The following is a 57,671-nucleotide window of genomic DNA, read 5'->3' on the forward strand; positions in this document are numbered from 1 at the left end:
TTTTTGACTTCGTTAGGTCTGTCCCAAAAGGGACTGACCCGCACATTCATTTGGTTCGTTATTCAGTTCTCAAGGTTCCTTGCCGTCAACTGACGACTTGATTATAATAGCACTTCTTTTTTCCTTTGTCAACACCTTTTTTCAAAAAAATCAAAAGTTTTTTAGAGTCATTACTTTTAATGCTTTCGATTACCGAAAAGGCCTGGAAAAATGCAGAAAAGAGAGGCTTACGCCTCTCTTTAAATGCTGAAACCCGGAATCTTTTCCGATTCAGTCTCAGGTTACACTAAACTTCTTCACATACTTTATTTGTGATCCTCTTCGTCCTCATCACTCTGCGCTTTTTCCTGCGCCAGCGGTTTCATGGTCGGGAACAGCAATACATCGCGGATTGAAACGGCGCCTGTCAGGAACATAACCAGACGATCGATGCCGATTCCCAGTCCTCCTGTCGGAGGCAGGCCATGCATCAGAGCATTAATGAAATCTTCGTCCATCATGCCGGCTTCTTCGTCACCGGCAGCACGCTCTTCCATCTGTTTTACAAAACGTTCCCGCTGGTCGATCGGATCATTCAGTTCCGTAAAGCCATTGCAAATCTCACGGCCATAAATAAAGCCCTCAAACCGGTCTGTAATTTCCGGATCTTCTACGCTGCTTTTAGCCAACGGCGAGATTTCTTTCGGATATTTGTAAATAAATGTAGGCTGAATCAGTTTGTCTTCCACAAATTCATCGAAGAAAGCATTGATGATTTTGCCAATGCCCCAGGATTCTTCATATTCAACATGCGCATCGTCTGCCATCTGACGGGCTACCGCCAAATCGGTAACACCGTTAAAGTCTTTGCCGCTGTACTGCTTAACAGCATCAATCATGGTAATACGCGGCCAGGGACCGGCAAGGTTGATATCCTGTCCTTCGTATACGATCTGCAACGTTCCCAGAACTTTCTGCGCCGTTTCCGTTACGATCTTTTCGGTAATATCCATCATGGAATCCATATCGCCATAAGCCTGATACAGTTCCAGACTGGTAAACTCCGGATTGTGTTTGATATCGATGCCTTCATTTCTGAAAATCCGGCCAATCTCATATACCCGCTCCAAACCGCCGACAATCAACCGTTTCAGATTCAGTTCTGTCGCAATACGCAGATACAGCTGAATATCCAGTGCATTATGATAGGTAATGAAAGGACGGGCCGTAGCGCCGCCGGAAATCGTGTTCAGAACCGGAGTCTCTACTTCCAGATAACCTTCGTTATCCAAAATTTCACGAATGCTCTTGATAATCTGAGTACGTTTAATAAATACATCTCTGACATCCGGATTGACAATCAGATCCAGATACCGCTGCCGGTAACGCAAATCCACATTCGTCAGCCCGTGCCACTTCTCCGGAAATGGTTTCAGTGCCTTGGACAGGAATTCCAGATTTTCAACCCGGATGGACGGTTCGCCCATGTGGGTTTTGAACACCGTGCCAGTTACACCGATAATATCGCCAATATCCATCAGCTTTATCAGAGAATAATTATCTTCTCCCAGTATGTCTTTACGGGTGTACAGCTGAATCTTTCCGGTGCTGTCCTGCAAATCAAGGAAACTGGTTTTCCCATGACCACGAATTGCCATCACACGGCCGGCCGCCTTGACAACGGTTCCGTCCGCTTCCATCTTCTCAACATTTTCATAAATTTCCTTAGTGTGATGCGTCCAGTCAAACCGGTGACCGAAGGGGCGGATGCCACGCTCTTCCAGCTTATGCATCTTATCAATGCGATTCTGCATCTGCTCATTAATATCCATTGCTGCCGGCGCCTGCTTCCCCTGAACATTCTTCTTTTCTTCTGCCATGCTGTTTCTCCTGATTATTTAATCTTAATAATTTTATACTGATGATCCCCTACCGGCGTACGTACTGTTACCACCGTACCAACCTTTTTGCCCATAATCGCAGCTCCAATAGGAGACTCGTTAGATATCTTTCCTGCAAAAGGATCCGCTTCCGTGGTACCTACTACAGTATATGATTGCAGACGGTCTTCTTCAAAATCCGGGCTGAGATCTTCAATATCCACCGTAGCGCCTAATTCAACCTTCGTTTTCCGTTTTTTTGTATTGTCAATAACTTTGGCCGTATTGACCATCTGTTCCAGTTCCAGGATACGGCCTTCAATACGGGCCTGCTCATCTTTCGCTGAAACATACTCGGAGTTTTCACTCAGATCGCCATGAGCAATCGCTTCATGGAGCCGTTCCTCATTTTCCAGGCGCTTGACAGTGCGAAGCTCTTCCAGCTCGGCCTCCAGTTTTGCAAGACCTTCTGCAGTCAATATGGTTTCTTTTGATGTCATGATTATTCCTCCAATGTTACACTATATTTATAGTATCATTCTTTAATAACGATACAGGGTACGCAAAAACGGTTAATTAATATTATAATTTTTTATATTCACCTTGTCAAATAATAAAGGACCGTTGATACATCCGCAATCGCCTCTGCCGGCAATTGAGCATACCTGTTCCATCAGTATCCCTTAAAGCTTTACATTCTCTCTGATGCTTTCTATCATTTCCTTTGTCACCGCATGTTCAAAGTTGCGGAATCCGGCCAGTGTAAAACCGTGTTTTTTAGCTAAACCGGAAATAGTATCAATCTGAGACGGAACCAGATTTCTTCCCAGTGTGAAATTCTCGTATCGCCCTTCCAGTGCAAGAATCATGGTTTCCGCCATACAGGCAAAACAGGTTTGAGGCGGAAAGCCAAAATTAAAATGAAAATCCACATTGCCGGGAACATGGATCACACCGCCTTCAATTACCAGAACATCGTTCCGCTGTGCCGAGACATTCCGGGACACATTGCGGGGACGGGCCACGTCACAGACTACGGCGCCGGATTTCAAATCAGCAGGATCAATAATAAAGTCCACCGCGCTGGTCACGGCGATCACCACATCCGCCTTATGCAGGCAGGACTTCACATCAGAACTGACCGAAAACGTGGCAGCACCGTGCCCGTTCAGTTCCTGCGCCAGTTCTTCCAGCGGCGCAATACGCCTGGCAATGAGATTGATGTGCCGCACCTCACGGGACAGGATACGGGCGCAGGCCGAACCGATGGAGCCGCTGGCTCCGACAATAGCCACCTCCGCGTCCCGCAGGTCTTTCCCCATGAGACGGGCAGCTTCCCGTGTTCCTTCCAATGCTGTCGCAACCGTATAACTGTTTCCGGACGTTACTGCAATATTCAGACGTTCCGCAATCGTAACTCCTGCATCACCGACGATGGAAGTAAAAGCACCCAGTCCGAGTATTTTTGCTCCCAGCTCTTCTGCAATCTTTCCGGTTTCCACAATCCGGTCGATGACAAACTCTTCCGGCAGTTCCACCATCTGCTTCGCCGTCAGCGGACAGCCTACAAACCAGCCCTCTGCTTCCGCATGAGGACTCTTTACTCCGGTAATGTGCGATACCGTAAACGGTTTTTTCTGTTTCAAAATATATTCCAGCAGGAAATCAGGAACATACCTGACCATAGGCGATACCATCTGCATATCCTCTAATGAAAGAGGGTGCAGCACAAACGCAAATCTTTCCATTCTTTCCTGCTCCTTACTGAAAATGTTCTATCGATGGCATGATTTTATATTTTCTAATAAACACTTCGTATTCTTCCGGCTGCAGCGCCTTTTTACTGCCAGAAGCAGCCACAATTGCAGCTTCCAGCACATTCGTGCCAAAACTCCGCCCCTGCAGACAAGGTGTGGTCGTAATCAATGTTTTAACACCGGCATCTTGCAGCATTTGCCGGTCTGCTGCAGTTACCGTATTTGTAATGATTGTTTTCCCAGAAAGACGGGCTGGCATAAACCGTTTAATAAAAAGAAAATCCCCTGCAATGACATCACTGTCTGCAAAATACTCGGGATGTCTGCTAATATGGGAATCCTGTTTTTTCCCCGTGGGATACATCCATTTAATCGGCAGTCTGGTAATGATGGGAACGAGTACCGACGCCCAACGCCGCAAAGCCGCAAGACTCCGAATAGGAATGTTGCAGCCCAGACCGTAAATGATATCGCCAAACAGCAATCTGCAATTCTGTTCTGCCAGCGCTTCCGCCATTCCGAAACGATCCACCGCACAGACAAGCAGCACATTTTTACCGTTAAAATCAATAACATGTGCATCTGCCAGATACCGGATAGCCATCCGTTCCAACGTGTTTTTCAGACCGCTGCCGTCTAACACCGGCGTATCGTTAACCTGTTTCAGAAGCTTTGCAGATTCCGCAAAAACATACCGACGATTCCCGGCTACCAGATACAAATCCGTTCCACCCAATCCCATCGCATCTACTTTTCCATCATAGAAATGCAGCAACTGGGCAGCCTTTTCCATATCGCCATCCGTACCTTTTCGTTCCAGCGAAACTTCCGTATCCCCTAAAAGAAGACTTCCCCGGGCATCTCGTTTGGAAGAACCGATGCTGATACTGATCACCGTTTTCTTTTTTCCAGAATTCTTTGTTCCCACCGAGTCCATAAACAAGCTTACCTGCAACGATATTTTTCCGAATGTGTATTGTATCACATTGCACGAAATAACACAATCAAGCTTCGATAAAATTTAAGAGAAAACTTCTGATTCAACCCTTTTACTGCTTCAATACCCTTTATTTTACCTTTAAAAACGCTCCATACTCATGAACCAGTTCTACCATTTCCTGCAACGTTTCAAGCTTATGAAACTTTTCCCTGTATTCGGAAGCCCGGGGCATCCCCTTAATATAGGCAGACGCGTGGCTTCGCATTTCCCGTATGGCCACCTTTTCGCCCTTAAACGCCACAAGAGCAGTTGCATGGTGAATAATCAGCTGCAGCTTTTCTTCCAACGTTACTGTGGGTATTTTCTGTCCGGTCAAAGCCGCACGCAACTGTGCAAACAGCCAGGGGTTCCCATAGGCGCCTCGCGCCAGCATCAGTCCGTCACAATTAGTAGTCTGGCGCATGCGCAGACCGTCCTCCAAGGTAAAAATGTCCCCATTGCCAAATACCGGGACCTTCACGGCCTCTTTTACCCGGCGTATGATTTCCCAGTCAGCTTTTCCCATATAAAACTGATCCCGGGTCCTGCCATGAACAGCCACCGCCGCAACGCCCGAGTCCTCAGCAATCCTTGCAATTTCCACCGCGTTCCGATGTTCTTCGTCCCACCCGGCACGAAACTTAACCGTTACAGGAATCCGAACCGCTTTGACCATGGCTTCCAGTATTCTCCCCGCCAGTTCCGGGGTCTTCATTAAGGCGGATCCTTCTCCGTTATTAACCACTTTCGGCACCGGGCATCCCATGTTAAAGTCGATAATATCTGCGCCCCGGGCTTCCACAATTCTGGCAGCTTCTGCCAGTTCTTCCGGTACCGAACCGAAAAGCTGGATGGCCGTGGGACGTTCCGCCTCATCAATCTGCAACATGGCAAAGGTCTTTTCATTTTTGTATAACAGCCCTTTGGCACTGACCATTTCCGATACTGTAAGCCCGCAGCCAAATTTACGACAGATGACCCGGTATGGCAGATCACTGATGCCGGCCATAGGCGCTAATGCCACCGGTACATCTAATTCTATATTTCCTATTCTCATAATAGTTACAAAGCCTTTGGTAAGATAAAAATACGGACGGAAAGCTCTCTTCCCGTCCGCAACAGGTCTTCCGTCTATTTTTTGTTCTTTTCAAAAATAAGGCGTAGTCCTTCCAGCGTGAGCATCTGATCGACTTCGTCAATGCAGTCCGTACCCTGGGCCATGGTATTGCCAAAGCCACCGGTTGCAATGACCAATGCGTCACCGCCCAGCTCTTCTTTCATCCGGGCCACAATCTCTTTGATCAGTCCATAATAGCCAAACATGATACCGGAACGCATGGCGTCTACCGTATTTCCACAGATTGCTTTTTTCGGCGGAATCAGCTCAATACGCGGAAGCTTTGCAGTCCGCTGGAAGAGTGCTTCCGAAGAAATACCGATACCGGGGCAGATGGCGCCGCCCAGATATTCTCCGGTAGGCAGCAAAGCACAAAAGGTTGTCGCAGTACCAAAATCAATAATAATCATCGGCCGTTTCAGATGTGCGTATCTGTCATAAGCAGCTACGGCATTTACAATACGGTCGGCGCCAATCTCTTTCGGATTCTCATACCGAAGCTGCAGACCAATTTTCAAACCCTGGCCCACCACCAGCGGTTTGATATTGAAATACCGCTCACACATATGACACAGGGGAACCAGTACCGGAGGAACTACGCTGGAAATGATAATGTCCGTTACCTGCTCCTTCTTTAATCCGGAAAAGTTCAGCATACTGTTCATAAACATACCAAACTCATCAGCCGTTTTGGAACGGTCCGAAGAAAAGCGCCAGTTATCTACCAGCTTTTTCCCGTCATAAATACCAGCCACCGTATTTGTGTTTCCTACATCAATTACCAGTAACATATGTTGCCTCCTTACCAGCTATAAAATTGCAAATTACATTATACAGCCGACATAATAAATAAAGGGATTCCCATACTGCAAATCAGGAGTACCGTTTTCCTTTAGCCGCAGCAGGCCGGATGGAAACATCGCCTGCTATAACTTTCTCCATCGTTCCATCCTCTTTTTTTACAATCAGCAGGCCTTCTTTGTCAATATCTACAGCCGTCCCGAAATAGGTTTTATCCGGTGCGATGACCTTTACCGCCTGCCCGATAGTATCAGAATACGTTCTCCACTCATCCAGCACCGGCCCAAACCCCTCTCTTAAGACCGTCTCATACAAATCTTCCATATTCTTCAGGTAATCAGCCAGAATTTGCACGCGCTGAATCGGTTCCCGGGCCACATCCGCCACGGAAATAGCCAAATCTTTCAGTTCATCGGGAATCATAGATTTCGGCACGTTGGTATTGATGCCTGTGCCAATGACGATATAGTTGATCTTGCCAAATTCAGCGCTCATCTCCGTCAGGATGCCTACCATTTTTTTCCCTTCCAACAGGACATCGTTGGGCCATTTGATTTTGGCATTGACACCTTTATACTTGTTGATTGCCTTGATAACGGCAACAGCCGCCAATAAGGTACATTTAGATGCTTCCGAAGGCATAAACGGCGGCCGAAAAACGACGCTGCACCAAACCCCGCAGCCCATAGGAGAAAACCAACCCCGGGACAGTCGTCCCTTACCGCGGGTCTGTTCCTCCGCTACCACGACCAAACCGTCAGCACAGCCCTGATCTGCCAGTCGTTTTCCCACTTCATTGCTGGAACTGGCTTCTTTTAAATAATGAACATGGTGACCTACCCATTTGGTTTCCAAATGGGCAACGATTTCCTCCGGACTCAGAAGATCGGGAGATTTATGTAAAATATAACCCTTCTTGGGAACTGACTCAATATCATATCCAACATTTTTCAATGACTGGATATGTTTCCAGACGGCCGTACGGGAAACTCCCAGCTTTGCAGAAATTTCCTCTCCCGATACCGGCTCCTGCACCCTTTCACGCAACAAACCCAGAATCTTGGCACGCATGACAACGCCTCCGCATTTTATGTTGATTTAGCAAACACTGATAATACTCTATGCACATTGATTCATTCTTGCGTTGCTTCTTATGACTGACTGTCATCCTATCCCTTCGGCAGACTGATCTTCCGCCTGCAGAGCAGGGCCATCCTCTGTCAGATATCCCTGATTCATCAGTTCCTGCAACTGTCTCCCATCCAGTGTTTCTTTCTGCATAAGAGTTTCCGCAATCAGCACCAGCTTGTCCATATTTTCCTGCAAAAGCTTTTCCGCGCCTTTGTAGGCTTCATCCATCAGGCGGCGTACTTCCTCATCAATAACAGCCGCCACTTCATTACTGTACCGTTCCCGGGCGATATCTCTGCCCAGAAACACTTCCTCTTCCGGATGCCCAAAAGTCATGGAACCCAGACGGTCGCTCATACCGTACTGGCAGACCATTTTTCTCGCCAGCGCGGTTGCACGCTGCAAATCACTGCTGGCGCCACTGGAAATATCTTTCAGGACAATGGCTTCGGCCACACGTCCGCCCAGCAGCATCTGCAATTCATCCAGCATTTCCGATTTTGTCTGGTAATTCCGGTCTTCCTTGGGCAGGCTCATCGTATAACCGCCGGCACGGCCCCGCGGTATGATTGTAACCTTATGTACAACGCTCACATCATTGTGAAGCAGTCCGATCAGAGTATGCCCGGTTTCATGATATGCTGTCAGCTTTTTCTCCGGGTCGCTCACAAGATGGCTGCGGCGTTCCGGTCCCATTACTACCCGCTCCGCCGCTTCATTCATGGCTTTCATATCAATCATAGGCGCATTGCGGCGGGCAGTCAGCAGCGCTGCCTCATTGACCAGGTTTGCAAGATCCGCTCCAGTAAAACCGGTTGTCTGTTTGGCAATGGTAGCCATATCCACATCGGGCGCCATGGGCTTGCCTTTGGCATGTACATTCAGAATCGCTTCCCTCCCCCGCATATCCGGACGATCAACGACAATCTGCCGGTCAAACCGGCCGGGGCGCAATAAAGCATGGTCCAGTATATCCGGGCGATTCGTTCCCGCAAGCATGATGATGCCTTCGTTGATGCCGAAGCCATCCATCTCTACCAGCAGCTGGTTCAGCGTCTGTTCTCTTTCATCGTGACCGCCGCCCACACCGGCGCCGCGCTGACGTCCTACGGCATCTATCTCATCGATAAATACGATACAGGGTGCGTTCTTTTTGGCCTGATCGAATAAATCACGGACACGGGAAGCTCCGACGCCTACAAACATTTCCACAAAATCCGAACCGGAAATACTGAAGAAAGGAACGCCAGCTTCACCGGCCACCGCCCGGGCCAGCAGTGTCTTACCGGTACCGGGAGGACCGTACAACAACACGCCTTTGGGAATCTTGGCTCCCAGGGCATTAAACCGCTGAGGATGCTTTAAAAATTCCACAACCTCCTGCAGTTCCTGTTTTGCTTCATCTGCACCGGCTACATCTTTGAAGGTAATCTTATTCTTACTCTCATCATAGCGTCGGGCATTGCTCTTGCCGAAATTCATCATCCGGCTGCCGCCGCTGCTCTGGTTCATCAGCATAAACCACAGGCCCACAACCAAAATCATAGGCAAAAGAGTGCTCAGCAGGGTTGCCCACCAGGGTGTCTGGGGAGGCAGTTCCGCTTTGATTTCCACATCTCTGGAACGAAGCGTACTAATCAGGGTGGAATCATTGGGCGCAACCGTAGTAAAGGTTTTGCCGTCTTTTAACATTCCGGTAATCGAGTTCTCGCTGATCGTAACAGACCGGACCTCGTCCTGCTGTACATGCTTCATAAAAGCCGTATATGATATGTCTGTCTTACTCGCGTTGCCGGCCGAATAATGATCCATTACCCAGATGGCTGCAACAACAATTAATAAATAAAAGGCAACGTTTTTAAAGAACTTAAACAAAAACGTTTCCTCCTTTCCATTTTAATCAAATAATACAAATCTATAAAACTGTACACCGGATCAAGTCCGGGCATAGACCACGGGTTTCAACACACCGATAAAAGGAAGATTGCGGTAATCGCCTGCATAGTCCAGGCCATACCCCACTACGAACTCATCCGGAATAGTAAACCCTACATAATCCGCATGCATACCGTTTTTCCTGCGTTCTTCCTTGTCGCACATAGCAATGGTTTTTACCGACGCCGGTTTTTTGGTTTCCAGCAGCGCCTTAACTTTGGCAAAGGTAAGACCTGTATCAATGATGTCATCCACCAGAAGGACATGCATGCCTGCAATATCGTCCGCCACGTCCAGCCGGACCGCCACACTGCCAGAGGTTGACGTGCTGTTTCCGTAGGAAGACGCTACCATAAACTCCATCCGAACCGGTATGGACATAGCCCGGCTCAGGTCGCAGGCAAAGTAAGCCGCCCCTTTCAGCAGACAGATGATGATGACCCGTTTTCCTTCATACTCTTTGGAAAGCTGTTCCCCCATCTCCTGTACTCTCTGTTTTATCTGTTCTTCGGTAATCAAAACCGCTTTTATGTCTTCATGCATAACAGACACCATCCTTATTTAATATTTATAAACAGCCAGCCCTGTTCCCGGGCCGGTACTTCTGAACTGCCGTTCTGTTCTTCCCACCGGGCATTGGCCAGACCGGGAATCCATACGATTTCATTCCCTGCCGCCGCCACCACCAGCCGGTTTCTGTCCTCCACAGGCACCCTGCACTCTATCAGATACTTTTTCAGGGTTTTATGTCCGGTTCCTTTTAAAGGAAGAATCCTGTCTCCCGGCTTCCTGTAGCGGAACACCAGCGTATTTCCCAGACACTTCAGCCGGGCTAATGGGTACGCCATCTGTGTCCGGTACTGATATGCCGGCCTCTCTTTAATAACAGAAATCTGTGCCACTCTGTGATCCGGAAACGGAATTTCTTCAATTCCTGTGCTCCCGCCGTCAGACAGCCCGACGGAAAGCCCCGTCAAATCCACTGCACAGCTCCAGCCGTCATCCTGCTTCAAAGTCCTTGCATTATCTTCAGAGAATAATATTAGTTTATCATAAGAATACAATGCTTGCCAACTGCCAGGCAGCAAAATTTTTTTACCGCCGGAACGATTCACTATCAGCTGCTCCAAATCCTCGAGATTGGCTCCGGATAATTCCTCCGGGGCCCCCGAATCATTCCAGAACCGGCGCAGCACCCGGAAGCGCAGGGCTTTCGGAATGATTTCCCAGTTATCAGCTAGAAGCACACCATTCTGTGCGACAGCCGGACGCATCCATCTTCTTTTAAACTCCTCTTCAGCCAACTCTTCCAAATAGTCCCCGTCTACCTGGAGATGTTCAGCCGTCCTGCATAAAACATCCGTAACAGAAGAAGAAAAATTATCCTCCAGCATGGGAAGAAGGACTCTTCGGATACGGTTACGCATATAATGCAGGTCTTCGTTTGACGAATCCTCCCGCCAGACAATCCCCCTGTCTGTACAATACTGCCGCAATTCTGCAGCTGTCAGGGAAAGAAGAGGACGCAATACCGCATCATGCTGAAACCGGATTGCCCCCAGACCGCGCGTGCCCGAACCTCGCAGCAGACGAAGCAAAAACGTCTCTGCCTGGTCGTCTTTCTGATGTGCCGTAAGGATAAAGTCCGCCCCTGTTTCTTCCGCACATTGGAAAAGCGCCTGATACCGAAGACGCCGAGCAGCATCCTCCAGGGACATCTTTTCGTTTTCCCGCAATTTCTGCGCATCAACCGCCTTGCAACAGAACGCAATCCCCATTTTCCGGCAAAACGCCTCTACATAACGGGCATCTTCCAGACTCTCCCTGCCCCGGATTCCATGTTCTACATGACATACGGTAAAACGGAACCCGCAACGCTGCAGTGCGTCTGCCATGGCCAAAGAATCGGCACCTCCGCTGACTGCCGCCACATAGTTTTTTGTACGGTCCAGTTTTTCCCGCAAAATGCGGGGAACTTTATCCAACACTGTTTCTTTCATGACTATCCCGTATTCCGCTGCCTGTCAAATGGTCAGACTGCACACCGGCGATGCCGGCTAAAAAAACAAAAAAGGCACCCTTCCTGAGTGCCTGTTTTTTACCGATCACGGCTCGCACCACGGCCACCGCGCTTGGATTCCGTATTTCTGCGTAAATCCAGCAACCGGTCATCACTGTCCTTCAGAAATTTGGACAGCTTATCTTCAAAAGATAACGGACCTACCTGACGGGGGCTCCGTTTCTCCACAACAGGCGTTTCTTTTGCTCTGGCTGGCCTGGCAGGAGTTTCCGGTTTTTCTTCGACCTGTTTCAGGGAAAGAGCAATTTTACCGCGGTCATCAATTGAGAGCACCTTGGCTCTGACCTTCTGATGCTCTTTTAAAAAATCGTGTATATCTTTAACATAAACATTGGATACCTCGGAAATATGAATCAGTCCGACTTTCCCTTCGGGAAGCTGAAGAAACGCACCAAAATTCGTAATACCGGTTACTTCACCTTCTACGACAGCTCCAATTTCAATTGCCATAAAACAAAAAAACCTCCTGCTCTAAAAATACGACTGTATAATTTTACCACCAGAAAAGAACCAGTGTCAATATGAATGCTAATTTTCAGCCTTTTTTTCATTGTTTCCCGTCTTTGTGTTCTTGTCTTTTTGGGCGTCCGTATCCGCTTTTCCGTTCTGCCCTTCTTTATCCTTGACGATAAAAATCGGGACCTCATCCTTCTTTACATAGTTATGATCTTCACGGGCCAGCTTTTCAATATATTTTGGGTCGGATAGCCGCTTGCGTTCCGCCTCCAGATCAGCCTGCACTTTCTGCAGTTCTTCGACGCGCTTCCGGGTCGCATCCGTTTCTTTCTGAATCTGGTGAATTTTATATTCCTGCCGTCCCAAAATCGCCACAAATATAATCACCAACACAATCAGAACCCGCCGGAAGTCTCTTGCCACACGGCTCTTTTTTTCTCTGTCGTGAGTGGTCATACCGTATACTCCCCTCTTAGAAAGTTGCTGTATTACAGAAAGCAATTACTCTTCTGCTTCCTTGGCCTCGTCCCAGAACCGGTCTAATTCTTCCAGGGAATACGCATTCCATTCTTTCCCCGATTCCGTCACCCGGTCCTCCACATGTTCAAAGCGTGTTACAAAACGGTTGTTACAACGATTTAACGCAGTCTCGCTTTCCAACCCGAGATGGCGGGCAAAGTTTACAAGGGAAAAATACAGGTCCCCCAATTCCTTTTCCATGTCATCCTGATTCTGTCGGGCGGCAGCCTCATTAAACTCTTCCCACTCTTCCAATACTTTTTTCTTTACATCGTCCGTTTCCGTCCAGTCAAACCCCACCTTGGCAACCCGTTTCTGAATTTTATGGGCCCGCAGCAGGGAAGGCAACCCTTTATAGATACCGTCCAGCACCCGCTCCCGTTCCGGTTTTTCCTGCAGTTTGATGGCTTCCCAGTTGGTCAGGACTTCATCGCTGTTGGCTACTTTAACTGTCCCGAATACATGGGGATGACGCTCAATCAGTTTATCCGTCACGCCGTCAATGACATCCTGCAACGTAAACATTCCCTTTTCTTCTGCCATACGGGCATGGAATACTACCTGCATCAGGATATCCCCCAGTTCTTCTTCCATGCCGTGGGTATCCTTGTCATCCACAGCTTCCAGAAACTCATAGCATTCTTCAATCAGATTGGCACGAATCGTGTCAAAATCCTGTTCCCTGTCCCAGGGACAACCTCCCGGTTCGCGAAGCACCTGCATCACATCTGCCAGAGGGCGCACATCAAACGCCGTTTTGCGCTTTAACAGCGGGAAACGTTCCCAATATCCGGCGGTTTCATTTTCATCTTTCGCATTTTGCAGCATCGATTGCAGCGTCTCCTCCGGCTGACGGGGAATAAACACGCTGGTCAGGTGGTCGATTTCAGGCTGCCTGTCAATCTCAAAGAGCGGTATTTTCCGGCAGATTTCATCGTCCAGTCCCAGATTGCGGAGAAAATACAGTTCCGTTTCGTCCGGCAAAACGTCCATCAGGGATAGCTTCATGTCAGAAGCTACCATCTTATTATAAACCTGCGTCACCATCAGGGGATACCGGCCTGCATCCGCCAAAGCCGAAAACTCCTGCGCATCGACGATCCGCAGACCGTCGATAGGATCAATGCCCAGTTTTACATACGCCAGATCCAGAAAACTCATGGCAGGCTTAACAGTCAGAGGTATACCGAATTTCTCTGCTTTGTTCCGCAACAACACAACTGTCCGCTCCGCAACCAGCGGACTGCCGGGAACTGCATAAACCACATCTTTGTCTTCGGCCTGTTCGATAACAAAGGAAGAAATGTTATCATATACGTCTTCAAACGTTGCTCCCTTTTCATACCAGGTGTCACAGGAAATATATGAAATGCCACGGCGTTTCAGTTCCGCAACGGTCGGATGTATCTCCGTACGGAGGATTACAAAGCGTTCCTCCAAAAGTTTTAACGTTTCCAGAGACAGATGACCGGCCGCTCCCGGTCCCAGGCCCACGATCGTCAGCGAGCCTTTCATTCTACTGTTTTCAAAGCCGGCTTTATGTTCCGTTCCCATGTACACACCCTCCGTACTGTTGCTTATCATTTCCAAAACTTCCGAATTATTTTCCCGATTACCGGCAGCTGCGCCGCCTCTTCCCGGGTCATACAGCCCAAAAGCATGACCGCCGTTCCATAAACCAAAACGGATACAGCCATGCCGGCAAGCAAAGCAACAACAATGCTTCCCTTATCCATAAAGAACAGAGCAGCCATTTTCCCTGCCAGTCCCATACACAGGGAAGCCAACAGAATCTTCAGGCTGTCCCTGACCGGAAACGGGATCCCGTTCCGATACAGGAAAAAGATATTGATTGCTGCCACCAGCGCAAAATTCAGATTCGAGGCCCAGGCTGCACCCAGAATATGGAAGGCCGCTACCGATGTCAGCTGCCAGACTGCAACCGCTTTCACCACGGCGCCAAATAACATGTTCCACATGGGAATCGCCGTTTTGCCGATGCCCTGCAGCGCCCCCGTAGTAACCTGAAAAATTCCCAGGCAGGCAATGGAAGGAGCCAGATGGGCAATCACGGGTGCCGCCTTCATCGTACCGTATAACGTGCCGGATATGGGACCTGACAGCGCCCACATCCCTACGGAAGCCGGAGCCACCACCAGCATACATATTTTAAAAGCGGATTCCGTTTTACGTAAAATTTCATCCGACAACCGCAGCGTACAGGCTTCCGAAACCGCCGGTACCAGACTGGCTGCCAGCGACAGGGTGGGAATTGTGGCCATCATCAGAAGAGGCTGAGCCATGCCGGTAAGATAACCAAACAGTGTAGTGGCCGCTTCCACTCCAAAGCCGGCACGCCCCAATCCGTTCGGGACCAGCAGCATATCGATACTGCTGGTCACCGGTATCAGCAGGTTGGCACAGGAAACAGGAATGGCCAGCAATACCAGCCGGCGGGCGATAGATCCTACGCTTTCAGCAACCGTTTCCGTCTGCTCTTCGATTTTTCGTTTCCACTCCTTACGTGCTTTTCGGTAAAACCAGGTGAGCACAAGAAGTCCTGTCAGCCCGCCGGGCACCGCACCGAAAGCTGCGCCGGCCGCAGCGTACTCCAGTCCCCGGGGAAGCAGTAAATAAGCCAGGCCGATCATGACCAGCACCCGTACCAGTTGCTCCAAAATCTGAGATACCGCCGGCGGGGTCATCATCTGATAACCCTGGAAATAACCCCGAAAACTGGCCAGAATGCTGGAAAAGAAGACCGCCGGTGTCAATACCACCAGTGCATAATAGGCCCTGCCATCACGAATCCAGCCAGTGCTGACGAGAAAACCGGCCAACCCGTACAACGTCAGGGCAAAAAACAGACCGAATACTGCCATCAAACCCAGCGTGACTTTAAAAATCCGGTGAGCCTGGGCGTAATCGTTTTTGGCCACCTTTTCCGCCACAATAATGGAAACCGCCACCGGCACGCCAGCCGAGCAGACCGAAAGCATCAGCAGATAAATGGGATAAGCCATCTGATATAAACCGATCCCTTCGCCTCCCAATAAACGGGACAGCAGGATACGGTTCACCGAGCCGATGACTTTAACCATTAACCCGGCTACGGTTAAAATCAAGGCTCCTTTCAGAAATTTATCCTTACCCATTTTTACGACTCCTATTACAGCTTTAGGAAACGCTGATTAATTCGTCTCCTCTATTTTATCAGTTTTACCAGATTCTTTTCAAGCCAGTCCAGCGGTTCGATTTCCAGCGAAGACGTCCGGAACAAAAGCGCCATTTCCCTGCCGGGTTCCAGCTTCATATACCGTCTGTTCTTTTCCGCCATCTTCACCAACGCATTTCCGTTCACCTCTGAATGCTCTGCAAAAGTGATGCGAATCATTCCGGCCCGCACATTGATCCGGCGGATCTTCAGTTTACGGCATACCGCTCGGACTTTGGCCAGACGCCACAACAGTTCCACCTCTTCCGGCGGGGTTCCGAAACGGTCGATGATCTCATCCATCAGGTCCTCTTCTTCCCCCCAGGCCAGATCTACAAAACGGCGGTACAATTCCAGCTTGTACCGGGGATTGGCAATATAGGAATCCGGGATATAGGCATTCAACGGAATTTCCAGAATCGGATCCGGTTCCCGTTCCATATTCAGGGATCCGTTCTGGAGCCGTTTGATAGTCTGCTCCAGCAGATCGCAGTAGGCGGCAAATCCGATTCCGGCAATATAACCATGCTGCTGAGGCCCCAGCAGATTACCGGCGCCCCGGATCTCCAGGTCCCGCATGGCAATTTTAAAACCCGCCCCCAGTTCCGTAAAATCACGGATGGCCTGCAGCCGCTTGGCCGCTACCTCGCTGAGGGATTTGTTCTTCCTGTACATAAAGTAAGCATAGGCAAGACGGGAAGAACGCCCTACCCGCCCCCGCATCTGGTACAACTGAGACAGACCGAAATTCTCCGCACCGTCCACGATGATCGTATTGGCCAGGGGCACGTCCAGTCCGTTTTCCACAATCGTAGTACACAGCAGCACATCGCAACTTCCTTCATAGAAAGACATCATGGCGTCTTCCAGCCTGTCTTCACTCATCTGCCCATGACCGATGCGCACATTGATGCCCGGCACCAGCCGTTGCAGCCGTTCCGCAATCAGCGGAAGACCGCTGACACGGTTATGAATGTAATAGATCCGGCCGCCCCGGCGCAGCTCCCGCTCCAGGGCCTCCTTAATCATGCCCTCGTCATATTCCGCCACATAGGTTTCCACCGGCAGACGATCCTCCGGCGGCGACTCGATGAGACTCATATCCCGGCTGCTGACCAAAGCCATATGCAGCGTTCGGGGAATAGGCGTAGCAGATAGAGCCAGCACATCGATACCCTGTTTCCACTGTTTGATTTTTTCCTTCTGGGCCACGCCGAAGCGTTGTTCTTCATCAATGATCAAAAGCCCCAGGTCATGGAACATCACATCAGCCTGCAGCAGCCGGTGGGTACCGATTACGATATCAATATCACCCTGCTCCAGTTTTTTAAGCGTCTGCTTAATTTCTTTATTGGAAACAAAACGGCTGACCATAGCGATTCGAACCCCAAAGGGTTCCAGTCGTTCCCGACAGGTGAGCAGATGCTGCTGCGCCAGTACCGTGGTGGGAACAAGCAGGGCCGCCTGTTTTCCGTCCATTACCGCTTTAAAAGCTGCCCTCAGGGCCACTTCCGTCTTGCCGTAACCCACGTCGCCGCACAGCAGCCGGTCCATCGGTATGGGTTTTTCCATATCCGCCTTAATTTCGGCAATGGCCTTCATCTGGTCCGGCGTTTCCTCAAAGGGGAAGCGTTCCTCAAACTCACGCTGCAGATCCGTGTCCGCCCCATAGGCATAGCCGTTGGTTATTTTCCGCAGGGCATAAAGACGGATCAGCTCCTCTGCCAGCTGGGTTATAGCCGTGGAAGCTTTGGTCTTCATGCGTTTCCAGTCGGCGCCGCCCATTTTGGAAAGCTTAGGCGTGATGCCCTCGCTGCCCACATATTTGTGCAGAAGTCCGACCTGGTCTACCGGAACATACAGCCGGTCGCTGCCTGCATACTGCAACAGCAGATAATCCCGATGCATGCCATCTACCAACATGGTTTCCACACCGATATAGCGACCGATGCCGTGCACATCATGCACCACATAATCGCCGCCTTTAATATCGGTAAAGTATTGGAGTTTCGCTCCCTTATGCTTTGACTTGAAACGGCGGCGACGCTGCAATCCGTATATATCGTTTTCCGTCAGCAGCAGCCAGTTTTCATTCCAGAACCGGAAACCGTTGAACAGTTCTCCAAAACCCACATTCACTTTTTCAGCGTCTTCCGCCCCGTCCGCCAGACAGACGGACGGGATTCCCCGCTGCCTCAGGCTTTCCGTGATACCCCGGGCCTTCAGCACCGTGCTCATCATAATATAGGGCTGGATGCCTTCCGCCAGAAGGCTCTGCAAATCTTCAATCAACCGCTCAATACTGCGGTTATAGGATGTGACCCGGCGCACCGGCACCTGCATATGTTCGAATTCATTAAAGTAGTTTGTATCCAATGCGGAAATCGTCACGGCCGGCTGTTTTTCTTCCATAGTCCAGATTTCGTCCGGCGGCCAGAGTTCTTCCTTATATGATTGTCCTTCTTTATACAGATGCTCCAGCGTCTCCTTTAGCTGCGCCGGTTCATCCATCACAAACAGTGTATCCGCAGCACCGTAGTCCCGCAGGTATGCATCAAACACCTCTTCCGCTCCCTGCATCTGCAGGGGTACGATCCGCAGTGTTTCCGTATTCGTCAGAGAGCGTTTGGTAGTGATATCGTAAAACCGGATGCCGTCAATATCCGCATCAAACCATTCGATACGTGCCGGATTCTGGCTGTTCAGGGGGAACACGTCGATGATACCGCCCCGCACCGAAAACTGCCCGATCGTATCCACTTCATCGGCCCGTTCATAGCCCATAGCGGCCAACATTTCAATAAACCGCCCCTGTTCCAGTGTAGCGCCCACGGAAATTTCCAGGCTGTTTTCAGTTACCCCGGACGGCCGGGGCAGTTTCTGCAGCAACGCTTCTGCCGTAACAAATACAACGCCCGGCTCTTCGCCGGCAACCAAACGCAGGGCCGCCGCTCTCCCCGCCTGGATTTCCAGGTTCCGGCTGTCCGCCTGTACCCGGGGAAGGTTCGTGGGATAAAACTCCAGCACCGGCAGTTCCGGATACAGATAAGCCAGCGTCTGCCGATATTCCCTCACCGCGTCTCGTCCGGACACCAGAAGTACCAGTGTTTTCGCCTTCACGGCCTGTATCAGGGCGCACAAATACAAGGCTTTGACGGTTCCGTCCAGCCCTGAAAGTACACAGCCTTTTCTCTTCTTATACAACGCCGCCACGGCCTTCAGTTCCTTTACCGCAGCCAGTCGTTCCAGTAAGCGTTTTTTCATGAAAACCGATTTCCTGAATTAACTACAAAAGAGGTCATGGCAAGGCCGTGACCTCGTTAATATGTTATCACAAACAGTTACTAAATACAATGAGTAAGCTGTAAAAATGCCTTGCAGCTTTTACACTGCAAGGCTCTTTGGATACAGCTATCCGCCGTAATTTCCTCTTCGTTAGCAGGGGAAGCCGAACTGTCATTGACAATTTCGATCAGATTATTACGGTCATAGTAAGCAATCTTCTTCGCCTCAAAATGTCGCGGAAGCAACAAAATCAATCCGCGTTCTGCTGACCTTTTTTGTGGTAAATTCGAACTCCCGTTTCAGCGGGATCCCCAGGGTCACGCTGGCATACAGGTTCTTATAGGACGCCGAAATCCCCAGACCCGTGGAATAGGCCGAATAGCTGCTGGTATTCGTGTCAACATTGTTGGAAATCCAGCCATAATCAAAGAAGGTGAAGACGTTGTATCTCTGTTTTTTATCCAGTGGCACCTGGTACGTCAGACCAACGGCCACACCCTTGTTACCGCCGACACCAAAGCTTTCCTCATAGCCACGCACACGGTTGGCGCCGCCCAGATAGAAGCGGTCTGCCGAAGAACGGTCCTTGTTATTCGCCAGCTGTCCGTCCAGCCGGGCGGAAAACATCTGCCCGTGCTTGTACTTCTTCTGGTACAACATGTTAAGCTGGTAGCTTATGTAGTTCGAATTTTGTTCCCATTCACCATTTGATGTATTTTTAAAACTAGTAATGGGGAAGCTGTGCTTATGGTACAAAATACTGCTGTCCCCGTAATGGGTAAAGGAAATATACGGAATAAAGGTATTCCTTTTGTCTTCAGTCCAGTAGTCAGCTATACGCCACTTGGTTTTGGATTTCTGGTTCAGGTACTGCAGCCCTACCTCATCCCGGCGCTTATTATCCACCCGCAGGGGATGCCGGATGGCGATCCCGAAGGAAGAAGAATTTCCTTTTATATCCAGCGACTCTGCTTCGCCCTTGATGATCTTTGTCGTATTGCCGCTGTAATCGAATTCCAGCCGGGTGCCCAGCTTGCTGACCGGAACAGAATAGCCCAGCCCGTACATGTTGGTACCCCGGCTGTGCATATAGTGCATCCGCAGGCTGTCGCGCAAGCCGGTCAGGCTGCGGATGTTATAGAACAGTCCCTGGCGGAAACGGCCCGATGTCTCGTAACCGTTGTTATCCAGATACAATGTAACACTCTGATTCTGTTTCGGCTCATAGGCCGCAATTTCATAATCCGTGGTCCCCGATTCCTTTCCCGCATGGACCAGGATGCGCAGCTGCACATCGTTAGTGCCGTTAAAGCGCTGCAGTTCTTTGTTCAGAGCGGTTGTATTGGCAACAGTACCGGGCTTCAGCGGTACGCGGGCCATCACATATTTTTCCCGGGTATGCTTCAGCCCCTGCAGGGTCACCAGTCCGGTCCTGCCTTCCATCAGTTTGATCTGCACCACGCCCCCGTGGATCCGCTGGGGCGGCAGATACGCCTTACAAATCATATAGCCTTTGTCGGTATACAGGTTGTTGATAGCCCCGGTAATGGTACGCAAATCTGACAGCGATATGGTTTTCCCGATATAGGGCGCCGTAATGTTCTGCAGCTCCGCTTCCGACAACACTTCAGATTTATCTATCTCCACTTTTGTCAGGATAAAGGTAATGGACGCGGCAGCCTCCTCCGGTGCTTTTACACCGGTTTCCACCTGCGCCTTCTTTTTTTTCTGGTCGTCTTCCATCTGTTGAATGACACGTTGGCGCTCCATGTATTCCCGGGCCTGGTTCAGCTGGGCGCCGGGGTCATTGCGTTGCACGATTGCTTCCTGTTCAGGCGTAATCGAAGGCTGAGTTGCAGACGACGATGGCGCCGCACAAGCAACAGAAATCTCCGGCAAAACGGCCGTCACATCACCGGGCAGCACATCTGCCATAACGGGTAACGCCATGTACGCGGCAGACAGAGAAATAATAAAATAACGTTTGCCTTCCCTAGTTGTCCATCTGGATTTTTGCATAATAATCCACCCTTTTATTGCTTTCAACATTATCTGGAATATATTCACTTTATTATTGTTATTATAACAGAAAAAGAAAAACAAAACTATGGTAAATTCTTCGATAATTATATTCTTTGAATTTGCTTGGACAAAAACGCCACCGAATATAAAATCACAAAGGTTTCATAACATACCAAAAGAGCCTCCCCGCAAGGAGAGGCCCTATTACTTCAAACTGCAACAACACTCCTTTAACCGCTTACTGCCGAACACCCGCGAACTTAATTTCATCCGGTTTCGCATTTCGTACAGTCACAGTCGTTCCGTCCGCCTTTTCATAACCGATCAGGCCGTAACGGTCATAGTAGGCAACTTTTCCATAGCCGTTACGGAGTTGTTCCGGCAGGTCCTTGCCCGCTGTCACTCTGCCCATATACGTAATGGAACCGGAGCCGGTACGGGTAATCACACTGCGACCGGCTGTTACATCGCTTCCATATAAGATGTCGCCTATGCTTGTATTTGCGATTACATTGTTTCCCGCTTTTACCTTTCCCAAATAGATGATATCCCCGCTTTGGCTGATCAATGCTTCCACATTTCCGAGGGCTTCGACAGAATTGGCATAGACAATGTTCCCGTTCCTCATGTAAGCAGTTACATTGCCGCCAGTCTTCACATCGCCTTTATACCAGATCCAGCCGTTCCCGGCTTCCGCAATGATCTGGCGACCACCTGCTTCCACAGAACCGCCATACTCGATCCAGCCATCCCGGGTGGCAGCATTCACTTCCCCGCCGGCCGATACCGCACCTGCATATGTGACATCTCCTTTTCTGTTTACGGTACCGGTAATATTCCCGCCGGCGTTTACGCTTCCGGAATATTTAATGGAACCGCTATTGGTAGTCGCAACAACATTTCCGGTTTTCGAAGTCACATCCCCCGCATAAAGAATATCGCCGTTGTTTGTCTTGACGGTAACATCACGTACGGCCTGAACATTCCCCAAGTACTCCACAGAACCGTCTCCTGCCACAATACCGGTGATACTGCCATCTGCCTTTGTTGCGCCTTTGTAGCTGATTTTTCCGTCTTCCGTTATATAAGCCGTAATATTTTCACCGGACTGGGTATCGCCTGTATAGGTAATGGAACCGCATCCGCCTACTTCCGCTGCTATATTGCCGCCGGCACTGGTCGTACCTACATACGATATGTCGCCGTAACCGTCAATTTTAGCCGTAATATCTCCGCCTGTTTTTGCATCGGTTGTGACATTCCCTGTATATGAAACATCTCCGCCTCCAAGGATAGTAGCAGTAATACTCTTCCCTGCCTGGATGTTCCCTGTGTATGTTATGTTCCCGCTTTCTTTCATTTCCGCTGTTACATTCCCACCGGCTTTCACATCGCCACGATAATTAATAAAGGAATACTTCGTGCTGACGGAAACATCGCCTGTATCCGCCGTAACTTTCCCCCACACGGCAATACCCGTATGCTCTGACTGCATGGAAATATTACGTTTCGCATGGATATTTACCCGGTTGCCTTCATTATCATTATCGTGCAGGAGAAGCAAACCATGGGCCCCAGTCTTGAGAGTGATATCCCGTCCGGCGTCAATGTCGCCTGTCACTTCAATGTCACCTGCTTTACTGGTGAGTTCGATATCGCCCTTTCGGGATGTCAGGTTACCGAATACTTCAATATGACCATTTCCGGTTTGCAAGGACAGTTTTCCTCCCGTTTTACGCCCCGCCACGATATCTCCTGTTACTTTAATGTTACCGTTGCTGGCAGCCTTAAACTCACCGAACACACTATTTTCGCCCAATACCAGGACAGCGTCTTCTCCCCGCAAACCGTTTACACCCAGAATATTCGCGCTTTCAGCCGTCACGCTGACGGGTGTTCCACTGTTAAGGATACGCAGCGGACTGTCGAAAAGAGTACTTCCCACTGTTCCGATGAACGGATCGGCAGACAGAATTATTTGTTTTCCTGCATTCAGATAGGCAGTAGCGTAATCCGGATTGTTGCTGGCAAGGAAACCATAATAGGAATCCAGGCCAAGAGTATTCCCGGCATACAGGGAACCCAGCCACAGCCGACTCTGGTCATTCAGATTTTTGATAAACACATTGCCGTCCGCAGCCGCCGTCAGCAGGTCGCCGGACAGTTTCACTCCCAGATATTTATCCTGGGTGCCGATATCTTTGATACCACCGTACACAATCAGGTCTTTCGCTAAGATATTGGGGCTGATCGTTGCAATATAAGCATTATAAATGCCTTGCCGACCATACAGGCGTACTTCCTTATCCGATTCAACGGTACCCACGTTGACGGGCGAGAACTGGCCTTTTTCATCGCTTCTTCCTGCAATAAATATCTCTCCGTTGTATGCCTTGGCGTCCATCCGCCCTGTTGCCTTTACGCCTATGGGATTCAGATGGCCGATGGTAAAGGAATAGATCCTGCCATCTGTATTTACCGTGTTGCCCCGGGTATCCCGGGCCGTTACAACCTGTTTTCCCTGATCGTCTATGGCAAAGGACAGGATATTACCTGCGGCGTCTTTCATGATTACGTCCGCTGCATCCGCCGATGCCAGCTTCTTCAGGTTGGAAACAGCCGTTTCAGAACTGCCAACCAGATCTTTCACCAGTATGGTCGTGCTTCCTTCACTGGTTTTGCCGATGCTTGCGGCATACAGGTTCACATTCTTCCCCTGAATGTTGGCCTGTTTACTCTCGGTCACAGCGGTCTCGCCGCTCTCCTTGTTGACGATGGCGTTACGGATTGCATACAGCAGTTGTTCTTTTGTCCAGGTATACGTGGGATGGGTGTATTTTTCCACAATCGCCTGATATTGCGTGTCCGCCTTCAGGAATTCATTCACACTTGCATACTTGGAACCATCCTTTTTGGTAAACATCTCTTTGATGGCATCGGTGACGCGTTCACCGGAAGTGAACAGGGCAAACTGCTCCTTCACCCGGGCCTCGTACTCCGCCGCATCCTTTTTCAGGCGGGTAATGTACGCGCCTTCGTAATCATCGGTGTTCTTGATCAGCCCGGCGTCGATCCAGCTCCGTACCAGTTCATTTTCCGTCATGTTATCGGTTCCCTCAGTCTGGGGCAGCGCGTCCAGCAGACGACCGTATTTTGCCGTCAGCCCTACGTCCCCTTCCCGGGAAATGATGGAACCAATCAGCATATCGTTTTTATCCTGTTGCAAATAAATATCCTTTTGCGCAGAAGCGTATATACCGGCTGAAGCCAGATCGGTCAGATCGTCAGTTACCGGACCGGCTATCAGGATGGGATGTTTTTTGTCTCCAATACTGCCCTTTACGCTTTCCAGCGTAATCTTCTGGCCGCTCACCATTTTACCGGCGCTGTCCCAGACAATGTTCCCGTCTGCTTTCAGCGACACGTTGCCAAGCTTCCCTTCCGCATTCTTTCCGCTGGACAGAAGCTGTACCGACACGTTCCCCGGCAGAGCCTGTCCTTCCACGGTACCGCCCACCGCCGTTACGTCAACATTTCCGCCCTGTTCAGACTCCGCGTAAAGTACCACATTGTCTGAAGCGGTATAGGTCCTCCCGTCGGTGTTCAACGTCCGGCTGCCCAGAGAGGTAATTTGGATATTTTCAATGTTACGCCGGGCTTTCAGTTGCGCCTTACCCGTAGTCAGGCTCGTTCCGCCGCTCTGGTTGATGCTGTCCCCTGTCTTGACGAGCAGAGCCGCCCCGGCCGCATTATTTTTGACGTCCCCTGCCAGATTTATGCTTCCACGGTCTGTATCCGTGTTGACCAACGCAATGCTGCCGTTTTCTTTCCCCAGGAAACCAATACCGATATCCCGGTCTGCCTTCAGGGAGAACGTATACGACTGGGTAGCGTTGGTATCCCTTTTCCACGTCATATGGTAATCGGTTGTGGCCCAAAATCTCCAGGCTTCATCGTTTTCTTTCCATTGATAAAAATCTTTTCGTTCGTCACTGCTTACTTTGTTTTCATACAGACCGCCAAACTTCGTAGCGGCTATCTTGCCGTCCCTGTCATTGGCAAGTTCCCCGATAAAAGCGCCCTGTTCCAGTTCCTTTTCGCCGGTGCCTCCTAAAGCCATTATTTTGGCAGATGCTTCCAGTTTGCTCATCTCACTCACAGAGGTATGTTGATTCTGCCAGAAAGGATTTTTCGAAACAGCATGATATTCGATAGTATTACCGTTTGTTTGACCATAACTCCAGTTATAGCGCAGGCCTTCCTTCAGTTTATAGGTGCCGCCTGGCGTAGCGCCGTTGTTGAACCCGATGCCGTTCACGATCTCCGTATTCTTTTCCGCTGCGACGCTGTCATTCGCGAACTGGCTGTAGTGATTGATTGTCTTTGTGGAGGAAGTAGTATATTCCTTCCAGGTATCGTTAGCCAGGTCGGTGATGGTGATCTTGCCTTCAATATTATTATTCAGCACCTTGCCTACCTGCATATCCAGGCCCGTCCTGTTCGTAACAGAGATGTCCGCTCCGCCGCTGGCCGCCAGGATCCTGCCGTTGCCGGTACTGGAAATACGCCCGGTCAGGTAAATACGACCGCCTTTCGTATCAATATCTTCCACTACCAGCTTTTTGCCTGCCGGATCATAGTATACCTGCACAACATACTTGAAAGCGCCGATGTTTTCGTCATACTTAACCTTGCCGCCGTCGTTCACTTTATACATGGTCCGGCCCTGCACCGTCACTTCGTTCTTCTTAGCGGTCACGCTGCTGAGATTGATTTCGCCAATGTCCGCCTCGTACTTGCTGTAGCCGCTCTGGATCAGGCCGTTCACATTGATATCCGCTGCCGAGATATAAATATTATCCCCGGCGATGCGCCCCAGCCCAGCCTGGGTAATATCGGTAAGCGTTTCTTTCAGGTTCGTCTGGGTCTTTGCATAATTCAATTTTTTATTGTTAGAATTGGCTGAAACGTCATCTTTGGCGGAAGTCTTTGCCTTCTCCACCTCCGTAGCATTCAGTACCCGGGGATCCCCGCCGATATTCACAATGCCGTTTATAAACTCCTGAGATATACTGTCACGGGCAATCATCTGTACCGTACGTCCCATAACATTGGCCGCATTGTCTTCCGTGCCGGAACCGATAATGATGGATCCGCTGACATTGCTGATGCGGACATCGCCGGTGCTGTTACTTAAAATCCCGGCTACAGCTACATCTGTAATGGGAATGTAAGATACTGTTTTCCCTGCGGAATCCTTCATCTGTACGGAAGTCCCGGCCTTATTATCATTGGTCACAGTAATGGCGCTGGCTCTGGTGGACGCTGAATCGTTCCGCAAGGTAGAAAAAGCCGCCTCCGAACCTTTCCCTGTGTTCATCTCATTGATCTTTGCATTGGATGTTATATCAGTGCCCCGGAAGCGGATAGCGCCGCCGGACTTGCCGATTTGGATGCCATCCAGCTTCAGATAGGCGTTGGAGTTGTTGGTAACGGTAATCTGCGGAGCGCCGTTGGCCTCCAGCTTGCCTTTCCCGTACAGCGTATTGGTCTGAACGGAAATATTCCCGCCGCTGGCTGTGATTTCCGGAATCTCCACATACCGGACGGTATAGCCTTCGGTGCGGTAAATCTTCACGAGCTGGCCGTTCACGGTCTGCCAGTCATACAGGCCCCGCTTGTCCATTTCCTCGAAAATACGCTGACGCTGCTGCACATAACCCAAATAGGATGCCAGGTGCTTCTCCCGTTCCTCTTTTGATTCGGCGCTGTATTGCTCAATCAGTTTATTGACTGCGGCCAGCTGCGCGCCCAGCTGGGTTGCGTAATCCATATTCCCGGTTTTAATATCCTTTTCGGTCAGCGCCACCCCGGTGGAATCAACCTTGATAGCCAACGGGGTCTGGGTTGTGACGGGGGTATAGGCGCCTCCGGTATCCGGCACAGCGCTCCCGGTAACGGTAATATCCAGTTTCCTGGCGTTTCCCGCTGTCAGCGAGCCGTCCACCTTCACATAATTAATGTTACTTTCTACAATATCAGTCTTGCCCGGTGAGTTGGTAAGAATGTCCTTCACATCCGGATCCCCAGGCCAAGCGAGCCATGCTACCCGTACCGTACGCTTTTTCAAGGTTTCCCAACCGGTTTCCGCCGAAATATTGATGTCGCCGAAAGAAGTGACACTTCCGCTTTCACCCACATGTACATCATTGACATTTTTCAGGTTGCAATTCAAATCCGGTCCGGTATAAAACGGGATAACGGTATTGTTATGGCTTTCCGCCTGTGTCGTCATCCGAAGCGTACCGTTTCCGCTGAACAGGTTGACATCGCCTGTGCTGCTAAGGGCTCCATTCACTTCGATCTCATTCTTCCGTTCTACATCGTTTTTCACATTTGTATTTGTAACCCCTGCTAAACCACCGATCCAGCATTCTGCCAAAGAATTCAAATCCAGGCTGTCGATGGTGATCAGCGTCAGATCCCCGCTTTCTCCCGGCACGCCCTTTTGTTCCAGCACAGAGCCTTTCCCCACTGTGATCTTACTGGAATCCGTGGTCTTATTGATGCTATGTACGCCAAAGAATTCCAATGCGCCGCCGCCTTTTCCTTCCACCTGGTTGGAAAGAGCCATGGTATTATGGGCGTTATATTCCTGTCCCAGCGATGTGGTCACCCTGCTGCGTTCTTCAACAGCAATCTCGGCTTCTGCTTTCACCACAGAGGTAGACTTTGTATCCGGTACACCATTGATCACCCCTCCGATGTTAACATGATTGTTATATTTATCGTTTTCCCAGGCCCCGGTGGTAATGCTGTTGGAGGCCCTCATACTGGACTGGCCCGCATTCAGGATTGCGTCTTCTTCCACTTTGATTTTGGAGTCCGCCGTCACATTGTTGTCCGATTTTGCCCAGTTCACACTGATAACGCCGCCGGCGCCTGTCCGGGACGAGCCTTTGGATGTGGTATCCTGAAAGGATTCCACGCTGACACTCTCTGTTACATTCCAGACTCCGCCCAGTTTTGCCTCGTTGTGGTTTATTGTATTCAGCGTCACCATAGAAGGATCCGCAAAGGAAAAGACTCCGCCGCTATCCCCGTCCGCATGGCCATCCGTCCTGCCCTTCCCTTCCGCTCTGACCTTCAGGTTCTTCACATCGCCGCCATAGGCTCCTGCCATGCTGTTGTCTTCGGCTGTCGCTTCCGCGTTGCCTATGCCTATGGCTAAAACCAGGCCGATCGTCGTATTACCTACAATCGTCTTGCGACTGGCATAGTTTTGGGAAACGAGCGAAAGATTGGTAACCGCTGCCTCCTGACCGGAACTGCCCGTTTTTGCAGTTTTATAAATTGCCGAGCCTATATCCACGGTAGCAGAAGTCTTGGTTATGGCATCGGCTGTATTGGGATTGACGCCTATAACGGTCCCGTTCGTCCCGTGGGTCTCCGCGTGGGTCATGAGCTGGCCTTCTTTACCGATGACGGCCCGGGCCAGTACCTCGTCGCCCAGCAGCCTGTTCTCGTCTGCTACCCAAACTGTCGCTTTGGACTCAGCCCGGGCCTCGCTTTTCATGACAGAAACCCCAATTCCGCCGACTTCCGTACCGCCGGATTCCGCTTTCAGCACCGGAGCGTTGACAGCTTCAAAGCGCAAATCGTCCGCCGTTAAAGAATTGTTTCCGCGGATGACGGATACGGAGGCCATACTCTTGTCAATAGCCTGGCCCTTATTCACGATCACTTCCCCGACGCCGACGCCGACGCCCAGGGATTTGGCGGCCACGGTACCAGTACGGCTTGCCTTCAGCAGAATCGTAGCAGCTTCTCTTTCCGTATCCTTGCTGTTTTTATCTTCTTTCTTTGCCGTTAACTCGCTCTCGCCGGTGACGGTTATATTATTAGCTGACAGGTTCTCGAACCGGGCCACGCTGACGCCTACGCCAATCCCAAGACCCGCAGTGACGCCTATCATTTTTGAACGTCCTTTCAAAGTGTCCAGGGATTCCAGGGTCAGATTGCCGTTTCTGGCCGTCAGATTAGCCGACTGCGTCTGCACGCCGGTCGTGCCTTTAGTAATAATGCTTGAATTACCTGTACCTATGCCCGCCACACTCAGATTTGCCTGATAGGTGTAGGCCTTGATTCCGTCTGTCGTATCTTTCAGGTTCCCATGCCGGGCAGACAGATTCACACTGTTGGCAGTCAGTTCGGATTCTTTTACAAGGATGTCATTCTGCAGGTTCAGGCGGAATGTAGCATCCGGTACGTTGACTGAGAGGCCTCCCAAACCATAGCTGCCGCCTACCAGATCCCCGTCATTGAATTCCTGGTTAAGAATGGACAAATCCCCGTCTGACACTTCCAGTTTCGAATTGTCTAATACATAGGCATGCACGCCTGTACCCTTAGCGGTTCCCTCTCGCTTGGCTTCCGTTTCGATTTTTTTCTGCATCTCTTTCTTTTCACTTGCAGACATGCCGTGGAAGCTCTGGGACAGATCACGGTACACCGAGGTATTGACCGTATCCGTCACCGTTTGCGCCGTCTGGCCGGAGTTATAGATGCCGCCCTGGTCATCCTGCACATTTTCTGTATCCTGCAGCCCGCCGTTTACCGTAACGGAAAGCACATTAACCGCAACTTCGCCAATGCCAAGACCTGCGCCGGTGACATTACCGTCTACCATCCGCTCTGCCCCGGTGCCCACGGTCATCTTTTTCTTTGCTTTCAGGGTACTGTTATTAATCACGGTACTGACCATATCGTTAATGGTAATGGTATCGACCCCCACGCCGACGCCGAGAGAACCGCCTCCACCGCCTGTACCAACCTTATCCATGATAAAAATGGTATTCTTCGTATCTAAAGCCATGGTTCCCGCCGTCAGTTCGCTGCCGGCGATCCGACTGGTCACATTGGAATTCAGGTTGTTGAGCGATACACTGGAGGCTACACCGAAGCCAAGCAAGGATACCGCCACGCCGACGGAAACCAGGGTAGTGTCCAGGCTGGAAGCATTGTCCGCCTTTACAGACAGGGACGACTTATCGGGATCCGTCCCCTCCAGTTTGCTGTTTTCCACATTGGCTGTCACTACGGATTTTTCATTAACTTTCCCTACACCCACATTGAGGGAACCAGTCACACCATCCTTTACATCAGCCGCAATTGCCAAACCTGCCGCCACGTTCATGTTATAGGTGCGGTCTTCATGGACCGCCTCCACCCTGGCTGTATCCCGGAACCGGACAGTCGTATTGGTCACCGTGGCAACGGTAGAACTTTCCATGGTATTCGTATTCCAATTGTCGCCTGTTTCAAAGGAACCTGTTGAACTGAGAGCTAAAGCGCCGGTCACATTAAGGCCGGACATAGCCTGCTTTGCGTCGGCGGTGACGGAGAAGTTATTGGCATAGACCAAATTTTTAGTTTTGTCGGTATCGCGGATTTCATACTGTTTACTTTCTTCGTTCCATTTAGTCGACGACGTGGAAATACCGGCCGCCGTAACACGGTCCACCGAATTGGTGGTACCGGTGAAGCCGACCGTACCGGTAGCCTTTTCGCTAAAACCAAAGGCCGCCGTCCCGCTAAGTTCCGCCACGTTGCTGTAGTCCGCCGCATGAACATGTACGTCGCTGCGGACAGATTCGGTATTAATCCGGGAATCCAGGACTTTCGCAGTGGTCGCGCCGCTGATGTAATTCAGGTTGACGATACCGGCTAAGGCTCCTGCCATCACACTCCCGGCCGTTGCTACCGCCACGCCGCCGTTGGCCATAACCGAGGCAATGGAATGGGTCGCGGAGGAATCTACCACCACGCCGGTCTTTTTCTCTTCCATCCGGCCTGTCTGCAGTTTGCTGCTCTTCCAGGTATTGGTTGTCACGGCGCCGTCAATCAGGTAAGCATCATTTTTTGTATTCTGTTTCAGTTTGCTCTTTGTCCTGATGACCTTGTCGTCATCGTTGCTGCCTTCTGCTACTACAGTACTATTGCTGATCAGGGCCTCCGTTTTGCCGCTGACCGTATTGTTCGACACGGTTACGCCAATGGCTGCAGAAGCCCCTGTTCCGCCGACTGCCACATTCGCAATCCCTGCGTAGTTGGTGATGGCATCGTCGCTCAGGGCTACTACACCTACGTTCCCTTTGCTCTTTACATTTGCGTTATGCAGCAGGGCGCTGACATTATTCTCCACTGCGTTATAACTGCCGGAACCGCCTATGGCAGCTATGCCTTTAGCCGTTACGGAAGCGCCTGCCGCCACACTCATAATGGAACTGGAGGAGGATGCGCCGATACTCAGGTTCCCTGCATTAAGGGAAACAGCATCCGGTTTTTTGGCATAAGAAACATCCGCCTTCGTAGTATCCCGGACACGGTTTCTGCCCACAGCCACAATGCCGGTCAGGAACGTATCCGATCCGCTTATCTGTACAGCTGCCGCACCGGCCCCCACTTCAGATTTACTATCCGCATGCACGGTTACGCCGGCCGCCTTGCTGCCGGTATCATTGCCCTTATCAATAACGGTATCGTGCAGGCCTGCCGTAGTCAATTTGTTCGTTTCCGTGTCTGCCAGTATAATCTGACTGCCCACAAGTGATTTTTTCGTAATACCGATCCCCACGGCGGTAGTAGTGGCGCTGGATGTATTGGTAGTCTTTGCGCTGATAACAGGCGCTTTGCTGCCATTTTTGACAGTTGTGATATCCGCATTGTTAATTTCGGCGCGTGCCTTTTCGCTCTTTGTATTGTTATCAGCTTTCACACCGATATCCGTCAGGGCAACACCTACTCCCAGGGCTAAGCTGGCTTCGTTCAGGGCCAGATTCACGTCTCCGGCGATGCTGGTCTTGGTGGTCTTATCAGCAGCATTCACCTGCAGGGAAGCCACATCAAGGATGACATCCCGTTCCGACGCGGTTCCGGCCTTTTTACCATCCTTGTCCTCACCGATCACCGCCACTGTATTGTTAACGCCCCGGTTCACACCGAAATTACCGTGAGCTGCCACGGTTCCTGTATCCTTATAGCTTGCCGCCGCCCCAAGGGAAAAAGCTAATGCATAGGCATCATTTTGGGCATCCAAAGAAACAGACGTACCTTTTGCAGCATCCTTTGCACCAATCCGGTTCTTACTGAAGTAAACGCCGGTAGTATCATTCATCATGTTATAGGCAACCGCCAGGCCTGCTACATTGGTTCCCCCCGCAAAATCGCCGGTGAAACCGATGATCCGTGATGTGTTCCGGGCTGTAGCGCTCACCGTATTGGCAAGGATACCGCTCTTTTCCGAACTGCCATCCCGGTTGCCGGTCACAGACACAATATTGTCCTGTTTCAAATCGTTCACGGCAACAGAACCGACGCCGCCAAAAGCTTCTTCGCTGACACTGGCGCCAACCGCCACTGACACTACGTTGCTGTGTACGTTGGCAGCTCCTTTTACAGCGTCTGCCACAATCTTTTTATTGCCGGTAATATCTGAATTGAACGTATTGGTCACATCGCCAACAGCCAGCGCAATACTGCCCGTCAGGCTCTTGCTTTCGGCAATATCCACAGCCACATTGACGATGTCGTTGCCGGAAGCCTTGTTCATCGTATCCTTTGCTTTTTTGCCCAGATAACCCAGACCCGTTGCGTCTATCTTGCGCTCCTTCAGGTAGGCAAGATATTTATTTTTATCTTTGCCGTCCGCGGTTTTGGTGGATATGTCCTGATTGGTCACAGACACTTCCCCACTGGCATTGACGGCAGTGGTATCGCTGATAAAACCGAGGTTGGTATTGGTCAGAGCCGCATAGGCCACAGAACCGGCCGAGGTAAAGCCCTTTGCCGAACGGCTGAAACCCAGGCCCACCGCCGCATTCGTCTGAACCAGGGCATCCTCTCCGGCCACTTTGAGACTGGTGAGCCCGTTATAGGAACCACCTTTAATACCGCTTTGCATATCATTTCGGATTACGCTGAGAGCTGCTGTAGCGCCGACAGAAACACCCAAACCGTCATTTTTGACCCAGCTCAGGTCTACGCCGCCGGCCACCTGTACATCGCCGTCATAGGCGCTGACGCTGATGTCTGTTCCGTCAGAATAGGCTACTCCGTCCTTGGACTTTTCATACGAAGAGCTGCTGTCCCTCAGCAGGGCGTGTACGTCGCTGCTATCTTTATTCAGAGCCAGGCCGAACGCCACTGCGCCATCCGCTGCCGTACCTTCGCGGTCATTGGTAACAGCCAGCCCCAGGGATGCGGCTGCTTCAGCCCCATTCTTTACAGCCATATCTTTCACAGCCCCGGCCTGGGAAATATCCGAAGAGAGAATCAGGGCGTTTACGTTACGGTTCAGCAAATTCAAGGACACGGCTGTCCCCAGAGCGCCTTTCAATGCACCATTGTTGGAAGGAGAGCCTTCTCCGCCGGTAAACCAGTTCAGGGCCGCCGCTCCGGACCAGGCGCCGGTAAACAGATCGTCACTGGCTGTATTGTTCAATGTTCCGGCAGCCTCCGAGTTCGCCTGCTTGCGCAGATTTAACTGCATGCGTTCCATAACCGCCGCCGTTTCACCGGCATTCTGGTTTATGGCAACACTGCCCGCCGCCGCTGCGTTAAAAGCGGCAGTAGAAAGTTCATTACTGGCAGTAATCGGATTGTAGCCCGAAAAATCCCATTTGCTTTTTACTTCCGGATTCCCATACCATTTTTGCAATTTGGTCAGAGGACTTGCGATGTACGCCTTGGCTGCTTTCGTAGTCTGGTTTTTTACAGACGCTCCGACACTGCTCCATTTGTCAAACGTATCAAAGCCGCTGTGGTTCTCGGAATTCGAGGCGCCTTCCAGGGCTACGGAATTTACCGTACCGCCGCTGTTGGCAGTCACCGTGATATCCCTTGCGGTCACACTGCCTTTGGCCGCCCCTTTTGCCGTTTTGGTTCCCAGAGAAGCGGTCATCTTTTTCTCAGACAGGGCAAACGCCGTGTCCATCGCCTGCACCGACGCCCGTTCTTTCGCCAGTTTCCGGGCTCTGGCCAGGGTATTGGCAGCCTTTATGGCATTTTGTTCATCTGCTGTTTTCTTCTTAAAGTCATCTGTATCCGTATCCGTTGTAGTAACCGCTGCGTCAGTGCCGCTGTCGGCTATCGCCGCCATACTGTTTATATCCAGCGCGTTCCAGGCCACACCGGCCCCTAAGGCAAGGTTGGTCTTGGAACTGCCCAGTGCCAGACCACCCACGATATTGCTCACCGTAGTACTGTTATCCGCAGCCAGGGTCACCGCATTGGCCGCCTTCACCACAGACTCATCGTCCACCAGCACCAGACTGTTACTGCCCCCTGCCAGGATATTCAAGGAGCCGGATACGCCTGTATGGCTGTCCGCCTTGCCTGCGCTCAGGATCACGCCGGTCTGGATCATGGAATTATTGGTATGAAGAGTCACCTTGCCGCTGTCTTTTCCGGCAGCACCCTTCTCAGCCTTCAGGGAAACGCCCTTCCCTGACAGGATCATACTGTCACCGGCAAAGTCCTGCACGGCCACGCTGGCGCCCACCCCGTTACCATTGCTTTCCGAAAGGGCCAGGTACTCGCCTCCGTTGCCGGTAAAGCTTACCACATTGGTATCGGTGGAAGCATCCATATTGATATTTTTCCCTGCCGTCACAGAAGCGTTCTCTCCCAGAGAAACGATACCCTTGTTATGGAGTCTGGCTACATTCACCGAGGCCGCCAAATCCAGATTAGATCCGCTGTCCTGGGAATCCACGGTATAACTGCGCACATAATAATTGGTATACGAAGCCGGACTGATTGCATTGGAGACATCCTGAATCAGTCCCTGTATGCCCTGATCCACCGCGATCAGATTCTTAGCCTCACGGGTGAGGAAGGTACCCAGAGAATAACCGAGATCCGCCAGGGAAGCTCCCGCCGTGGATTCACTGATACTTCCGTCCTTTCTCTTTTCATACAATTTGACAGCTTCCGTATGCAGGTTGGTCAGTTCCGGGAACTCTTTATACGCAGCCTTCAGGGTATTGACCAGTTTCCCCAGACGGTCCACAATATTCTTCATGGGTTCCAGAGGGTCATACACCTGTTTTGCGCCTGCGTTCAAGGTCACATCGCCTTTATCGCTGATCAGTGTTACACCCTTATGCGTCGTTGCATCACTTTGCAGGTCAATGGCCGCGTCATTATCCAGACGGCTGTACAGTACGGCCGACGCAACCGTCACCTTGGAGGCGGTATCCTTATCCTGCTTATTGGCTTCGCCGGCCACGGAATGATGAAGGCTGCCCACATAAGTGTTGGCCGTCAGGGATACAAATCCGTCGGCAACGGCATTTCCCTTTTCATCTTTTACAACGTTGCCGTTTTTATCTTTCTTTACATTCTCCCCAGTGGCCTTCAGTACCACACCGGGAGCTACCGTAATATTTGCCGTATTTCTGCTGTCCAAAACCCCCACCGATGCCCCGGCCGATACGTATTCCTGAGTTTTGGTGAATAAATTCTCCAGTCCTTTTAAACTGCCGCCGTTTGAAAAAGCAGTCCAGCCAAACTTGTCAATAACTTTCTTGGCCAGAACATTGGCAATGGTATCTCCCGCTACCTGATACTGGACATATACGTTTTCCCCCCAGCCAGTACCGTCATTGACCGAGAGGTCCAGTCCGGCTACGTTATTTTCCGCGTTCACTTTCACTGAATTTGCTGTTACAGAACGCTTCAGTGTAACGTTAGCTGCGGAATCATAATCTATTACCCCGATGGATGTGGAGGCAAAGGTCTTGTCTCTGCCTTCCACAGACGTCGAGGCTCCCATAGTACTGGTTGCTTTGGCATCGGCAGAAAAAGCGCCCCCCGCCGTAACGGCTTCGCCTGCGCCAAGGATAACATCTGCCACACTGTCTCCGGTGATCCACGCCACACCCACATAAATGGCGTTGCCCTTGTCCTCCGGATCATTCGGATCTGGCTTAGGGGCAATATTGGGCACAGAGGCTACAGAAGTAAGGGTTGCACTGGTCACTGCAGTCGCCGCAAGGGACATATCGCTTCCGGATTTCAGCGTTCCCTGCACATCTACCAGCGCTTTATTTTTTATTTTCGCTACATCAATAGCCGCCACCGGTATGGCAGCAGAAGAATCATACGTCTTTTTGCCAAGTGTGGCTGTTTTCAGCTTCACACTGAGTCCTGCGTCAGACTGCAGCGCGGCTCTTCCGCCGGCTTCAATGCTGCCGCCCTGTTTCAAAGCCACAGACGCCGTATTCTTTTTTACAGCCCAGTCTGCGTCCATGTTAATTCCCAGATCATTGAACAGTTCTTTGGCCATGTCGGTAGGTTTGATTCCCATCCATGTAGTATTGTCAAAGGTGGTCTTGGCATTGGCTGACACATCTACCCCGGCGTCCCCTTTTATGGCGCCTTTCACCTCGACATTGGCTGTATTGGAAGTATTAAATATGGCATCATATGACTGCAGAGGCAACACAAGGTTGTTGGTGTATTCTTGCACCGCTTCCGCCCGCAGGATGATATCGCCGCTTTTATCCGTGGCCGGCACCATAGTCATGCCGGTGTTGGTTTTGTTAAGGCCCGCACTGGTGATAACCGACCCGTCCTCCTTCTTTGCATTGACCAGATTGGTGAAGTCGAGATCCTTGCGGCTCTGCAGCAAGGATCCGTTCTGAATGACAATATTGCTGGCCCCCAGCACGATGCCGCTGCGAGCGTTGATCTGGCCGGCAATATCAATGCTGGCGTTATTGTTATTGTTAACAGACCACCGGTCAGACATCTTTATAAAATTGCCCTTTTCGTCCCGCTGGCCGAACTTGGAGAGGTCGCTGAGATAATACGAAGCAAGATCAGAATCCCCGTTCCGTAAAATCCGGTTGAAATACGTACTGTCCGGCACCAGGCCCACCATGCGTCCCGCATTGATGACGCCGGTCTTGCCCACCGCCATGCCGTTGGAACTGATAAAATACAGGTCGCCGTCAATACGGTTTCCTTTAATGGCATTCACCGTGCCACCGATATTGATCCGTTCCTTCACCAGGTTGAGCAGAACGTTAGTGTCCTTCCCGTCCTTCGTCATCCGGAAATGCATATTGGCCACATCACCGGCAGTTACGTTATATTGCTGGAACTGGTTTATGCTCAGGCTGACCTTGTCGCTCGTGACCTGCCGCTGGGCATAGATATTGTGCACCTTGTCACCGGCATTGATGACGGAAGCCCCATTTTTATCCGTAATCACAGAAGCAAATCCCGGCACGGACTGCAGCAGGAAACCCGTCAGCAACAGCGGAAGGGCACAGCGTCCTGCAGACAGGGCGCCGAAGCCCAGTTGTTCCACTATGCTCTTTGTAGAATTCTTTCCGCGGTTCCTGGCAATTTCGGACACCACCACATAACATTTCCGTACGTTACTCCAGATGATCTTGTAGACCTTGTTCATAAAATGACCCCCGTAAAACCCGTGAAGGAAAAAACCGTTTGTATTTATAGACCGCTGCGCATCCGCAGCGCGGAACAGTTAGCCAAAGTACAATATTCCATTTTTATTATAACACAAAAAATGTGTCAAATAAATGGCATTTATCATTATTATATGAGAAATATAAAAAAATATTATATTTCCTTACTAATATATACAAAACAGGCCGTCTAAAATTGACGCCTGCCAAAAAAAGCGGCCTGCCATTTCTGACAAGCCGCTGTGAAAACAATACCCGAAGTAATCGTTCAAAACATTGCGAATCAATTTTCAAGATCATTTGGGCAACTCTGCGTTGCCATGGAGCGCGCCGCGCTGTACCCGTTTACCCGGTTCTATGGCCTGCACGGGACACACCAATATGCATAAGTGACAGCCTACGCATTTATTAATATCCAGCACAGGCTTTTCCTCTGTATCCAGCCGGATTGCCTGATGGCCGCCATCGTAACAGGAAAGATAACACCGCCCGCAGCGAACGCAATCGTTACGCACAAAGCGAGGAAACTGGATACTGTTTCGGTCTAAATCCTCTGCCGATACAATATGGGTCAGCGCCTGACCCACAATATCCTGCACACGTGTAAAGCCACGAAGTGACAGGTAATCGCTGAGACCTTCCTTCAAATCATCAATAATACGGTATCCGTACTGCATTACAGCCGTAGTAATCTGTAGATTTCCGCAACCCATGAGCAAAAACTCCAGGGCGTCCCGCCAGTTTTCAATGCCGCCCATACCGCTTATAGGAACTTCTGCCAATGCGGAATCTTTCCTCATCTCATTGATAAAACGGAGGGCAATGGGTTTCACCGCTTTCCCAGAATAGCCGCCTTCAATACTCTGGCCGTTTACTCTGGGCTCTGACAAAAAGCTATCCAAATCAATATTCATGATACTGCGAATTGTATTGATAGCCGCAATACCGTCCGCTCCAGCCGCCACGGCAGCCTTTGCCGGAATTTCCATGCGGTTGATGTTGGGCGTCATCTTTGCCAGAACGGGCAACCTGGTACCTTTTCGTACCGCCGCAGTATAACGGGCCACCAGCTCCGGATTCTCACCGATTTCTGCGCCCAGACCTTCCTCTGCCATCTGGGGGCAGGAGAAGTTACACTCAATCATATCCGCGCCCACCGCTTCCATATCGGCAGCCAGACGGGTCCACTCTGTTTCGTTACGTCCCATGATGGACGCGATGATGACCTTGCCGGGAAAATCCCGCTTCAGCCGGCGCAAATAATCAAGGTTTTCCTCATAGGTGTGGTCGGAAAGCTGCTCGATATTCTTAAATCCTATAAAGGAGCGCCCTTCTTTGGAAAGAGCAGAAAAACGCGGGGATGCTTCCCGAATTTCCAAAAGCGAAATCGTTTTAAAGGCAACGCCGCCCCATCCCATGGAAAACGCCTTTGCCACCATGTTATAATTGCTGCCCACTACAGAAGAAGACAGAAAAAACGGGTTCTCGCAATGCACGCCGCAAAAATCAATGGACAGGTCCACCTTGTTTTCAGGTACTTCAACATGCAAGTCATACAGATTACAGAACAAATCCCTGAGCCGTACCGGAACATCCAGTTTACCGCGGCGGCAGGCCTGCATACAAGGGGCATTGCAATTTTCGCAAAAATGAACGGCAGGCAGTCGTCTCCGGGCTCCCACCCGGTTCTCAAAATTCAGCGACCGCACAATGCGACCTGCATCAACCCCGTGAGGACAGGCCTCACTGCATTTCGGTTCATGGCATAGCAGGCACCGGCCTGCCTCTTCCCTTATCCGTATCACTTGCTGTTTCAACATACTTCTCCCAAAATCTGTAAACACAATTCTTTTTACAACCGCCAGAACCATTTATTGGCGGACGTTGGCTGCGCATAGCCCCAGTCTTCTTTTATCCCGGAAACATTCATTGTACAGATGACGGATGACATCATGTATATTCTCATATTTATGTTCAAACAGAAACGTCGGGAGATACCGGTACACGTTTTGACTATGTACCAGTTCCGACAAGCTATCCGCGTCTGTTTCTTCAAGCTTTCGGAGAACGAGTCTCTCCGTTTTAATATATGGGATTTCAGAAAACAACCTTTTCATTCTGTTCACTCAAAACCCGACCATCAATCTGTACTGCCTTACGAAACCTGTCGTTTTACCATAGAAGCAAAGATGCCATTTTGCTTCAACAGTTCGTCAAAGGTGCCGCTTTCCGCCACGCGACCCTGATCCAGCACGATGATGCGGTCTGCATTGCGAATCGTGGAAAGCCGGTGGGCCACTACGATACGGGTAGCCTTAAGCTTATCCAGACTTCTGGAAACAATGGCCTGGGTCCGGTTATCCAGCGCGCTGGTCGCTTCGTCGCAGATAATGACGGATGGTTTCATGGCTAAGGCCCGGGCGATCAGGATGCGCTGTCGCTGGCCGCCGGAAATATTAGTACTTCCTTCACTGACGATAGTCTGCATCTGCATGGGCATCTCCCGGATGTCGTCAGCAATGCCTGCCGCTTCCGCTGCGGCCCAGGCATCATCCAGCGTCAGATCATTGATACCGATAATGTTGCGGTAAATATCACCGGTCATCAACTGTCCGTTCTGCAACACTACGCCCAGCTGGGACCGCACAGAAGCTGCATTCATTTCCGCCAGGTTCTGCCCGTCATAATACACCGCACCGCCCAGAGGTTTTTCAAACCCCAGCAACAGGCGTATCAGGGTGGACTTTCCGCAGCCGGATTTACCCACAATGGCCACGTGTTCTCCCGCCCCGATCCGGAAGCTGATCCCTTTCAATACTTCTGGCATACCCGGACCGTACGCAAAACGAAGATCCCGAACTTCGATGGCCCCGGAAATTACATCAGCGTCCGGACGTTCATCGGAACTTTCGGGCGCCACATCCAGGATCGGCTGGATGTTTTCCAGTATCGGTTTCACTACAGAAACGGACTCTGCCGCCGGGATCACCGCATTCAGGGACGTATTAAAGGCAGTATAAGCAGCCTGGAAAGCGATAAAGGTTGCCGCCGTCATCGCTTCACCGGCTCCCAGGGCGCCGGTAACTGCATTTTCTGTTCCCTGCATCATACTTTCCCCCAGTTCCCGGAACGCAAAATAATACAGGACAAGGGAAAGCAATACCGGCTGTACCGCCGTAATAATCGAATTATAATTCTTCAGCCAGCGTGATTTATAGTTCCATTTCCACTCCTCAGAGAACCGTTCGCCCCAAAGGTGATAGGCCTGTTCCTCCGCACCCCTTACCCGGAACTTCACAAGGCCTGTAAATATTTCCTGCAAAATACCCTGGGTCCGGTTCTTTGCCGTTGTCATCTTCCGCTGAGCCCGCACAAGACGGCTCATGATCAGCCAGACAGCGAAGAGATAGATAGCCCAAATGACCACAGCAATAGCCGTCAGTTTCACACTGTAGTAACACATCAGGGCAAGACTCCAAAACGAAAACAGGAAACTGAAAATCACGCCGACGATTTCTTCGGACATCAGCTGAATCACCTGCTCCAGTCCTAAAATCCGGCTGGCCAGCTCACCGGTCTGCAGGGTTCGGAAAAAGTTCACAGGCAGGCTTAAAACACGGCTTATGAGGGCCGGTTTCACATTCATGTCAGCAGAGGTGGAAAGGCGCAGCAGCGCAACAGATCGCACGGTATTGAGAGTTGCTGTGGTAAAACCTGCTACCATAACCACCTGGGTCACCGTGGCCAGGCCTTTCCGGTCCAGTATGGGAATAATATCTTTGAATATGGTTTCCGTCACGATCGGAGTCAACAACGGAATTAACCCCGCAGCCAGGCTTACGGCCAGAATCGTACGCCAATCCTGTTTCCAGCACTGGCGTACCATAAAACGCAGAAATTCAGACGTAGAAATCTTACGGGCCGGCAGACCCGGATAACAGAGAAATGCATCCGTATTGATTTCTTTCGCAATTGCATCCGTTACGGGAATTCCCTCGGGACGTTCCCGGCTCATCATCCGGTAACGAACCGGCGTTTCCGGCACAAAAGCAACCAGTTCTTTCTTTTCGCCAAAGAAACCAAGGAGGACGCCGCTGTCCCCGGTATACCAGTCCGGTTGCAGGCGAACAAGACGCATTTGCATTCCGCCTTTTTCCACCAGACGGTGAAGAAGGCCAAGCTGATCCAGTTTTCGTACCATTTCCGGCGCCATCTGGATGCTGCCGAAAGGCATTTTTAATGCCTGGGCCGCACAGCGTACGATAAATACGGCATCCTCCAGCGCCGTGTTGCCGCTGCCTGTTTCCTCTTCCGGAGCCACCGTTTCTCCCAGTAATCCGGAAATTGTTTCATTTACAAGACGGGTCTTCTGTTTCGCCCTGCTCTCCATCTGCATAGAAAGCCGTTTATCCTGGGCGCTGAATCGCACGCCCAGCAACATGGCAAAAATGCCTTCGTTATCCGCAAAATCCTCCAGCAGCGCTTCCGGGTCCTGCTCGTGTCCGGCCAGCACGGAGCCGTCCGCCCATTTCCGCAGCACTTCATCGCCCTTATCGGCCAACAGCCGCAGCCAGGGCAGCGATATCAGGGCAGCAAACCACTGCCGCATCAGAGGCAGCAATTCTTCCGCTGTTGCTTCGGCCAAAGCAGTCTCTGTCAGTTCGCTGTCTTCTACTGCGTAGATCAGCACATCGATCTGCTCGAATTCATCCATAGAGGGGAACGCAGCCTGTCCGGGAGTAATTTCTGTCAGGAAAATCTGCCGGAACGACTGCTTTTTCCGTGTAACAGCATAAGCCTCCAGTTTGCCGGAGACCAGTTTTATATATGTATTGTCATCATGCAGTCGGAAACGCTCGCCTGCTATCAGCTTCATCAGCGTTCCTCCTTCTCAAAAAATCTGTTTCAAAATCCTATTTCATCGGCGTTCAACGTATCATGCCAGTTTCAGGGACACTTACACAAAACGAACCGAAACTTCATAAAAACGCACCTACAAACCCTAATCGAGATCCGCAACATCTGCTTCCTGCTGGTCCCGCTCTTCAATCAGCCGGCGGTATGGTCCGTCGTGGGATATCAGTTCCCGGTGGGTGCCACGCTCCGCCACTTTTCCCCGTTCCAGCACGATAATCTCGTCCGCTTCCCGGATAGTAGACAGCCGGTGAGCTACGATCAGGCAGGTACAGCCCCGCCGCCGAATGTTTTCCAGACACTTCTGTTCGGTCATAGGATCGATGGCGCTGGTGGCTTCGTCAAGGATCAGCAGTGAAGGGTTGAAAGCCAGCGCCCGGGCAATTTCCAAACGTTGCCGCTGTCCGCCGCTGAAATTCAGGCCCCCTTCCGCCACTTCCGCATCATAGCCTCCCTGAAGCTGAATAATATCGTCATGGATGCAGGCATCCTGGGCAGCCTGCACAATATCTGCTGACGGAACGGATTTATCAAACATGGAGATATTTTGCCGTACCGTCCCGCTGATCTGGAACACATCCTGATCCACTGTGGCCAGGGAATTCACGATGACAGGACGGGGAATCTCCCGCCGCTTCACACCGTCAAACAGAATTTCCCCGGACCATTCCTCATATAACCCTGCCACCAGTTTCGCCAGCGTGCTTTTGCCGCTGCCGGAGGATCCCACCACGGCAGCCCAGCGGCCCGGTTCCAGATGCAGGTCGAAATGTTCGATGAGAGGAGGATCCAGAGGACTGTAGCCAAAGCTCACATCTTTTAGTGTCAGTTCGCCGGACAACCGGTTCCCTGTAAAAGATACGGTCTGATTTTCATCCGGATAATTCAGACTGTCTGTTTTATACCGCCGCACATCGTCCAGACGCCGCATCTGCATTTCCGTATTCTGCAGCACGTTGCCCAGGGACAGCAGTTTCTGCACCGGCTCATGAAATTTGGCAATCAGATTATTGAAAGCCATATAGATACCGGCGGTCATGATACCTTCCATGATGGAAAAACCGCCCACCGTCATAATCAGGGCTGAATTCAGTCCGCCCAGAAGCAGCGGCAGCAATTTAACCTTCATGGTCCACAGTTTCATTTCCTGGGTTGCTACCGAAGCTTTTGCCGCGTAGCCGGCCCACTTGGCAAACAGGTCGCCTTCGCTGCCGTTTGCCTTGATGCTTTCCACCATCATCAGGCCGCTCATCAGCACGCCGTAGGCTTTGGAAGCGTCCTGCTGGATGCGCATGATCAAGTCTGTCTGGCGGCGGCGCATATATAAGAACACAAAGATATCCACGACACTGATAGATACACCAATCAGGGTCAGGGGTACGCTGTACTGGAACAACAGCAACAGATAAAACAGCGCCACCAGCAGATCCAGCAACGCCGTAGCCGCCTGATTGGAGAGTACCTCCGCCGTGGATTCGTTGAACTGGATACGGGAAGCAATGTCCGCCGCGTACCGTTGCTGGAAAAACGCCACCGGCATCCGCAATACATGCCAGAAAAAGCCGGACGAATCCGCAATAGTCAGTTTTTTCTGCCAGTAAGTCAGCACCGCAGCCCGCATGGCAGTCATGATGCCCAGCAGGATCATGGTCCCGAACATGGCGTTCAACAACTTGACAATCCAGTCCGCATGCTTAAGGGAAAACACATCGTCAATAAAAATCTGTCCCATGACCGGGATCGCCAACCCCGGAATGATCATACAAAGACCCAGCACCATCAGAAAAATAAGCGCCCACTTGTCTTCCCTGAGTTTGGCAGCCACCGTTTTGACAATGCTGTAGGGTTCCCCTTCGGGTTTAAAATTTTCAGACGGCGTAATCTTCATGTATACGCCGGTATAGGAGGTCAGAAATTCGTCCCAGGTTACGGTACGCCGCCCCATGGCGGGGTCATTCAGGAACACCGTATCCCCCTGAAACCCTTCCAGTACCAGGAAATGGTTGAATTCCCAGAACAGGATCAGGGGGAATTCCTTTTTTCGCAGCACTTCGCTGCGACCCGCAAAGGCTTTGGCCACGCAACCCTGACGCCGGGCAGCTTTAAGCAGGTTATCCGCATTGCTGCCGTCACGTGTCACGCCGCACTCCTGCCGCAGGAACTCCAGCGGCAGCCAGCGTCCGTAATAGGCCAATATCATAGCCAGAGACGCAGCGCCGCATTCTGTTGCTTCCATCTGCAGGACAGTTGGCACCTTCACGCGCTCTTTCCCGGCAAAGAACTGCCGGATCCGTTCTCTTTTATCCATAGCGTCACCGGCTTCTCAGCCACTGGCTGATCTTATAAAATACCTTTTCGATAGGCGGCTGCCGTTCAATAACAACGGAACCGGTGCAGTAACTGCCCGCTGTCACCGGTTTATGGTGTCCCACGACGGAAGTCCACAGGTAACCGGATTTGGAATCTGCGTCCTTTACCAGTTCAAACCGAATTTCCACCGCTGCGCCGCCATCCTTTTGCAGCACATATTGAGCCAGTTGGGAATTGCCCAGACCTTTTCGTACCCCTTCGGCAGAAACGGGATACTGGGAAACACTTTTCACAACACCGATCAGACTGCCGGTCTGGGTAATATCCACTCCATTAGGCGCCAGCTGAATGGTCATGCCAGGTTCCACCCGTTTGCCCTTTTCTACACCAATATAAAAGACTCCCTGCAATTCATCTCTGTCCTGAGTAAGCCGGATACTGCAAATCGGGCTTCCGGCAGAAATAAGCTGGCCTTCTGCGACCATCACTTCTCCAACGATTCCTTCGTAATCAGAAAAAATATTCTCCCGCGCAGCCTGCTGGTACCGTTTTGCGTCAAACTGATAGACGCGGCTCTGTACGTCCCGGTCATTGACGCCCAATTCTGTACCGTATTGTGCCATGCGGGTATCTGCCGACTGCTCCGGCTGTTCCATGCGGGCGACCAAATCACCCTTTTGTACACGGCTGCCGGTCTTTACATACACGTCTGTTACCTTACCGGAGACCGTATGGGAAATATTCACCACACCGGCCGAATCCAAAATCAATCCGTATCCTTCTGCTTTTTCCGTAAAAGAACCATACACAGACCACAGCACAATGGCAAAGCAAAGCAGAGCCACCGTCGCCAGTCCCATCCATCCCACGGGACCGGTGATCCGGATCATACTGTCTAACTTGTCAGGGGAACGGAGTTTCTCCAGGGCTTTGGGATTGAAGATCTTATCACTGTTCACTTCGTTCCACCTCCCTGTACTTTCACGGTTGCCCGCATCCCGTTTTTCAGACCCTCCATACCGGAAGTGACTACCACGTCGCCCTCCTTGATGCCTTCCAGGACTTCGATAAACTGACCGTCGTTAGCGCCGGTCTTCACGGTTCTTTCTTCAATGGTGTTATCTTCTTTCGCCACATACACCCGGGTATGATTGCTGTCTATCATGGCTACCAAAGGCACGGACAGCGCATCACGGCCCGTACGGGCCTGCAAGGTCACGTTCCCGTAGGTCTGAGGTTCCAGCAGCCCGGAGCGGTTATCCGCCTTCAACATCACATTGCGCAAAGCAGCCGGCTCTGACACCGGTGGTGTAATTTCCGCAACCGAAGCAAGAAAGCGCTGTTCGCTTCCCATGTTTCCTTTTTCATAATTCGTGCCGTAGGCCTTTTGGAAATCCCGGTTGCTGAACACTAACTCCGCTTCCAGCCCCGGTTCCAGATGCCTGGCAATCTTATCGTCTACCGGCGTAGCAAAATAGAGGGTGCGGAAGTCGCCCACCAGGGCCAGAGATGTTCCGCTCTGCACATAGGCGCCTGGCTGCCGGTACAGTCGCAATACCTGTCCGTCCAGGGGCGCTGTGACACGCTGCCGTGCTTCCTGAATACGCAGGCTTCCCAACTTGGCCTCCGCCACTTCCAGAGCCGCCACCGCGGCACGGTATGCCGCTTCTGCATCGTCAAACTGCTGGGCGGAGATGGCATCTTTCTCTTTCAGCAACAGAAACCGCTTATACTGGTTTTCCTTGCCATGTTTCTCTGCCTGTGCGCTGAGGATATTCGCTTCCGCCTGCTGGATCTGCAGCGGCAGTTCTTCGTTTTCAAGCACAAACAGTGTGTCGCCTTTACGGACAAAACTGCTCTTAGGAGTAAGACAGGAAATAATACGCCCGTCCGACAGCGCCACGGCATCCGCCATGTCTTTGGAATAAAAATTAATAGTGCTCAGCGTAAACTTTGGACGGATAAAACGCACGGCCGCCCGGGATCCCAGTAGTTCCAGGCTGCGCTCACTCATGCGTTTGGCAATCTGAAACTCGCCCCGCTCATTCAGCCACGCGCCGTATAAGATTATGGTCAGCGAAAGGGCCAACACAATCCCCAACCCTATCATAAAATATTTCTTCATGAATACCCCCGAAAAACGTAGCGTAATAAAAAACAAACTGTATAAAGACACGGATTCATTTGCCCGCATGCTGACCGGTACTTGTTATGACCCACCGCGTCAACATGCCTTAAACGTGTACACAGACCCGTTTGCTTATCAGGATATAACTTATCAGCTTATTATAACATAAAATTACCGAATGCAACAGATTAGCTCCGCCACACCCGGTAAAAAAATATATAAAACACGTCTATTTTAAATATTATCAAAACAACAGTTCAGCTATACAATTGTTTGCTAAATGCCGCACCACTTTATGCCCCGCTTATCACACTTTCTGACCTCTGCTCTCCAGTGTCCCGATCTATGGGCAGGGCCAGGTATTCCGACCCGATGTGAAGCAACAGGTTCTCCTGTTCCAGCCATGCCATCGCATCCCGAATCTTTGCTTCCTCATAACCCTCCGACAGTTTATTCACCAGCTTATCTTCCCGTATCACGTTCCGGCAGGCCCGCAGCACTTCTGCTTCGGCGCCCTTCAGGTAATACAACGGTTTCCGGGAAATGAGGCGGGTATCCAGAACTTTCACTGTCTCTCCTTTGTCCTTCATATACAGAAGCTGGCGCTTCCTGTTCCACGATTCGGACAGTTCATACAGGGTTTCGTAGGCAGGCCCCAACCGCCGGTAATCATAATACCGGGCCAGTTCTGTCTCTTCCACCGGCGCAAACAGATGGGCCGTCCGGCGGATGAAGTCCTCATTTGGAAACACAAAATCATAGCCACGGTCCGGCCGCAGGGCCGGGATAGATTCGTCCGGATGCCGCATGTAGTCGTTGTAGCGATGGAACATAATATGGGTGACAGTGTTGGGAGCGGACAGATGCATGATCTTAGGAAGCACCCCGTTGACTTCCCGGCATAGTTCTTCCGTTTCTCCCGGCGTTCCTGTTAGGATATACCACAGCACGTTGATCCCGTGGGCATTGCAGTGCTTCAGTGTCTGTACCTGACGGATGGCAGTGACACCTTTCCCCATCAGACGCAGGATTCCGTCAGAGAAGCTTTCGATTCCTGCCTGAACCCAGAAAAAGCCGGCTTCCGCAAGACGCTTTGCATCCTCTTCTGTCATGTTGGATTTGATTTCCGTAAACAACCTGAGCCTGTTGTTACGATAGACATCCCGCTGCAACAGGGCGGCAGGCAGCTCCTTCTGGTGGTTCAGGCTCAGGATATTATCGGTGAAATAGCACTGGGAACCGGGGTACCGGCTGGCCAGTTCCGCCAGTTCATCCGCAAACCGGTCCGTGCTTTTCGCCCGGTACAGATGAGCGGTGCTTCCGTTCAGCCCGCAGAAGCGACAGGGGTGCCGGGCCGCCCACCAGCAGCCCCGGGAACCTTCCGCCATCACGATATAATGCCCTTTCTGCTGAGGTATAAGGACGTCCCTTTCCCGGAAGTAATCGCTGAAATCCGGCAGTGGCAATCTGTCCAGATCTTGCGTGATTCGCGCCGGATCCGTTATCTTCCTGGTGCGTGACACTACGCCGGGAGGAAGCTCGCTGTCCGGTACGGTTCCGTCTTTCAGGAGTCGCGAACACAAAGGCGCAATAATCTCATCCGCCTCACCGGTAAAAACATAATCAAAAGCTTCCACATATTCCGCCAGTGCTGCCCCCGCATCTCCCTCGCAGTTGGCGCCGCCTGCTAAAATCAGCGGGGCGTCCTTTTCTTTTTTCAGCCGCCGGGCCAGGGCGATCATGGCGTTGTGCTGCTGGAACATAGAGATAAAGGCAACGATTTTTGGATGCTGCTCCATCACCCGGGCACAGGCTTCCGTCAGGTACGCTTCCGCCATCGCATGGGCTTCCTGAAACAGGTCCAGGCTGTGCAGGGTATCCTCCCGCTGCCTGCCGGCAAAGACTTTCCCCGGTAGATGCTTTCCCTGCATCCAGCGTATGTAGTCTTCAAAAGAAGAAATCGTTTTGCCGTGAGCCGCCTTGCCAAAAATCGTTTCACAGGCAAAATAGTCGTGACCGTAGCCAATGGTACATACCTGCATGATGCTCCGGTATTTTTCCAAACCGATACGGCTGGCATAATACAGATATTCATGCTGCACACGGCTTTTGATGCCCGCCCGCGCCAGCACCGACTTGAACAGGGCCAGGGTCAGGCAGGGCATATATTCGTCGCAGAAAGGCATGGCAATAAAAAGCACATCCACAGCGTCTTCCCGTTTCATTTCCATAGCAGCCTTCCTTCAGTTTGTCCGTTATAAGGAATTGCGTATCTTTCCTTGCGTTTGCAGTGAGCTTCGTTTGCAGGTTTCATTTCTGCGAAACCTGTCACTCTCTATCCCCGCATCCGCTGCGGCATATATCGACAGACCTTATTGTAAAAATGATAGAAAAAAGCCTGCCGGTTAAGGCAGGCGAAAAATCAGCGTACTGCTCAGCAGTCTTTTAAAGTGCCGCATTTGAAGGCGCAGCCGTCAACCATGTAGCAGGTCTTGACGCCGCCGGCCACTTGCTGCATCTGGTTTTCATCCAGTTCAAAGTCTGCCAGTTCCGTCATATAGGATTCGGCTTCTTCCTTCGTCAGTTCAATACCGCCGGTCTTTGCCAGTGCAATCAGTTCATCGGCATTTTTGCACTTCAAAGCTTGCATGATCATTTCTTTGGTAAGCTCATTGTGGTTAACAGGCATAATATTCCTCCCTCATTTGAAAAAATCTACAGTTCTTATTTTAACATGCTGACGTTGTATTTGCAAGTAAAAACAAATATTTCAATACTTTATTATCAGGAAACAATTCATTTAAAATATAAATTTTGTTAATTAGATAAAGGACAACCGGTAACGCCCTCTTCACAGGCCTGGCAAGGCAGGCAGCGGCGTTCGTAGCAGCAACCTGCGCAATGTTGACGGGTTTCCCCGTTTTCACGCAGCGCCTGTAACGCCGGGGCATGTTCCCAATACTCGACCAGATTTTCCGTATTATCCCTGTCTCCCCGGTCTGACTGCAATTCGCGTTGCAATGTTTCACCGGACTTTCTGTGCAGACAGGGAACAAAACGCCCGTCCGCTCCCAAGGCTATAAAAGAACGTCCTGCCTCGCATCCGCGGTCAATCCCCCGGTTCGCATTGTATTTCGGATCCGGACCGTCCAGATATGCCCGTAACGGTGAAAAACAGGATTCTACAGCTATTTGCATCCCGACCGGTTGTGCGGCGCTTTGTGTATCCTGATTCTGATCTGTTTCCTGACTTGCGCTTTCCTGGGACCCCTCCGCCGATTCATTATATCCATTATGATCTTTTACAAATTCTGCTGCCGCCGAAATCTGCTCGCGGCTTGGGAAAACAGTGCCGACATTTTTGGCTGCGCTAAGCTTCATACCGGTTACGAGCAGTTCCACCGCACCGGATTCTTCCGCAGCCTTTGCCACAGCCGCCAATTTCCCGGCGTTGTCACGGTGCATGTACCAGCGCACCCGCACATTAGCAGCCCCCAATTCCTTCAAGGCGGCCAATATATGCAGGGCATATTCATCGGTATCGCTTTCCAAATCAATCAGGAAACTATCCACACCTGCCGCAACCAAAGCAGCCAGCCAGCTGCGCTCAATCTGCAGCGCTGCGCTCTCCTGTTCCTGCGCCCTTGGCAGGCCCAGAACCACTTCCGCACGGAGGCCGGCCGCAGCGCAGGCCTTCAGCAGGCGTTCCAGCGGCTCGTAGGTTTCGCCGCTGAAGAACCGGATCCCGCGCACCCGGTTTTCCCCGCATTCCCGGATCCGGGCCAGCGCCGTTTCCTCCGGCAGAACAGCCGTTCCGTCTGTCAGTTCCATATCCAGGCGGACAGGCCGCTCGTAATGCGGAAAATAGTGATGATGAATATAAGGCGACTGTTCCAGATAAGCCTTTGCTTCCGTAACGCGACCTTTCGCGTAGTTCAGTTTAAAATACGTAACCAGCGTCTGGATAAAAGGATCGCCGTCAGGCAGAATCCGAATCCACCGCCGCAGCGCCGCCCCCTTGGAGGGAAGGCAGAGTCCGGCATCCTCAAGCCGCTCGATAAACTTGTCTACAAGCAAAGGATGACGCCAGCGTCCGAATACTTCCAACCCTGTTTTTTCCAGCAGACCGCTTTCGCTCAGATCGATGTTGACAGCAAACCCCTGAGCCTCCTTCCAGGGGAGCAGCGCCTGCTCCATGGCCCCGGTATCGCCCGGCCAGCCCACGTCCCGCAGCCAGGCAAAGATGCTCTCCCATTGGTGGAAGATCACCACCAGCCGGAGAATATCCAACTCACCACGGGGCGACATGGTACCAATTTGCTTAATCGTCGCGTTCGGGGGCAATGCAGCGAGCACCCGGTCAAGCTGTCCCCGGAGCCGGGCCGCTCGTTTTTCTCCGGCAAAGGGAGGCAGCACCGAATCCCAGAACTTCTTTCCCATGGGAGGAACAAAAGGCTTTTCCTGCCGCTGCACATTGTCGTCTTCCGCAGCGGTGTGTTCCGATTCATCCGCCTTTTCTTCCTTGTAATCAGATGTATTAATAAAGAGACAAGGAGAAATCTCCCCGCCCCTGAGATAATCCGCGTAGTCGATTTCATACCAGATGCACTGAATACCGGGGACATAGTCCTGATCCACGCACATAATATAATCCACAAACCGGGCCGGATTACCCAGCCGCACTTCCAACCCTGCCCCATGGGTGATGGTATCGCCGAACTGCGCCTCCACATTGGCAAGGGCAGCCAGGCATTCCTCATCCATGAGTTCCGGTACCGGGTGGCGGCGCAAATGCGCAAGATATGCACGCGCCGGCAATTCCTGAATCTTCATAGTCATTTCACTCACGCTTTCTGCATTTCCTCCGAAGCCACATCAGGAAGCAAGCCTGCCTCGTTGATAATTGCAAACATTTCTTTCTCGTGGGTAGCGGTCATCAGTGTTTCCCGTTCCGCCTCCGTCAGCCGGGCGAGCGGCCCTGCCAGCGATATGGAAAGTTCATCCTCTCCGGTTTCTTCCCATTTAGCCCCCACAACCCGGGGCGCCACAAAGGCGAAAATCTCCTTTGCTTCGCCGCAGCTTTCGCGGAAATAACTGCCATGTACCCGCTTCGCTTCCGGCGCGCAGCCGCCCCGGCAGATGAAGATATACGGGCAGGTCTGACAGGGCTTCATCAGGTCCGAAGTACGGGTGCGCCACTTCGCCTTGCCGAAGTTGAAGAAGAAACGGCCTGTCGCTTCGTCAGTGAAGCCCACAGCATCCTCTTCCATGGCCACCAGATCCCAGCAGGGATAAATCAGTCCGTCGGGGCCAATGACCAGCATGCCCTGCTCCGAGCCGCAGAAAGCCGGGGAAAAACTCGGGAAGTCTTCCTTTTTCATAGCAGCATAGAGGCCCTGCATAGGCATGGAATACTGACTTTGTTTTTCGATCGCGTCCATAGGAGGAATGCCGGCCGCAATAATGGCATCCATCACCTGCTGTTCCGTTACTTTTGTGGGAGAATTGCGATCCTCCGATACAGCCTTGAAATAATAGGAAAAAAAGCCTTTACGCTTTGGTCTCGGTTTGCCGGCCTTCTCAGCCTCCCTGGCTTCTTTATCTGCCTGTATCCGTTCTTCCCGGCTCGCCTCATGCAGCCCCCGGGCCGTCAGGTCGTCAATCAGCGCCTTGATGCCACCGATATTGTCCCCGTTCACGTTTACCCGCAGGCTGATGTCAACACCGTGTTCAAGAGCCAGCGCCACATTTTTCAAAATGCGGTCGTAGGTAGGCACGCCGTCCCGATGGAGCCGGCGCCGGTCGTTCAGTTCGCCCACACCGTCTATCGTCACCTGCAGATGGGAAAAACCAAATTCTTCCAACAGGTCGATATAGGCATCCAGATCGTAGCCATTCGTGATGGCGGTCGGCGACGACAGCCCCATGTCTCTCGCATGCTCACAAATGTTTCTGACTGTCGCCATATTTTCTTTGAGCAGCGGTTCACCGCCGTAAAGGGAACAGCTATTCACTTTGTGCCCCTGCTCCCGCTGCTTCTGTAATGCAGCAAAGACCGCATCCACCATTTCGGGATTCATTTCGTGGCCCAGCCACTCCTGTCCCCGTGTCAGACGGTGCCGCTCAAAACAGTACGGACAGCGGAAGTTACAATTGTAAGTGGGCAGGATCACCGGTCCCCTGCCGCTGTGACCAATCAGTTTTCTCCATACACGCCCGAGGAGCTGTGCATCAGCCAGTTCACCCGCCTCGTCTTTCCGAGTGATATGGCCGCGCTGCATCAGACGTTCCCGCAGGGCAAAAGGAATCTCCCTGAAACGTTCCTCGCGCAACTTCGATGCCGTCGCCTCATCCACCACATCCAGTGCGCCGTACAGCCCATTTACCAACAGCGCCTTCCCTTCAATGACCTTGTCGTCTTTGCCGATCAGCGGCAGAATAATTTCATACGAACTCACTCTCATAGCGCAATGCTCCCTTTCTAAAAATGCATCCGAATCATACTGCATCCTGAGTATATTGTACACGAAACTATCAGGAAATACAACTGTCCCGATTACTATTATAACAACGACTTGTATCTCTCCGCGATACTGGTTCCGGCCAGGTCCGAAAGCAATTCATATTTTGATTTTTTGTCTGACAGCCGTGTTTTTGCAGAGGACAGCGACTCCTTCGTTTCCGTCCTTTTCTTATTCTCTGTCAGAAACCGATATATTCTGTCTTCCAGAAAATCGAGCGTCGCGTCTACAGCACGGTACACCTCCGTCCGTTCCCAGGGGAGCACGTTCCGGCAATAAAAGGAAAGCCGGCCGGTACAGCGTCCCGTGCCCTGCTCCAGTCCGAAAAACAACCGCTGCCGTGCTGCGCTGAAATTGCCAAAAGCTGCAAGCTGCCCCATGGCATCTGCAACGATTTCGTCAAGGGCGTGGTTCTGCATACCCCCAAACAGCCGCAGCGTTTCATAGTGGGCACACTCATGGGCAAACCGCAACCGGCAGGAACGCTCTATCCACTCTTCTTCATCAAGGCCAAGCAAATTTGCCGGAACATTGCTGTAAGGCGCCTGCCCCAGCAGGATTACCCGGTGATTCCGGATGTTTTTCGCACGGGCCTGCATGGTAAACGCGTTCACGGTAACGGGGAAATCCTCCAAATCCTCCCGCCCGTTCAGTAACGCTTCCACGCGCAGGAAATCGTCGCGGTTATCCGTTACGATAACCGGAAGACGTCCGCCCAGTGTTTCCGCAAATAATATGCGCAGTGTTTCTTCCTGTTGCAGAGGAAACAAGGCAATATCCCGGTCAACAATTTCTGACAGAAATTTCCGTGCAGCTGCCCCCTCCGCCTCTTTCCAGACCGACGCAAACGCTTCGTCGGCCAGCGGAAGAACTGGCGGTGTTTCCGGTATTGCATAACAATGGGACAGATAGGTATCAGCTTTCATCACTTCATACACTTTCCTTTTGTAAACGACGCCGGAACAAAAAGCAAGGCAAAACCGCTAAAAAACCGGACGCTTTTACACGCCCGGTAATTGTGAAATTGCAATGCGCTATGCTGTATCGAACCATGACCCCAGCAAACGTCGCCGGCAACTTTTTTCATCATTTTTTGTATTGCAATGCTGCCGCAATAAAATCGCGGAACAGCGGATGGGCCTTTGTGGGACGGGACTTGAATTCCGGATGGAACTGACAGCCCAGGAACCAGGGATGCTCGCTTTGCGGCAATTCCACAATTTCTACCAGACGGTCGTCCGGAGAAATACCACCCAGCACCAGACCGTGTTCTGTCAGAACATCACGGTATTCGTTGTTAAATTCATAACGGTGGCGATGACGTTCGTATACCAGCGGCTGTCCGTAAGCCTTATCCGTCAACGTACCGGGGTAAACCTTGCAGGGATACAGACCCAGCCGCATGGTGCCGCCCTTATCTTCAATATCCACCTGGTCCGGCATCAGGTCGATGACCGCCGGGACCTCCGTCCTGAACTCGCTGCTGTTGGCATCCTTCATACCGCAGACATTCCGCGCGAATTCGATAACGGCGCACTGCATACCCAGGCAGATGCCGAAGAAAGGAATCTTCTGTTCCCTGGCATAGCGAACGGCAGAAATCTTGCCTTCGATGCCCCGGTCTCCGAAACCGCCGGGAACCAGAATGCCGTCCACGCCTTCAAAGACTTTGTCCAAATCTGTACCAGTTGCTTCGATTTTTTCCGCGTTCACCCAGCGGATATCCAGCTCTGCTTCATTGTGCAGCGCCGCGTGTTTCAGCGACTCCGTAATACTGATATAGGCGTCCTGCAGTTCCACATATTTTCCGGCCACCGCAATGGTCACTTTCCGGTCATAATGCTTCAGGATACGGGCCACCATATCATGCCATCCGGACATATCCTTCGGTTTTAAGGGCATATCCAGCTTCTTCAGCACAATGTCATCCATGTGCTGATCTTCCAGCAGCTGGGGTACTTCGTAAATACTCTTGGCGGTCAGATTCTGGATGACGGCTTCCTTATCCACGTCACAGAACATGGCCAGCTTGGCAATCATATCCTCAGACATGGGATGCTCGCTGCGGCATACCAGAATATCCGGGGTAATGCCGATACTGCGCAGCTCCTTCACACTGTGCTGGGTGGGTTTCGTCTTCAGTTCGCCCGCCGCGCCGATGTAGGGAACCAACGTCACATGGATGTACAGCACGTCGTTTTTGCCTACATCCTTTTTCACCTGGCGGATGGCTTCCAGGAAAGGCAGGCTTTCAATATCGCCTACCGTGCCCCCGATTTCGGTGATGACGAAATCCGCATTGTCATTATTGCCCACCCGGAACACCCGGGACTTGATCTCATTGGTAATATGGGGAATGACCTGCACCGTACCGCCCAGGTAATCCCCCCGGCGTTCCTTCGTAATAACGGACTGGTAGATTTTACCGGTAGTCACATTGGAACTCTTGGACAGGTTGATATCAATAAACCGTTCGTAATGGCCCAGGTCCAGGTCCGTTTCCGCGCCGTCATCCGTCACGAACACTTCGCCGTGCTGATACGGGCTCATGGTTCCCGGATCGATATTGATATAAGGATCGAATTTCTGTACCGTAACCTTATAGCCCCGGCTCTTCAGCAAACGCCCCAGAGAAGCTGCCGTAATCCCTTTACCCAGAGAAGAAACCACGCCGCCTGTTACAAAAATGTACTTTGTTGCCATTGAACTGTACCCGTCCCTTCTGATTCAGTAATCTGTTCTTCTGCCGGCGGAATGAAGCCCCGCTTGTCCACAGCCAGACTGACCGGTTCCCCGGTCATCCACCCGCAATGAAACGATAGATTTATTATATTTATCTTTTTTAATTATACTTACCTTTTATTATAAAAATAAAATCGTGGAAACTCAAGTCAAAATTTTAAGGCTTGCAAAATCTGTGAAATGCGTACGAATTTCCTTCAGTATGTTACATTTTTTCCGGAGCGGATACGCCCAAAATGGACAGTGCATGCCGTACCACATGTCCCACTGCCATGACCATGGCCAGCCGTGCCTGCTGCAGATCCTCATTGACGCCCAGAATGCGGCACTGGTTATATGCGGAATGGAACAGTCCCGCCAGGTCGTACACATAATGGGCCACCTGTTGCACCGCCCGTTCCTTTGCCGCCGTTGCCAGCATCTCCGGATATTCACCCAGCTTTTTGATCAAGTCCACTTCCACCGGTTCCGTCAGCAGTTTGTAATCACCCTTCCCCTGCACCTTGATACCGGCTTCCGCCACCTGCCGCATAATGCTGCAGATCCGGGCATGGGCATACTGCACATAGAACACCGGATTATCATTGGATTTTTTCTTGGCCAGGTCCAGGTCAAAGTCCAGCTGACTGTCGATGGAACGCATCACAAAGAAGAACCGGGCCGCGTCCGTTCCTACTTCATCAATCAGTTCGTTCAGGGTCACGCTCTGGCCGGTCCGTTTGGACATCTTCACTTCCTGCCCGTCCCGCAGCAGACGAACCATCTGCAGAATCAGAATTTCCAGCTGTTCCGGCTGATAACCCATGCACTGCATAGCCGCCTTCATCCGGGCAATGTACCCGTGATGGTCCGCACCCCACAGATTGATGACCCGGTCAAAACCCCGGCCGAATTTATTGGCATGATACGCGATATCCGCCGCAAAATAAGTAGGAACGCCATTATCCCGGATCACCACCCGGTCCTTATCGTCGCCGAATGCGGTAGACTTCAGCCACAGGGCCCCGTCCTGTTCATACATGTAACCCTTTTCCAGCAGTCTTTCACAGGCTTCTTTGATTTTATTTGCTTCGTGCAAGGTCTTTTCACTGAACCATACATCAAAGCGGACGTTGAAACGTTCCAGATCTTCCTTCAACGCCGCCAGTTTTTCCTGATAAGCGATGGTCTTGAACTCTTCCAGCCGTTCTGCTTCCTCCATCTGCAGGAAACGGTCGCCATACTTGTTGATGATACGCTGGGCCGTATCGATAATGTCGTGACCGTGGTATCCGTCCTCGGGGAATTCGATTTCTTTTCCCAACAGTTCCAGATACCGGGCATTGACGGAACGGGCCAGATTGTTCATCTGGTTGCCGGCGTCGTTGATATAGTATTCCTGCTCCACGTCATACCCCGCCGC

The 57,671-nt window shown here is 51.3% G+C and carries 29 protein-coding genes (1 of these 29 running past the window's edge); all 29 read right to left on the reverse strand.

What is annotated here, in order from left to right; translation table 11 throughout:
• Positions 1 to 305 precede the first annotated feature (305 nt).
• On the reverse strand, positions 306 to 1,859 hold the full coding sequence (lysS, locus tag QZV31_RS08400) for a lysine--tRNA ligase (protein ID WP_366508705.1): 1,554 nt from the start codon (positions 1,857 to 1,859) through the stop codon (positions 306 to 308).
• Between the two features lie 14 nt (positions 1,860 to 1,873).
• Positions 1,874 to 2,359 (reverse strand): transcription elongation factor GreA, encoded by a 486-nt coding sequence (gene greA / locus QZV31_RS08405; RefSeq protein ID WP_093730954.1) that lies wholly within the window; start codon positions 2,357 to 2,359, stop codon positions 1,874 to 1,876.
• A 183-nt stretch (positions 2,360 to 2,542) separates the two neighbouring features.
• Positions 2,543 to 3,607, reverse strand: a complete 1,065-nt coding sequence (locus tag QZV31_RS08410; RefSeq protein WP_093730953.1) for a shikimate dehydrogenase — start codon at positions 3,605 to 3,607, stop codon at positions 2,543 to 2,545.
• Between the two features lie 13 nt (positions 3,608 to 3,620).
• Entirely contained in the window at positions 3,621 to 4,553 is a 933-nt protein-coding gene (locus QZV31_RS08415; RefSeq protein WP_093730952.1) for a quinate 5-dehydrogenase, read from the reverse strand.
• 130 nt (positions 4,554 to 4,683) lie between these two features.
• On the reverse strand, positions 4,684 to 5,652 hold the full coding sequence (dusB, locus tag QZV31_RS08420; protein WP_295359588.1) for a tRNA dihydrouridine synthase DusB: 969 nt from the start codon (positions 5,650 to 5,652) through the stop codon (positions 4,684 to 4,686).
• A 74-nt stretch (positions 5,653 to 5,726) separates the two neighbouring features.
• Entirely contained in the window at positions 5,727 to 6,503 is a 777-nt protein-coding gene (locus QZV31_RS08425; RefSeq protein WP_295359589.1) for a type III pantothenate kinase, read from the reverse strand.
• A gap of 82 nt (positions 6,504 to 6,585) precedes the next feature.
• Positions 6,586 to 7,584 (reverse strand): biotin--[acetyl-CoA-carboxylase] ligase, encoded by a 999-nt coding sequence (locus QZV31_RS08430; protein WP_295359590.1) that lies wholly within the window; start codon positions 7,582 to 7,584, stop codon positions 6,586 to 6,588.
• A 93-nt stretch (positions 7,585 to 7,677) separates the two neighbouring features.
• Positions 7,678 to 9,519, reverse strand: coding sequence for an ATP-dependent zinc metalloprotease FtsH (gene ftsH, locus QZV31_RS08435; protein ID WP_295359591.1), 1,842 nt, complete (start codon positions 9,517 to 9,519; stop codon positions 7,678 to 7,680).
• Positions 9,520 to 9,579: 60 nt separating this feature from the next.
• Positions 9,580 to 10,122, reverse strand: a complete 543-nt coding sequence (gene hpt / locus QZV31_RS08440; protein ID WP_093730958.1) for a hypoxanthine phosphoribosyltransferase — start codon at positions 10,120 to 10,122, stop codon at positions 9,580 to 9,582.
• A gap of 14 nt (positions 10,123 to 10,136) precedes the next feature.
• On the reverse strand, positions 10,137 to 11,579 hold the full coding sequence (gene tilS, locus QZV31_RS08445) for a tRNA lysidine(34) synthetase TilS (protein ID WP_295359592.1): 1,443 nt from the start codon (positions 11,577 to 11,579) through the stop codon (positions 10,137 to 10,139).
• 98 nt (positions 11,580 to 11,677) lie between these two features.
• Positions 11,678 to 12,109 (reverse strand): S1 RNA-binding domain-containing protein, encoded by a 432-nt coding sequence (locus QZV31_RS08450; protein WP_295359593.1) that lies wholly within the window; start codon positions 12,107 to 12,109, stop codon positions 11,678 to 11,680.
• Positions 12,110 to 12,187: 78 nt separating this feature from the next.
• Positions 12,188 to 12,571 (reverse strand): septum formation initiator family protein, encoded by a 384-nt coding sequence (locus QZV31_RS08455; protein ID WP_295359594.1) that lies wholly within the window; start codon positions 12,569 to 12,571, stop codon positions 12,188 to 12,190.
• A 45-nt stretch (positions 12,572 to 12,616) separates the two neighbouring features.
• Entirely contained in the window at positions 12,617 to 14,188 is a 1,572-nt protein-coding gene (gene mazG, locus QZV31_RS08460; protein ID WP_295359595.1) for a nucleoside triphosphate pyrophosphohydrolase, read from the reverse strand.
• Between the two features lie 26 nt (positions 14,189 to 14,214).
• Positions 14,215 to 15,789 (reverse strand): polysaccharide biosynthesis protein, encoded by a 1,575-nt coding sequence (locus QZV31_RS08465; protein ID WP_295359596.1) that lies wholly within the window; start codon positions 15,787 to 15,789, stop codon positions 14,215 to 14,217.
• Between the two features lie 50 nt (positions 15,790 to 15,839).
• Complete coding sequence (mfd, locus tag QZV31_RS08470; protein WP_295359597.1) at positions 15,840 to 19,112, reverse strand: transcription-repair coupling factor; 3,273 nt, start codon at positions 19,110 to 19,112, stop codon at positions 15,840 to 15,842.
• A 246-nt stretch (positions 19,113 to 19,358) separates the two neighbouring features.
• Positions 19,359 to 21,152, reverse strand: coding sequence for a POTRA domain-containing protein (locus QZV31_RS08475; RefSeq protein ID WP_295359598.1), 1,794 nt, complete (start codon positions 21,150 to 21,152; stop codon positions 19,359 to 19,361).
• Between the two features lie 241 nt (positions 21,153 to 21,393).
• Positions 21,394 to 37,635 (reverse strand): leukotoxin LktA family filamentous adhesin, encoded by a 16,242-nt coding sequence (locus QZV31_RS08480; RefSeq protein WP_295359600.1) that lies wholly within the window; start codon positions 37,633 to 37,635, stop codon positions 21,394 to 21,396.
• A gap of 315 nt (positions 37,636 to 37,950) precedes the next feature.
• A complete protein-coding gene (preA, locus tag QZV31_RS08485; RefSeq protein ID WP_295359602.1) occupies positions 37,951 to 39,474 on the reverse strand; it encodes an NAD-dependent dihydropyrimidine dehydrogenase subunit PreA in 1,524 nt (507 codons plus the stop codon).
• A gap of 335 nt (positions 39,475 to 39,809) precedes the next feature.
• A complete protein-coding gene (locus QZV31_RS08490; protein ID WP_295359604.1) occupies positions 39,810 to 42,530 on the reverse strand; it encodes an NHLP bacteriocin export ABC transporter permease/ATPase subunit in 2,721 nt (906 codons plus the stop codon).
• A 126-nt stretch (positions 42,531 to 42,656) separates the two neighbouring features.
• Positions 42,657 to 44,876, reverse strand: coding sequence for an NHLP family bacteriocin export ABC transporter peptidase/permease/ATPase subunit (locus tag QZV31_RS08495; protein ID WP_295359606.1), 2,220 nt, complete (start codon positions 44,874 to 44,876; stop codon positions 42,657 to 42,659).
• A 4-nt stretch (positions 44,877 to 44,880) separates the two neighbouring features.
• Positions 44,881 to 45,837 carry an NHLP bacteriocin system secretion protein gene (locus tag QZV31_RS08500; protein WP_093730939.1) on the reverse strand — a complete coding sequence of 319 codons (957 nt, stop codon included), beginning with the start codon at positions 45,835 to 45,837 and terminating at the stop codon, positions 44,881 to 44,883.
• Positions 45,834 to 47,003, reverse strand: a complete 1,170-nt coding sequence (locus QZV31_RS08505; protein WP_176760522.1) for an efflux RND transporter periplasmic adaptor subunit — start codon at positions 47,001 to 47,003, stop codon at positions 45,834 to 45,836. The genes QZV31_RS08500 and QZV31_RS08505 overlap by 4 nt, the downstream gene beginning before the upstream one ends.
• A 296-nt stretch (positions 47,004 to 47,299) precedes the next feature.
• Positions 47,300 to 49,237 (reverse strand): RiPP maturation radical SAM C-methyltransferase, encoded by a 1,938-nt coding sequence (locus QZV31_RS08510; RefSeq protein ID WP_295359608.1) that lies wholly within the window; start codon positions 49,235 to 49,237, stop codon positions 47,300 to 47,302.
• A gap of 203 nt (positions 49,238 to 49,440) precedes the next feature.
• On the reverse strand, positions 49,441 to 49,695 hold the full coding sequence (locus tag QZV31_RS08515; RefSeq protein ID WP_093730936.1) for a DUF2624 family protein: 255 nt from the start codon (positions 49,693 to 49,695) through the stop codon (positions 49,441 to 49,443).
• A 128-nt stretch (positions 49,696 to 49,823) separates the two neighbouring features.
• Positions 49,824 to 51,854 carry a radical SAM/SPASM domain-containing protein gene (locus QZV31_RS08520; protein ID WP_295359610.1) on the reverse strand — a complete coding sequence of 677 codons (2,031 nt, stop codon included), beginning with the start codon at positions 51,852 to 51,854 and terminating at the stop codon, positions 49,824 to 49,826.
• On the reverse strand, positions 51,851 to 53,470 hold the full coding sequence (locus QZV31_RS08525; RefSeq protein WP_295359612.1) for a radical SAM protein: 1,620 nt from the start codon (positions 53,468 to 53,470) through the stop codon (positions 51,851 to 51,853). Before QZV31_RS08525 ends, QZV31_RS08520 begins: the two co-directional genes overlap by 4 nt.
• Positions 53,471 to 53,568: 98 nt before the next feature.
• Positions 53,569 to 54,456, reverse strand: a complete 888-nt coding sequence (locus QZV31_RS08530; RefSeq protein ID WP_295359614.1) for a hypothetical protein — start codon at positions 54,454 to 54,456, stop codon at positions 53,569 to 53,571.
• A gap of 157 nt (positions 54,457 to 54,613) precedes the next feature.
• Positions 54,614 to 56,230, reverse strand: coding sequence for a CTP synthase (locus QZV31_RS08535; protein WP_295359616.1), 1,617 nt, complete (start codon positions 56,228 to 56,230; stop codon positions 54,614 to 54,616).
• Between the two features lie 244 nt (positions 56,231 to 56,474).
• Positions 56,475 to 57,671, reverse strand: partial view of an arginine--tRNA ligase gene (gene argS, locus QZV31_RS08540; RefSeq protein ID WP_295359617.1) — the 3' portion only. The gene runs 462 nt beyond the window's last position; only the last 1,197 of its 1,659 coding nucleotides appear in the window; the start codon falls outside the window, past its right edge; it ends in the stop codon at positions 56,475 to 56,477.

Source organism: uncultured Succiniclasticum sp., from assembly GCF_902793885.1.
Lineage (GTDB): Bacteria > Bacillota > Negativicutes > Acidaminococcales > Acidaminococcaceae > Succiniclasticum.

What these genes read in the sequence shown, in the direction of transcription:
- mazG (WP_295359595.1), bottom strand. Translation starts at nt 14,188, where the DNA reads ATGGGAACGGAACATAAAGCCGGCTTTGAAAACAGTAGAATGAAAGGC.
- tilS (WP_295359592.1), bottom strand. Translation starts at nt 11,579, where the DNA reads ATGAAAGAAACAGTGTTGGATAAAGTTCCCCGCATTTTGCGGGAAAAA.
- QZV31_RS08495 (WP_295359606.1), bottom strand. Translation starts at nt 44,876, where the DNA reads ATGGATAAAAGAGAACGGATCCGGCAGTTCTTTGCCGGGAAAGAGCGC.
- QZV31_RS08475 (WP_295359598.1), bottom strand. Translation starts at nt 21,152, where the DNA reads ATGCAAAAATCCAGATGGACAACTAGGGAAGGCAAACGTTATTTTATT.
- QZV31_RS08425 (WP_295359589.1), bottom strand. Translation starts at nt 6,503, where the DNA reads ATGTTACTGGTAATTGATGTAGGAAACACAAATACGGTGGCTGGTATT.
- QZV31_RS08480 (WP_295359600.1), bottom strand. Translation starts at nt 37,635, where the DNA reads ATGAACAAGGTCTACAAGATCATCTGGAGTAACGTACGGAAATGTTAT.
- QZV31_RS08525 (WP_295359612.1), bottom strand. Translation starts at nt 53,470, where the DNA reads ATGAGAGTGAGTTCGTATGAAATTATTCTGCCGCTGATCGGCAAAGAC.
- QZV31_RS08415 (WP_093730952.1), bottom strand. Translation starts at nt 4,553, where the DNA reads ATGGACTCGGTGGGAACAAAGAATTCTGGAAAAAAGAAAACGGTGATC.
- QZV31_RS08430 (WP_295359590.1), bottom strand. Translation starts at nt 7,584, where the DNA reads ATGCGTGCCAAGATTCTGGGTTTGTTGCGTGAAAGGGTGCAGGAGCCG.
- greA (WP_093730954.1), bottom strand. Translation starts at nt 2,359, where the DNA reads ATGACATCAAAAGAAACCATATTGACTGCAGAAGGTCTTGCAAAACTG.
- preA (WP_295359602.1), bottom strand. Translation starts at nt 39,474, where the DNA reads ATGTTGAAACAGCAAGTGATACGGATAAGGGAAGAGGCAGGCCGGTGC.
- QZV31_RS08450 (WP_295359593.1), bottom strand. Translation starts at nt 12,109, where the DNA reads ATGGCAATTGAAATTGGAGCTGTCGTAGAAGGTGAAGTAACCGGTATT.
- lysS (WP_366508705.1), bottom strand. Translation starts at nt 1,859, where the DNA reads ATGGCAGAAGAAAAGAAGAATGTTCAGGGGAAGCAGGCGCCGGCAGCA.
- dusB (WP_295359588.1), bottom strand. Translation starts at nt 5,652, where the DNA reads ATGAGAATAGGAAATATAGAATTAGATGTACCGGTGGCATTAGCGCCT.
- QZV31_RS08410 (WP_093730953.1), bottom strand. Translation starts at nt 3,607, where the DNA reads ATGGAAAGATTTGCGTTTGTGCTGCACCCTCTTTCATTAGAGGATATG.
- QZV31_RS08490 (WP_295359604.1), bottom strand. Translation starts at nt 42,530, where the DNA reads ATGAAGCTGATAGCAGGCGAGCGTTTCCGACTGCATGATGACAATACA.
- QZV31_RS08535 (WP_295359616.1), bottom strand. Translation starts at nt 56,230, where the DNA reads ATGGCAACAAAGTACATTTTTGTAACAGGCGGCGTGGTTTCTTCTCTG.
- hpt (WP_093730958.1), bottom strand. Translation starts at nt 10,122, where the DNA reads ATGCATGAAGACATAAAAGCGGTTTTGATTACCGAAGAACAGATAAAA.
- QZV31_RS08515 (WP_093730936.1), bottom strand. Translation starts at nt 49,695, where the DNA reads ATGCCTGTTAACCACAATGAGCTTACCAAAGAAATGATCATGCAAGCT.
- QZV31_RS08465 (WP_295359596.1), bottom strand. Translation starts at nt 15,789, where the DNA reads ATGGGTAAGGATAAATTTCTGAAAGGAGCCTTGATTTTAACCGTAGCC.
- mfd (WP_295359597.1), bottom strand. Translation starts at nt 19,112, where the DNA reads ATGAAAAAACGCTTACTGGAACGACTGGCTGCGGTAAAGGAACTGAAG.
- QZV31_RS08505 (WP_176760522.1), bottom strand. Translation starts at nt 47,003, where the DNA reads ATGAAGAAATATTTTATGATAGGGTTGGGGATTGTGTTGGCCCTTTCG.
- QZV31_RS08455 (WP_295359594.1), bottom strand. Translation starts at nt 12,571, where the DNA reads ATGACCACTCACGACAGAGAAAAAAAGAGCCGTGTGGCAAGAGACTTC.
- QZV31_RS08510 (WP_295359608.1), bottom strand. Translation starts at nt 49,237, where the DNA reads ATGGAAATGAAACGGGAAGACGCTGTGGATGTGCTTTTTATTGCCATG.